Origin of the sequence: Anaerofustis sp. NSJ-163, from assembly GCF_024135845.1 — a bacterium.
GTDB classification, from domain to species: domain Bacteria; phylum Bacillota; class Clostridia; order Eubacteriales; family Anaerofustaceae; genus Anaerofustis; species Anaerofustis butyriciformans.
The window spans coordinates 1-57,671 of sequence record NZ_JAMYJV010000006.1; the positions used below are offsets into that span (position 1 = coordinate 1).

The 57,671-nt window shown below is 29.4% G+C and carries 55 protein-coding genes and 1 tRNA gene (1 of these 56 running past the window's edge); 18 read left to right on the plus strand and 38 right to left on the minus strand.

From position 1 onward, the window contains the following. A partial coding sequence (locus M6G78_RS08500; RefSeq protein WP_253230159.1) for an EF-Tu/IF-2/RF-3 family GTPase occupies positions 1-684 on the plus strand: 684 nt, incomplete at its 5' end. A 49-nt stretch (positions 685-733) separates the two neighbouring features. Here the strand turns inward: M6G78_RS08500 and larC are convergent. The 4 genes from larC to M6G78_RS08520 all read right to left on the minus strand — a co-directional run bounded on the left by larC (position 734) and on the right by M6G78_RS08520 (position 5,131). Next, the gene (gene larC, locus M6G78_RS08505) at positions 734-2,209 is read right to left on the minus strand and encodes a nickel insertion protein (RefSeq protein WP_253230160.1); all 1,476 of its coding nucleotides are present in this window, start codon (positions 2,207-2,209) and stop codon (positions 734-736) included. 210 nt (positions 2,210-2,419) lie between these two features. Then, positions 2,420-2,980 carry a phosphoadenosine phosphosulfate reductase family protein gene (locus M6G78_RS08510; protein WP_171020684.1) on the minus strand — a complete coding sequence of 187 codons (561 nt, stop codon included), beginning with the start codon at positions 2,978-2,980 and terminating at the stop codon, positions 2,420-2,422. 102 nt (positions 2,981-3,082) lie between these two features. Continuing rightward, positions 3,083-3,442: a hypothetical protein gene (locus tag M6G78_RS08515; RefSeq protein WP_138269715.1), complete on the minus strand. Its 360-nt coding sequence runs from the start codon at positions 3,440-3,442 to the stop codon at positions 3,083-3,085. A 15-nt stretch (positions 3,443-3,457) separates the two neighbouring features. Then, positions 3,458-5,131: a peptidoglycan DD-metalloendopeptidase family protein gene (locus M6G78_RS08520; protein WP_253230161.1), complete on the minus strand. Its 1,674-nt coding sequence runs from the start codon at positions 5,129-5,131 to the stop codon at positions 3,458-3,460. Positions 5,132-5,321: 190 nt separating this feature from the next. On the opposite strand from M6G78_RS08520, the gene M6G78_RS08525 reads away from it, so the two are divergent. Further along, positions 5,322-5,576, plus strand: coding sequence for a Veg family protein (locus M6G78_RS08525; RefSeq protein ID WP_138269713.1), 255 nt, complete (start codon positions 5,322-5,324; stop codon positions 5,574-5,576). 72 nt (positions 5,577-5,648) lie between these two features. Beyond that, entirely contained in the window at positions 5,649-6,281 is a 633-nt protein-coding gene (locus tag M6G78_RS08530; protein WP_138269712.1) for an HAD-IA family hydrolase, read from the plus strand. 12 nt (positions 6,282-6,293) lie between these two features. Here M6G78_RS08530 and M6G78_RS08535 read toward each other — a convergent pair whose 3' ends face one another. The 4 genes from M6G78_RS08535 to M6G78_RS08550 form a co-directional block, all read right to left on the minus strand. Then, on the minus strand, positions 6,294-7,196 hold the full coding sequence (locus M6G78_RS08535; protein ID WP_253230162.1) for a YafY family protein: 903 nt from the start codon (positions 7,194-7,196) through the stop codon (positions 6,294-6,296). A 98-nt stretch (positions 7,197-7,294) separates the two neighbouring features. Next, positions 7,295-8,623 carry a glutathionylspermidine synthase family protein gene (locus M6G78_RS08540; protein WP_138268149.1) on the minus strand — a complete coding sequence of 443 codons (1,329 nt, stop codon included), beginning with the start codon at positions 8,621-8,623 and terminating at the stop codon, positions 7,295-7,297. Position 8,624: 1 nt separating this feature from the next. Then, the gene (locus tag M6G78_RS08545; protein ID WP_253230163.1) at positions 8,625-9,869 is read right to left on the minus strand and encodes a glutamate-cysteine ligase family protein; all 1,245 of its coding nucleotides are present in this window, start codon (positions 9,867-9,869) and stop codon (positions 8,625-8,627) included. 12 nt (positions 9,870-9,881) lie between these two features. Next, positions 9,882-10,133 (minus strand): putative signal transducing protein, encoded by a 252-nt coding sequence (locus M6G78_RS08550; RefSeq protein WP_138268151.1) that lies wholly within the window; start codon positions 10,131-10,133, stop codon positions 9,882-9,884. A gap of 218 nt (positions 10,134-10,351) precedes the next feature. Here M6G78_RS08550 and M6G78_RS08555 point away from each other — a divergent pair, with 218 nt between their 5' ends. Further along, positions 10,352-11,317: an NAD(P)H-dependent glycerol-3-phosphate dehydrogenase gene (locus M6G78_RS08555; RefSeq protein WP_253230164.1), complete on the plus strand. Its 966-nt coding sequence runs from the start codon at positions 10,352-10,354 to the stop codon at positions 11,315-11,317. A 132-nt stretch (positions 11,318-11,449) separates the two neighbouring features. On the opposite strand, the gene M6G78_RS08560 is transcribed toward M6G78_RS08555, so the two are convergent. Further along, positions 11,450-12,079, minus strand: coding sequence for a hypothetical protein (locus M6G78_RS08560; RefSeq protein ID WP_253230165.1), 630 nt, complete (start codon positions 12,077-12,079; stop codon positions 11,450-11,452). Positions 12,080-12,158: 79 nt separating this feature from the next. Beyond that, positions 12,159-14,075, minus strand: coding sequence for an aconitate hydratase (locus M6G78_RS08565; protein ID WP_138268154.1), 1,917 nt, complete (start codon positions 14,073-14,075; stop codon positions 12,159-12,161). Positions 14,076-14,411: 336 nt separating this feature from the next. On the opposite strand from M6G78_RS08565, the gene M6G78_RS08570 reads away from it, so the two are divergent. From M6G78_RS08570 to M6G78_RS08590, 5 genes are all read left to right on the plus strand, one after another. Next, a complete protein-coding gene (locus M6G78_RS08570; protein ID WP_138268155.1) occupies positions 14,412-14,627 on the plus strand; it encodes a helix-turn-helix transcriptional regulator in 216 nt (71 codons plus the stop codon). Positions 14,628-14,732: 105 nt separating this feature from the next. Beyond that, positions 14,733-16,517 carry a TIGR03960 family B12-binding radical SAM protein gene (locus tag M6G78_RS08575; RefSeq protein ID WP_253230166.1) on the plus strand — a complete coding sequence of 595 codons (1,785 nt, stop codon included), beginning with the start codon at positions 14,733-14,735 and terminating at the stop codon, positions 16,515-16,517. Continuing rightward, positions 16,507-17,172: a TIGR03936 family radical SAM-associated protein gene (locus tag M6G78_RS08580; RefSeq protein ID WP_171020554.1), complete on the plus strand. Its 666-nt coding sequence runs from the start codon at positions 16,507-16,509 to the stop codon at positions 17,170-17,172. Before M6G78_RS08575 ends, M6G78_RS08580 begins: the two co-directional genes overlap by 11 nt. Positions 17,173-17,243: 71 nt before the next feature. After that, positions 17,244-17,804, plus strand: a complete 561-nt coding sequence (gene efp / locus M6G78_RS08585; RefSeq protein ID WP_138268158.1) for an elongation factor P — start codon at positions 17,244-17,246, stop codon at positions 17,802-17,804. 124 nt (positions 17,805-17,928) lie between these two features. Then, positions 17,929-18,021 (plus strand) — tRNA-Ser (locus M6G78_RS08590). Positions 18,022-18,087: 66 nt separating this feature from the next. On the opposite strand, the gene M6G78_RS08595 is transcribed toward M6G78_RS08590, so the two are convergent. The 5 genes from M6G78_RS08595 to M6G78_RS08615 form a co-directional block, all read right to left on the minus strand. Next, a complete protein-coding gene (locus M6G78_RS08595; protein ID WP_253230167.1) occupies positions 18,088-20,295 on the minus strand; it encodes a leucine-rich repeat protein in 2,208 nt (735 codons plus the stop codon). Positions 20,296-20,492: 197 nt separating this feature from the next. Continuing rightward, positions 20,493-20,711, minus strand: a complete 219-nt coding sequence (locus M6G78_RS08600) for a DUF896 domain-containing protein (RefSeq protein WP_253230168.1) — start codon at positions 20,709-20,711, stop codon at positions 20,493-20,495. Further along, positions 20,711-22,498 carry an aspartate--tRNA ligase gene (aspS, locus tag M6G78_RS08605; protein WP_253230169.1) on the minus strand — a complete coding sequence of 596 codons (1,788 nt, stop codon included), beginning with the start codon at positions 22,496-22,498 and terminating at the stop codon, positions 20,711-20,713. The genes M6G78_RS08600 and aspS overlap by 1 nt, the downstream gene beginning before the upstream one ends. A gap of 1 nt (position 22,499) precedes the next feature. Next, on the minus strand, positions 22,500-23,774 hold the full coding sequence (hisS, locus tag M6G78_RS08610; protein ID WP_253230170.1) for a histidine--tRNA ligase: 1,275 nt from the start codon (positions 23,772-23,774) through the stop codon (positions 22,500-22,502). A 391-nt stretch (positions 23,775-24,165) separates the two neighbouring features. Beyond that, positions 24,166-25,458, minus strand: a complete 1,293-nt coding sequence (locus M6G78_RS08615; protein ID WP_253230171.1) for a leucine-rich repeat protein — start codon at positions 25,456-25,458, stop codon at positions 24,166-24,168. Between the two features lie 675 nt (positions 25,459-26,133). On the opposite strand from M6G78_RS08615, the gene thiC reads away from it, so the two are divergent. After that, positions 26,134-27,441 carry a phosphomethylpyrimidine synthase ThiC gene (gene thiC, locus M6G78_RS08620; protein ID WP_253230172.1) on the plus strand — a complete coding sequence of 436 codons (1,308 nt, stop codon included), beginning with the start codon at positions 26,134-26,136 and terminating at the stop codon, positions 27,439-27,441. Positions 27,442-27,490: 49 nt separating this feature from the next. Here thiC and M6G78_RS08625 read toward each other — a convergent pair whose 3' ends face one another. The 13 genes from M6G78_RS08625 to M6G78_RS08685 all read right to left on the minus strand — a co-directional run bounded on the left by M6G78_RS08625 (position 27,491) and on the right by M6G78_RS08685 (position 41,346). Beyond that, complete coding sequence (locus tag M6G78_RS08625) at positions 27,491-29,077, minus strand: hypothetical protein (protein WP_253230173.1); 1,587 nt, start codon at positions 29,075-29,077, stop codon at positions 27,491-27,493. A gap of 403 nt (positions 29,078-29,480) precedes the next feature. Then, positions 29,481-31,862 (minus strand): homocysteine S-methyltransferase family protein, encoded by a 2,382-nt coding sequence (locus M6G78_RS08630; protein WP_253230174.1) that lies wholly within the window; start codon positions 31,860-31,862, stop codon positions 29,481-29,483. A 4-nt stretch (positions 31,863-31,866) separates the two neighbouring features. Then, complete coding sequence (locus M6G78_RS08635; RefSeq protein WP_253230175.1) at positions 31,867-32,514, minus strand: vitamin B12 dependent-methionine synthase activation domain-containing protein; 648 nt, start codon at positions 32,512-32,514, stop codon at positions 31,867-31,869. Between the two features lie 11 nt (positions 32,515-32,525). After that, the gene (gene metF, locus M6G78_RS08640) at positions 32,526-33,395 is read right to left on the minus strand and encodes a methylenetetrahydrofolate reductase [NAD(P)H] (protein ID WP_253230176.1); all 870 of its coding nucleotides are present in this window, start codon (positions 33,393-33,395) and stop codon (positions 32,526-32,528) included. A gap of 78 nt (positions 33,396-33,473) precedes the next feature. Then, complete coding sequence (locus M6G78_RS08645) at positions 33,474-34,292, minus strand: MetQ/NlpA family ABC transporter substrate-binding protein (protein ID WP_138268169.1); 819 nt, start codon at positions 34,290-34,292, stop codon at positions 33,474-33,476. 26 nt (positions 34,293-34,318) lie between these two features. Beyond that, positions 34,319-34,978 (minus strand): methionine ABC transporter permease, encoded by a 660-nt coding sequence (locus M6G78_RS08650; protein ID WP_253230177.1) that lies wholly within the window; start codon positions 34,976-34,978, stop codon positions 34,319-34,321. A gap of 1 nt (position 34,979) precedes the next feature. Continuing rightward, a complete protein-coding gene (locus M6G78_RS08655) occupies positions 34,980-35,999 on the minus strand; it encodes a methionine ABC transporter ATP-binding protein (RefSeq protein WP_138268171.1) in 1,020 nt (339 codons plus the stop codon). A 197-nt stretch (positions 36,000-36,196) separates the two neighbouring features. Beyond that, entirely contained in the window at positions 36,197-36,895 is a 699-nt protein-coding gene (gene sigK, locus M6G78_RS08660) for an RNA polymerase sporulation sigma factor SigK (protein ID WP_138268172.1), read from the minus strand. A gap of 54 nt (positions 36,896-36,949) precedes the next feature. Beyond that, complete coding sequence (locus M6G78_RS08665; protein WP_253230178.1) at positions 36,950-37,429, minus strand: DNA-deoxyinosine glycosylase; 480 nt, start codon at positions 37,427-37,429, stop codon at positions 36,950-36,952. 14 nt (positions 37,430-37,443) lie between these two features. Next, positions 37,444-38,289 carry an aldo/keto reductase gene (locus M6G78_RS08670; protein ID WP_253230179.1) on the minus strand — a complete coding sequence of 282 codons (846 nt, stop codon included), beginning with the start codon at positions 38,287-38,289 and terminating at the stop codon, positions 37,444-37,446. A gap of 12 nt (positions 38,290-38,301) precedes the next feature. After that, positions 38,302-38,991, minus strand: coding sequence for a hypothetical protein (locus M6G78_RS08675; protein WP_253230180.1), 690 nt, complete (start codon positions 38,989-38,991; stop codon positions 38,302-38,304). Positions 38,992-39,062: 71 nt separating this feature from the next. Further along, positions 39,063-40,898: an ATP-dependent zinc metalloprotease FtsH gene (ftsH, locus tag M6G78_RS08680; protein WP_253230181.1), complete on the minus strand. Its 1,836-nt coding sequence runs from the start codon at positions 40,896-40,898 to the stop codon at positions 39,063-39,065. Positions 40,899-40,914: 16 nt separating this feature from the next. Continuing rightward, on the minus strand, positions 40,915-41,346 hold the full coding sequence (locus M6G78_RS08685) for a MarR family winged helix-turn-helix transcriptional regulator (RefSeq protein WP_138268177.1): 432 nt from the start codon (positions 41,344-41,346) through the stop codon (positions 40,915-40,917). A 208-nt stretch (positions 41,347-41,554) separates the two neighbouring features. Here M6G78_RS08685 and thiS point away from each other — a divergent pair, with 208 nt between their 5' ends. From thiS to M6G78_RS08720, 7 genes are all read left to right on the plus strand, one after another. Next, positions 41,555-41,749 carry a sulfur carrier protein ThiS gene (gene thiS, locus M6G78_RS08690; RefSeq protein ID WP_138268178.1) on the plus strand — a complete coding sequence of 65 codons (195 nt, stop codon included), beginning with the start codon at positions 41,555-41,557 and terminating at the stop codon, positions 41,747-41,749. Next, positions 41,749-42,390 (plus strand): sulfur carrier protein ThiS adenylyltransferase ThiF, encoded by a 642-nt coding sequence (thiF, locus tag M6G78_RS08695; RefSeq protein ID WP_138268179.1) that lies wholly within the window; start codon positions 41,749-41,751, stop codon positions 42,388-42,390. The genes thiS and thiF overlap by 1 nt, the downstream gene beginning before the upstream one ends. A gap of 12 nt (positions 42,391-42,402) precedes the next feature. Beyond that, positions 42,403-43,179 (plus strand): thiazole synthase, encoded by a 777-nt coding sequence (locus M6G78_RS08700; RefSeq protein ID WP_138268180.1) that lies wholly within the window; start codon positions 42,403-42,405, stop codon positions 43,177-43,179. A 10-nt stretch (positions 43,180-43,189) separates the two neighbouring features. Beyond that, positions 43,190-44,365 carry a 2-iminoacetate synthase ThiH gene (gene thiH, locus M6G78_RS08705; protein WP_138268181.1) on the plus strand — a complete coding sequence of 392 codons (1,176 nt, stop codon included), beginning with the start codon at positions 43,190-43,192 and terminating at the stop codon, positions 44,363-44,365. Then, entirely contained in the window at positions 44,349-44,918 is a 570-nt protein-coding gene (locus M6G78_RS08710; protein WP_138268182.1) for a thiamine phosphate synthase, read from the plus strand. Before thiH ends, M6G78_RS08710 begins: the two co-directional genes overlap by 17 nt. A 127-nt stretch (positions 44,919-45,045) precedes the next feature. Then, positions 45,046-45,915, plus strand: a complete 870-nt coding sequence (locus M6G78_RS08715; RefSeq protein ID WP_138268183.1) for a LysR family transcriptional regulator — start codon at positions 45,046-45,048, stop codon at positions 45,913-45,915. 112 nt (positions 45,916-46,027) lie between these two features. After that, positions 46,028-46,849: an SDR family oxidoreductase gene (locus tag M6G78_RS08720; protein ID WP_138268184.1), complete on the plus strand. Its 822-nt coding sequence runs from the start codon at positions 46,028-46,030 to the stop codon at positions 46,847-46,849. 12 nt (positions 46,850-46,861) lie between these two features. Here the strand turns inward: M6G78_RS08720 and M6G78_RS08725 are convergent, their stop codons facing one another. The 4 genes from M6G78_RS08725 to nadA are packed head-to-tail and all read right to left on the minus strand — an operon-like array spanning position 46,862 to position 50,441. Further along, a complete protein-coding gene (locus M6G78_RS08725) occupies positions 46,862-47,380 on the minus strand; it encodes a transcription repressor NadR (RefSeq protein ID WP_253230182.1) in 519 nt (172 codons plus the stop codon). 11 nt (positions 47,381-47,391) lie between these two features. Beyond that, positions 47,392-48,246: a carboxylating nicotinate-nucleotide diphosphorylase gene (gene nadC / locus M6G78_RS08730; RefSeq protein WP_371922837.1), complete on the minus strand. Its 855-nt coding sequence runs from the start codon at positions 48,244-48,246 to the stop codon at positions 47,392-47,394. Then, positions 48,230-49,519, minus strand: a complete 1,290-nt coding sequence (locus M6G78_RS08735) for an L-aspartate oxidase (RefSeq protein ID WP_253230184.1) — start codon at positions 49,517-49,519, stop codon at positions 48,230-48,232. Before M6G78_RS08735 ends, nadC begins: the two co-directional genes overlap by 17 nt. A 10-nt stretch (positions 49,520-49,529) precedes the next feature. Then, positions 49,530-50,441 carry a quinolinate synthase NadA gene (nadA, locus tag M6G78_RS08740; RefSeq protein ID WP_253230185.1) on the minus strand — a complete coding sequence of 304 codons (912 nt, stop codon included), beginning with the start codon at positions 50,439-50,441 and terminating at the stop codon, positions 49,530-49,532. Between the two features lie 190 nt (positions 50,442-50,631). Here nadA and M6G78_RS08745 point away from each other — a divergent pair, with 190 nt between their 5' ends. Beyond that, positions 50,632-51,489 (plus strand): putative manganese transporter, encoded by an 858-nt coding sequence (locus M6G78_RS08745; RefSeq protein WP_253230186.1) that lies wholly within the window; start codon positions 50,632-50,634, stop codon positions 51,487-51,489. Between the two features lie 106 nt (positions 51,490-51,595). Here the strand turns inward: M6G78_RS08745 and M6G78_RS08750 are convergent, their stop codons facing one another. The 6 genes from M6G78_RS08750 to M6G78_RS08775 form a co-directional block, all read right to left on the minus strand. Further along, positions 51,596-52,300: a metallophosphoesterase gene (locus M6G78_RS08750; protein WP_253230187.1), complete on the minus strand. Its 705-nt coding sequence runs from the start codon at positions 52,298-52,300 to the stop codon at positions 51,596-51,598. A 131-nt stretch (positions 52,301-52,431) separates the two neighbouring features. Continuing rightward, positions 52,432-54,045 carry a chaperonin GroEL gene (groL, locus tag M6G78_RS08755; RefSeq protein WP_138268191.1) on the minus strand — a complete coding sequence of 538 codons (1,614 nt, stop codon included), beginning with the start codon at positions 54,043-54,045 and terminating at the stop codon, positions 52,432-52,434. A 36-nt stretch (positions 54,046-54,081) separates the two neighbouring features. After that, positions 54,082-54,366, minus strand: a complete 285-nt coding sequence (gene groES, locus M6G78_RS08760; RefSeq protein ID WP_138268192.1) for a co-chaperone GroES — start codon at positions 54,364-54,366, stop codon at positions 54,082-54,084. A 196-nt stretch (positions 54,367-54,562) separates the two neighbouring features. Next, positions 54,563-55,690: an alanine racemase gene (gene alr, locus M6G78_RS08765; protein WP_138268193.1), complete on the minus strand. Its 1,128-nt coding sequence runs from the start codon at positions 55,688-55,690 to the stop codon at positions 54,563-54,565. 274 nt (positions 55,691-55,964) lie between these two features. Then, positions 55,965-56,969, minus strand: a complete 1,005-nt coding sequence (tsaD, locus tag M6G78_RS08770; RefSeq protein WP_138268194.1) for a tRNA (adenosine(37)-N6)-threonylcarbamoyltransferase complex transferase subunit TsaD — start codon at positions 56,967-56,969, stop codon at positions 55,965-55,967. After that, positions 56,962-57,671, minus strand: the 3' portion of a protein-coding gene (locus M6G78_RS08775) for a hypothetical protein (protein WP_138268195.1). 691 nt of this gene lie beyond the right edge of the window; 710 of the gene's 1,401 nt are visible here — the last part of the coding sequence; its start codon lies beyond the right edge, outside the window; it ends in the stop codon at positions 56,962-56,964. Before M6G78_RS08775 ends, tsaD begins: the two co-directional genes overlap by 8 nt.

Consider the following 57,671-nt stretch of genomic DNA (forward strand, 5'->3'; position numbering starts at 1 on the left):
ATCGTAATCGGATCAGCATTAAAAGCATTAGAAGATCCATCAAGCGAATGGGGAGATAAAATCTTAGAACTAATGGAAGAAGTAGACAACTACATTCCAGAACCAGTAAGAGATACAGATAAACCATTCCTAATGCCAGTAGAAGACGTATTCTCAATCACAGGTAGAGGTACAGTAGCAACAGGTAGAGTAGAAAGAGGTATCGTAAAAGTTGGAGACGAAGTTGAAATCGTAGGTATCAAAAAAGAAATCAACAAGTCAGTAGTAACAGGTGTAGAAATGTTCAGAAAACAACTTGACGAAGGTGTTGCAGGAGATAACATCGGAGCATTACTAAGAGGTGTAGATAGAACAGAAATTGAAAGAGGACAAGTATTAGCAAAACCAGGTTCAATTCACCCACATACAAAATTCAAAGCAGAAGTATACGTATTAACAAAAGATGAAGGTGGTAGACATACACCATTCTTTAACGGATACAGACCACAATTCTACTTCAGAACAACAGACGTAACAGGAGTAGTAGAATTAGAAGGCGGAGCAGAAATGGTAATGCCTGGAGATAACATTACAACAACAATCGAACTAATCACACCAATCGCTATCGAAGAAGGATTAAGATTCGCTATCAGAGAAGGTGGTAGAACAGTAGGTTCAGGAGTTGTTGCTGAAATCGTTGAATAATTTTAGTAAATGATAAATAAAAAAGAACATCAATAAAGATGTTCTTTTTTTATTTAAAATCAATTTCATCCAAAGTAATATTTTCTCGCTTTGCTATTTCTTTTAAATCTTCAATCTCAGGTTCAACTTTATTTACACCAAATCCTTTTGCAATATTAAATCTTACCATACCATATTTCGTATATATATTTTCAACCTTTTTATCCAAAACATATCTATCATATTCTTTTCTTCTTATATCAAAGGCCTTAGTATACTTAAATATTTCTTTAACAATAGATTCTTCATCTTCAGGATTTAATATGACTTCCATTAAGCTTGAATAACCATTTTTCTTATGTATTGGTATAGTATAAACATCTAAAACTCCTGATTGTAATAATCTTTCAAATACAAAATCAATTTCATTTGTGTTCATATCAGATAAATCAACTAAAAGAGAAATAACCTTATCTTCCGGAATTAATTGATTATTATAATCCCCAATAAATACTTCTACAAGGATATCTTCACTTTCCCCTACTCCATATCCAATATTATTATAAACTATACTTAAATCCTTTATAAACTCATCAGAATAGTATTTTATAATAGCAGCAGCTAATGGAGTAAGATTTTTTGTATTTTCTTTTACATGTACAGGAATTCCTTTTAAAATTTCATTTGCGATATAATAACTGCTATCTGCATTGTTACTCATATTACTTACTGAAATAAAAGATGATATAACTTTTTTTACATTTAATTTATTTATTAAATATGCTACCCCACATACATAAGTAATATCATAAAAAATCTTATCTTTATGAAAATGAACTTCACTTACATCAATCCCCTGTACTTTTGCCATAGCTAAAGTAAGAATAGAAAATATATTTTTTATATCTTCTTTTATATTAAAATCTAAATTCGTCTTATCTATAATATTATTAATTTCATTTAGTAAAATACTATTATGCTCATGTTCTTTTTCATGATTCTTTATTATTTCCTTCAAATAATCATCATAGCCTATCTCAAAAGCACAAAGGCTGTCTACTGGGAAGTCATTATTTTGCTCATGCTTAACATCCTGTTCTTTTTTTTGATATTTATTTCTTTCTTTTAAATAATCATCATAACCTACTTCATATGCATAAAGTCCGTCTAAAGGAAAATCCATAATTTCAGAATCTGATTTTTCATTATTTTCATTAGTTACATTATTATTTATTGTGGCTCTTTCTTTTAAATAATCATCATAACCTACTTCATATGCATATAAACTGTCAAGAGAAAAATCTTCTTCGTTAGAGCTGTCATTACTTTTTTTTTCTTTATTAACATTATCTATTTTATCCTTGTTTATGCATTTAAAAACATTATTATTTATTTTCCTATCGTTAAAAGAAATTCTTATATCACCAATTTTAAAATTATTTATTTCATTTAAAAATTCTATTTTATTATCATATAAATCATATAATGCAGATAATATACTTTCGCAGTCTGCACCATTAGAACAATTAACATAAATTTGTTTCATATTTCCTCCCAATATAAAATCTATCTATTTTTTATTGTTTAAATTTAAGTAAACATTATCAAACATCGGAGACATTGCAATTATGATTTTATCTCTATATGCAAAAATATTATCCATATCATCTTTCTTTACCGTTATAACAGCAGTATTATTTGTAACAGATAAATCAAAATCTCTAAAACTTAAAGAAAAAAGATATGCTTCAGTTTTTCAATATTGGATAAAAGTTTTTTTTGTTATTTTTTCACCTTCACATACTCTGGTTGCAAGACAAGAATACGAATTTTTATTTTCAATATCAAGCCCTTCCTTAAGAGATAGTTGTATTACATCTTTTTGCGTAATACTGCACATTTTTAAAGGTGATAAAATATTCATCTCCCTTAAAGCTTTTGTACCGGGACTGTCATATTCATCATCGGAAAAGTTAGTACCGTCAATTAATATCTCATATCCGTCTTCTTTTGCCTTGGTTTTTATAAGATTCATAAAATACTTCTTGCAAAAATAACATCTATTACTACTATTATTTACAATATCAGAATTATCAATAATATTTTGTGCAATTATCTTTAAATCTGCATCAACCTTTTTTGCAAATCTTAGACAATCTTTCATTGCAAAATTAGGCTGGAATTCTGTTTTAACAAAATACGCCGTTACATCTACATTATATTTTTTTGCCATATATAAAAGATATGAAGAGTCTATTCCTCCACTATATGCAAGAGCAACTTTCTTATATTTCATAAAGAATTCTTCTAATGTCATAATCTTCATCTCCTAAGATATTTGTTTACATTATAATACAAACCAACATAATTTAAAATATATATTAAATATAAAAAACGGGAGGCTTATTGCCCCCCGATTTTATTCCTCTTTATCTATTATTTCAGCTTCTACTTCAATTACTTCATTTTCATTTATATCAACTAAATTATTATTTTGATTTTTTTTGTATTCCTCATGTTCTTGCTTTCTTAAGTCATATTTTTTCTTTTTTATATAAATATAGATAGCAAGTGCCACAATACCAGGAGAAACCCACTGCATAAAAGTATTGACTTTTAATAGAGTATCCCCACCGGCTAATAAACTCATAACAAGAGCGATAAGAATAAATATTCCTGGAATTATTAATCCCATATGAATATTATCTTTTTTGCATAGTATAACTTGAAGCAATACAGCAGCCACTAAACAAATAATTATTATTATTGTACTAATCAAAACATTTCTCCTGAATTATTCTTGTAAGGCATTTACATAAAGTCCGTTTCTTAAATAGTCAAAATAATTTAATATAACTTGTTGAACTCCATTATAGTGAATTTCAAAGTGACAATGTGGACCTGTTGAGTTTCCTGTACTTCCCATTAAAGCAATTTTTTCACCTTGTTGAACTTTTTGTCCGACAGTAACTAAAATTGAAGAGTTATGACCATATCTTGTTAAATATCCATTACCATGATCAATATCCACACAGTTACCATATCCTGCATACCATCCTGCTCTAACAACTATACCTGTATCAGATGCATAAATAGGAGTTCCGGTAGGATTTGCAATATCAACAGCTTTATATCCCGCATGAGACCCTGCTTTATTTAAAGCTGATATCGTACCGCTTGCAGGCATAATGAATGTTCCGCTGCTTGTTGTAGGAGGAAGAGGTTTTGAACCTCTTGCAACAATTTTTGGAGTATAATCTTCAATTATTTCCTCACTTTGAACATCACTTTCAACAACTTCTCCATTTTCATATGTATTTACTGCCGTTACTTTCTTTTCTCCGTCTTTTCCTTCTTGAGTAACTTTTGTAGTCCCTACATAAACGCTTGAATCATCCTTATATATTGTTTTATAATCTACATCTTCTTTATAAGTTACTTGTTTTACAGTTGTTATTGTTATAGAAGGTTTTGAATCTATTTCTTCTGTAGCAAAATCATCTGCCCTAAAATTAAGAGCACTTACTAAGTTTGTCCCTTCTTTTGCTTCATCTATAGCATTTAAAATATTGCTGTCATCATTATTTACAACTTTATTATCTGAAGTATCGTTTAAGTATTCTATCGCTTCATGAACTTCCATAGCAGAATCTATAGAAATAAGTTTTTCTTTATATTCCAAATCTTCTTTTACTTCACTGCTTTTGATTACTTTTTCATTTTCATTCTCTTCTTCATAAATGCTTCCTATATTTGAAATAACAGTTTTTGCATCTTGAGTTGACGCAACTCTAACTGCTTCTTCTCCATTTACCGTAATTACTGCACCTTTACAAAAAAGAGGTAAGTTCATATTATATATTGCATTTTCACACTCATCACTATCTAAAATATCATTTGGATTTTCAATAGGTACTTTTTGATAACTTATAGATTTTTCATAGAATACATTTGAACTTCCATACCATTTCGTAAGGTTTGCATCTACATTTGTTAGAGCCTGTTCAAAATCTTCAACATTTTTTACAACCCCTATTTTAGTACCATTAAATACAACTTCATAAGCAAACAAATTATTGTAAGTAAATACACCAACACCTATAATAATTAGTACAAAAAATCCAACAACAACATTAAAAAAGTGGCTTTTAGCATAAACTCTAAAATCTCTAAAACCAAATTTTAATTTTTTAATGTAATATTTAATACTTAAAATTAAATCCGACAAATCTTCTTTTATTTCATTAATTTGTCTATTTAGCCAACTATCTTGATACTTCTCTCTTATTTTTGAAGGCTTCTTTTCTACTTTTTTACCGCCTGCAATTTTTTTAAATATATTTTCTTTTTTATGTATATAAGTTGATTCTTCAGCTATATGATATTTATTTTCTCTTTTTACAATTTGTCTGTAGACTTTATTAAGTTCTTGTTCCTCATTTCGTCTACTAACCCATTTCAATTTCATGAATAAACATGACCTCCCTGTGTTTTAACTCTTTATAGTTAATATCTACACGTATTAAAAGTTTACCATATTAGTAAAAAAAAATAAAGAATATTACTTTAATTTTAATGATACTTTGTGGAAACAAAAGAAAAAAATGGTTAAAACAAAGTGAAAAAGTCAATAATAATTTATATAAAAGGAGGTTTAGATGAAGCTACCAAAATATTCTTATTCATATGCAAAAAATCTTATAAAAAATAATATAGGTGAAGATGTTTATTTTATAAGGAAAGAATCCAGAGGGAAAATAATAAAACAAAAAGGAACAATAGAAAATGCCTATCAAAATATTTTTACTATTTCTACAATCTCAAATAACAAACAAAACACGCTTACTTTTTCTTACTGTGATATAATAAACCATTCCATTATTTTAAACATAAATAAGAGAAAGTTAATATAAATGTAATTTAACTTTTATAATATTGTGATATAATAAACTAAAATACAATAAGATTTGGAAAAGGAAACACAAATGAGTTATAAATGTGTCATTTTTGACTTTGATGGAACATTAGCTAATACAGAGAATGTAATATTTGTTGTATACAATCAAATTGCAAGAAAATACGGTTATAAAGAAATTACACATGAGTATATTGACGAATTAAAAAGACAGCCAATTCACAATATTGCAAAAGACCTTGGAGTTCCATATTTAAAAATTTTTTCACTAATGAAAAAAGGTCAGAAACTTATGAAAGAACATCATAAATCTATGGACCCATATGAAGAAGATATAAAAGATATTTTAATAAATTTAAAAAGCAATTTAAAATATATGGGAATTATATCTTCAAACACGAAAAAAAATATAAATAATTTTCTTAAAAACGAGAATATAAATAATATGGATTTTATTATTTCTTCACCTTTATTCTCAAAGGAAATTAAAATAAATAAAATCAAGAAAAAACTAAAATTAGAAGATGATGAAATTTTATATGTAGGTGATGAAGTAAGGGATATTGTTTCTGCTCATAAAGCAAATATTAAAGTTGCAAGCGTAACATACGGATATAACACAAAAGAATACTTATCTACAGAAAACCCTAATTATTTTATTGACAGCCTTAAAGAACTTTTGGATATAGTAAAAAACAGCTAATAAAGCTGTTTTTTATGTTTCCATAGAATAATTATCTTTTATTTTATTTAACATACAAAGGAAATCTTCACGTAGTTTTGTTGGATAAATAAGTTTCGCTTTATCTGCAAAAGTAAGCAGCCATGAAAACAAATAATCTTTATCATGAAAAGTATATTCAAAAATCAATTTATCGTCTAAAAAGTGCATATAACTTCCTTGTCCAAATTCATTTAACAATCTGTATTCCACACTTTTATCAAATAATATTGCTACATTAATACCTTTTCTATTTTTAAATATTTTGTCTATTTCTTTCTTTTCGTCTATGTCTTCTTTCTTCTTAAAAAAACATTCAACTTGATTTAAATTTAATATTTTATCTATATTATATACATTAATTTTTTCTTCATTCTCACAATATCCATATAAATACCAAGAATAACATCTAAAAGAAAGACTATAAGGATGAACTTTAATATTTACCTTTCCTTTTTTTAAAAAATAATCAAAATTAATAACTTTATTTTTTGAAATTGAATCATTTATTTTATCTATTTTATCAGATAAAGAATTATTAAAATAATTTGATAAATTTATATTATTTTCACTATCTGGATGTTCTTTAAACTTATCAAGTAAAATTTTATATCTGACATTGTTTGTCATGTTATCAAGACTCCTAAGTCCTGAGTATATCGTATCGGCATTATCTGTATTTAAAATATTATTTTGAGTTTTATATTCTTTATCTATCATTACTCCACCGTTTTTTCCTTTAACGGTAGTAATAGGAATTCCTGCATTAGATAACTCCAGTATATCTCTATTTATTGTTCTGATTGAAACATTTAATTTTTTTGCTAAAGATGAAACCGTAACTTTATCTTCTTCAATTAATGTTATAACAATACTAACAAGTCTGTCTATTTTCATATATGTAATATTACCTCTTTTATGTTTACTTTATATTATGATACTACAAAAATATAAAAAAACAAAAGGAGGCAAGCCTCCTTTAAATTCATGTAAAACTAAATATCCACATTCATAGAACAAATTGCAACTCCGCCTGCATCTTCGCATATTATTCCTTGTCTTCCCGCTCTTGAATACACTCCTGCAAATTTTCCATTATAAAGGAAAAGTCCGGGCATATTGTTAAATTCATCAAACACAAATTCCCCACTTTTTTCTTTTAAGAAATTCTTTGTTTTATACATAGGTGCGTATTCTTGAAGGAGATATCCTTTATTTGTATTTTCATCAACAAGTTTTTCAAATTCTTCCTTTGAATAATCAACTCCGGCATATACTCCCCTTGCTCCATATAAATCATCAGGTTTTATTATCCATTTATCCTTATTGTTTACAACTTCATCTCTGTTAAATTCTCCGTCTTTCAACCAGCTTGTTGCAGGAATGTGTTCTTTAATAAATTGAATTTCTTCCTCTGTTAAAAATTCAAAAGTTTCTTTTTGATGCATAATTTTATATATTATCTTATTATGTATAACCTGTGTTCTTATTGAACCGATTATACAAGTCTTTTTGTCTTTTATAGCTTCAATAAAAGCAGGAGCTTTATCGATCTTTTCCATAAGTTCGCTTGTTACGGCTCTTCTGTATACAGCATCAATCTTTACTCCGTCTTTTGAATATAATCCGTTATCATATTTTAACGTTGTTATATCTTCTATTAAAGTCTTATAACCTTTTTTCTCAAATCTTTGTTTAAATATTTTAAACTCTTCATTCGTTGCACTTTCCATAAAATCAACAATAGCAACAGTTGGGTTATCTACCTTATATTCAAAATCTGAGTAAATATTCATAAATTCATCAACCCATGTATCGAAAAGTTCAAAATGTCTTACATTGTATCTTTCACAAAATTTTAAAAATAATTTGTCATCTTTATAAGCATTGTTAAGTTCTCTATCTTCATTCATGGCACTTGCACCGTCGGCATTAAACTCACAAAACTTAAAAGAAAAATCATCTTCATTAAAAAATAAATCTATTCTCGCTATTGGAAGAGGCTGAGAATATCCATTGTCACAAAGAATAAGTTCTTCAAGTTCTTTTGAAAAAGGGAATAGTTTTCTGTAATTCTCATCTTCCATGTATTTATTAATTATTTTGCAAAGAATAGTATGTGTAGTTTTTGCTACATATTCAAAATACTCTATTACTTCATTTGTATAAAGTTTTGGAACATATGGAAATCTTATTGGGCTTCCATGATAAATCGCAGTAGAAGAATTTATATAATCAAAAGCTTTGTTATAATTCTCCTTTGAATATTCCAAATCTTCATTTATTAAATCTAAATATTCCTCCGTAAGTTCTCTTACTTTCATCTTACTCTCCTCTTTCTTTTTTCATTTTCAAAGTGAGTTTGTTTTTTGCAAGCTGATAAAATAAATCAACACTTTCTTTTTCTTCTTCATGCAAGTTTTCTTTTGCAATTTCTATCATTTCCATTATTATGTCAGAAGCATAAAAACCATAAACTTTAGCTTCATATCCATTTTGTATAATTTCTTCTTTTGCTTTTATAACATCTTCGTTTCTTACAAAACTAAATTTATCTAAAAAATATTTTATTGTTTCTTCATTATAAAATATTCCCTTTATTATTGCCGCATAAGAAAGAGCATAATACATTGGCATACAATCTGCCATTCTTATTTCCACATAATTCTTAAGCCTTACATCAGGGAAAAACATCGATATTAAATGTTCTATATCCTTTTTTGTTATTTCCTTATTTTTATATATATCCTTTATTTTTTTATCTTTTGTATAAATACTGTTACCTTGTTCGTCTTCAATTAAAATTGCAGGAGCATCTAAAATATATTTTGCATAATCTTCAAATCCAAAATCCTTATTTAAAGCATCTTTTACAACCATGCTTCTATCTTTGTCTACATCATTCCATATTTCTACCCTAATACAATTTTTCTTATATTCTTCTCCCTCAAATATAAATGTATTATCTGTCATTAAAGAAATTAAAGGTGAAAAAATATTTGCAAGACGGAACTTATTTTTAAAATCCTCTTCACTAAAATAATCAACACTTACTTGAGTTGAAGCAGAACCTTTCATCATGTTCTTACCATGGTTACCTACCGATGAAAAATAATCAAGCATATATTCATAACGTTTTTTAGGTATTAAATTAAGATTATCAACTTTCGACTTAGGTTGATATCCTGAGTATACGATTTTATAATTTAGTTCTTTTAAAATCGGAGTTATGTTTAAAAGAAAATAACTGTATTCTTCCAATATATCGGCTACTTTTATAAAAGGGCCAATGCTTATTTCAAGCTGACTTGCAGGCTCTAAGGAAATATTTGATTTATTCTTCGAAAGTCCAATAAGATTACCGTCTTTATATACCTTCTCATCAAAAAATGGACTTAATTTTTCGAGAATATATCTTACACCATGTTCTTCATAATAATCTACACTTTCCATATTCTCTTTAACAATAAAATGCTCAAGTTCAACACCTAGAGTTTTATCTTCTTTTTGTTTTATTCCATTTTTAAAATAGTCCACAAACTTCTTTAAATTTATGTCATAATAATTCATAGTGTTACCTTCTTAATCTTCTTTACTCTCTTCAAATTCACTGTTTATTATTTCTTTTGCAAGCTCATAATCTTCTTTATTTACATATATATTAACAGGCATTGCACTTTTTCCAATTATAACCTTTGCTCCGCCAATATCTGTGTCATATTTTAACTTTACTTTTATATTGCAAGAATCAAGAAGCCCTTCTACAACACAGGCTTCAACATCGTTATTTACTTCCATTAAAAACTTCATATTATAATTTTCTTTTATTTTCATACTAAATACCTCGGTTTTATTATAACCTATTGTAAAATTTTTACAAATATATTTTATAATAACACAATTCAATAGTTTAAAAATATTTTTGACAATAAATAATAAATTTTTTATAAATACCCATATTTTGAATAAAATTTTAAATGTATTTTAATATTGAATAATAAATATTTAAAATGTAAAATAATTATATCAAAATAAATTTAAAGAGGTAAATTATGAAGGTATCTGTACTTGGATGTGGTAGATGGGGAACTTTTTTAGGTTGGTATAGTGACAAAATAGGTCATGATGTAACAATATGGGGAAGAGAAAATTCCAATAATTTAAAAGAATTAATAAATACAAGAAAAAACAAATATTTATATTTAAGTGAAAACACAAAGCTAACAACCAATTTAAAAGAAGCTGTTGAAAGTAATGAGATAATTATAATTTCAATTTCCTCACAACAACTAAGAAATCTATTAAAGAATATAAAAGAATTTGATTATAAAGATAAAATTTTTATTCTTTGTATGAAAGGCATCGAAATAGCTACAGGTGACAGACTTACACAAGTTGTCGAAGAAGTTCTTGGCGAAAATGCAAATGTTGCAGTATGGGTTGGACCTGGACATGTTCAAAGTTTTGTAAAAAGAATTCCTAATTGTATGGTTATAGACAGCAAAAGCGAAGAAATAACAAATAAAGTAGTTAAAGAATTTTCAAGTGATCTTATAAGACTTTATATAGGAGATGATTTGATCGGCGATGAAATAGGAGCTGCAGCAAAAAATGTAATTGGTATTGCAGCGGGAATGCTTGATGCTGTGGGATACGCTTCACTAAAAGGTGCATTAATGGCAAGAGGAGCAAGAGAAGTTTCAAGACTGATAAAGGCTATGGGAGGACGAGAAATCACTGCTTATGGACTTTGTCACCTGGGAGACTATGAAGCAACACTGTTCAGCGAATTCTCAAACAACAGAAAATACGGAGAAAACTTCGTAAAAGGCACAAATAGTGACAACTATCTTGCAGAAGGAGTGACAACAGCAGAGGCACTTGTTAAATTAAGCAAAAAATATAATATAGATATGCCAATAACCTCCGGAGTAAATGCCGTTCTCAAAGAAGAAGTAAATCCTCATAAAATGTTAAAAGATATGTTTCTCAGAAGCGTAAAAAAAGAATTTTATTAAAATATTTGTATAAAACAAATAATCAAATCTACAATAAAAACATATCGGTTTTAAATAAACAACAAACCGATATGTTTTATATTACCAACATTATTTCTATTTAATTAACATAGCATATAGAGCAATTCATTCTTAAAAATGAAAAGTTTCCAATGCTTTTTCCAACTCACTAAAATCGTTTTTGTCTGTAGTAAAAAGTATATAAACAACATTATCTCCGTTTTGTATCGCATAATATCTTGAATAAGTAGAATAACCTTCTCCCATATCATCTTCATACTCAATCATTATAGCTTCTCTATCATCAATATTTAAATCTATCTTATTTTTTATTTCAACACTTTCTTTTTGAAAAGATATCCAATTATCAATATTATTTTCTATATTATCTTTATATTCGTTTGTATCAAAATAAAAATAATAATTTTTGTTTATATCCTGACTGTTTGAAAAAGAAGTTCCGCCAGAATCATAATCCACCTCATAATCTTCCCATTCTTTAGGTATTTGCATATATGCACTGTCAGTTACTTTCAGCTCTTTACCTAATGTATTGTCGTTTTTAAAAAACATACCCCATAACATAACCATAGATATTAAAAGCGCAATAATAAAAGCACACACTGTTATAATAATCAAAGGTTTTTTGTTAAATGATTTTTTTGACTCAATACCGAATAATTCTTCCTCTCTTCTCTTTTCCTCTTCTTCTTGACGTCTTTGCTCTTTCAATATTTTTTTTTCTTTTCTTGAAATATCCATGTCATTTTCCCCTTTTATGTTATAAAATATAAAATTAAATTTTTAAAAACACTAACATCCCAGAAAATTTTTATGAAAACTATTTGGTTTTTAAATAATTTATAAGTCCGCCGTTTTTAAGTAACATTCTTTCTCTGTCTGATACAATAAGTCTTAATTTATATTCTTTATTTTTAGTTTCATTTTTAATTATGACTTCATCTGTATCAAGTTGCTTTAATACATCTTTTGCACTTAAAACGTCATCAATGTCTATAGTATCATAATCAGCCTCATCTATAAATGTTAAAGGAACGATACCGTTGTTGATTAAATTATTTTTATGAATTCTTGCAAATGATTTTGCTATAACAACTTTTACACCAAGATACAAAGGAGCTAGAGCAGCATGTTCCCTACTTGAACCTTGTCCGTAGTTATCTCCTGCAACGATAATTGAACCTTTTTCTTCTGCTTTTGCTTTTGTAGCAAAGTTTTCATCAACAGGTCTTAAGCAGAATTCACTTAAATATTCAATATTTGATCTAAATGGAAGAAGTTTAGCATTTGAAGGCATAATATCATCAGTTGTAATATTATCACCAAGTTTTGTTACTGCTTTTAATTCAAAATCATTATATATAACGCTTGCTTTAGGGAAAGGTTTAATATTTGGACCTTTTACACTGACTTTGTTTTTATCAGGTTTTGGCATAATAAACATATTATCGTTGATAATATATTCACTTGGTTCTTCAACAACAAAGTCAATTTTTCCGTAAGGATCGGCAATTTCACCTTTTATTGCAGAATAAGCAGCAACTTCTGGAGATACAAGATATACATTTGCATCTACAGTACCACTTCTACCTTTAAAGTTTCTGTTAAATGTTCTTAGAGATACCCCGCCAGAGTTAGGGCTTTGTCCCATACCAATACAAGGACCACAACCACATTCAAGTATTCTTGCACCTGCGTTTATTAAATCAGAAAGTCCGCCGTCTCTTGAAAGCATATCAAGAACTTGTCTTGAACCGGGAGCTATTGTAAGAGATACGTTATCTGCAATTGTTTTTCCTTTAAGTATTTTAGCTGCTGTCATTAAATCTTCATAAGAAGAGTTTGTACAACTTCCGATTGATACTTGAGTTATTTTTGTTCCTTCAAGTTCTTTTACGCTTTTTACATTATCAGGTGAATGAGGACAAGCAGCAAGAGGTTTTAGTTCGCTTAAATTAATTTCAAGATTTTCATCATATTCACAGCCTTCATCAGCACATAAAGGTTTATAATCTTCTTCTCTGTGTTGTGCTTTAAAGAATTTAAGAGTTACTTCGTCTGAAGGGAAAATTGATGTTGTAGCACCAAGTTCCGCACCCATGTTTGTAATAGAGCCTCTTTGTGATACTGTTAGAGATTTAACTCCTTCACCATAGTATTCTATAACTTTACCAACTCCGCCTTTTACAGAAAGTCTTCTTAAAACTTCAAGAATTACGTCTTTTGCGCTAACGCCTTTATCAAGTTTTCCTGTAAGTTTTACCCCTACAACTTTAGGCATTGTTAGATAATATTCACTTCCTGCCATAGCTGCTGCAATATCAAGACCACCGGCGCCAATAGCAATCATACCTACTCCACCGCAAGTAGGAGTATGAGAATCTGAACCAAGAAGTGTTTCACCTGGCATAGAAAATCTTTCAAGATTAAGTCTATGACATATTCCATTTCCGGGACGAGAATAAATAACCCCGATTTTATCTGTTACTGTTTGAATATATATATGGTCATCCATATTTTCAGGACCTGTTTGAAGCATATTATGGTCAATATAAGCAACAGAACGTTTTGTCTTTACTTTATCATCACTTATTGCTTCATATTGCAAATAAGCCATTGTTCCAGTTGAGTCTTGAGTAAGTGTATTATCTATTCTTATTGAAATACCTTCTCCGGCTACCATGTTCCCACTTACAAGATGACTTTCAAGTATTTTATATGTAAGAGTCTTTTTCATAAATTTATCTCCTTAAAATTTCATTTAATCTATATTATCAAAAAAATTTGGAATTTTCAATAAATAATAGAAATATATAAACATGAAAACGTATATTTATGCAAAAATAATAAAATAATAATTATATATAATAGGGATTTTTAAATGAGAATCTATTTTTATATAAGATACCATATGTATAAAAATTAATATATGTAATTATAAATTTATAAAATAAAACAAGTATATATATTATTTATAAATAAGTTTCTTAAAAATATCTTATTTTTAAACTACTTATATTTTAAATAAGATTTGTTTAAAATATAATGAATAATTAAAAAAAGGAAGTTTGTCATGATTAGGCTAAATTTAAAGTATTTACTACAAAAAGAAAACAAAACAAGATATTGGTTAATGAAGCAGTTAAACAGTAACTACACAACTGTAAACAAACTCGTTGAAAACGAGACTACAAAAATTACTTTCGATATGCTTGAAAGACTGTTAAAAGTATTTGACTGCAAAATTGAAGATTTGTTAATCGATGATGAAGAAAACAAAAACGAATAAAAAACTCCTTATGGAGTTTTTTTATTTACTGTAAGATATCAACATCTTTTAAAAATCGTTTAAACATGCTATAATAAACCATCAAAACATATATGAGGAAAGAATATGAAAGATTTAAAAAATTATTTATTTGAAAATATTTTACCTTACGTAGAAAAACCATCAAGATATATCGGAGATGAATTTAACAGCGAAAAGCCAAAGGAAAATCCTGCGGTTAGATTTGCTTTTTGTTTCCCTGATATATATGAAATAGGAATGTCACATCTTGGAATGAAAATACTTTATGAAGTATTAAATAATATGGATGATGTAATGTGTGAAAGAGTATTTGCTCCCAACATGGACATGGTTAACCTTATGAGAGAACACAACTTCCCATTATATACTTTGGAAAGTTTCTCAAAAGTATCAGACTGTGATTTTGTAGGTTTTACAATACAATTTGAAATGTGCCTTACAACAGTTCTTTTAATGCTTGATCTTGCAGGAATTCCATTCCTTGCAAAAGACAGAACCGAAGATGATCCTCTTGTTGTTTGCGGAGGTCCTTGCACATGTAATCCAGAACCATTTGCAGACTTTTTTGATTTGATGATGCTTGGAGAAGGAGAAGAAGTATTACCTCACTTAATGGAATTATATAAGAATTCTTCTTCAAAAAAAGATTTCCTTATAAAAGCCAGTGAAGTTACGGGAGTATATATTCCAAACCTTGAAGAAATCAAACAAGAAAAAGTAGAGAAATCTATTATTGAAAGTATGAACAACGTATACACAATAAAAAAACCGGTTGTTCCATACACTCCGGCAGTACATGACAGAATAACACTTGAAGTAATGCGTGGATGTTTCAGAGGATGTAGATTTTGCCAAGCAGGAATGATATACCGTCCCGTAAGACAAAAATCTCTAGAAAACTTACAAAAGGAAGCAAAAGCTTTAATAGAAAATACAGGGTATGAAGAAATGTCTCTTTCAAGCCTTAGCACAACAGACCATTTTCATTGTATGGATTTAATAAAACATCTTGTTTCAACTTATAAAGATAAGAAAGTAAATATTTCTCTTCCATCTCTTAGAATGGATCAATTCTCTCTTGAATTATCTGAAGAACTTGGAAATCAAAAGAAAGGTTCTCTTACTTTTGCCCCTGAAGCAGGCAGCCAAAGAATGAGAAACATAATAAATAAAAACTTAACCGAAGAAGAAATCTTATCAACAATAAAACAAGTATTTGAAACAGGATACTCAAAAATAAAACTTTATTTTATGATAGGTCTACCATACGAAACAGACGAAGATATAAAAGGTATTGCAGACCTTGCACAAAAAATAATTGATGTATATTACAGCATAGATAAGAAGAAAAGAGCAAAACCATTTAAACTTACTGTAAGCACATCGTGCTTTGTTCCAAAACCTTTTACGGCATTTCAGTGGTTCCCTCAAAACACAATGGAAGAATTTCACAGAAAACAACAATATCTAAAATCTGTAATGCCAAAGCAGGTAACATATAATTACCATGACAGCAAACTTTCAATGCTTGAAGCAGTGCTTGCAAAGGGAGACAGGAGCTTGTCACAGGCGATAATAAACGCATATAATAACGGATGTGTATTTGACTCATGGTTTGATCATTTCAACTATGAAGGCTGGATAAAAGCCTTAAAAGATATGGGAATAGATGCACAGGAATATGCATCAAGAAAGCTTACTTATGAAGATGAACTTCCTTGGGATAAATTCGATTATCATGTAGATAAAGAATTCTTAATAAGGGAAAATGAAAAAGCAAAAAAAGAAACCACAACCCCGCCTTGTCATAAACAATGCTCGGCTTGTGGGATAAGCAAAGCATATGGGAGGTGTAAATTTGAAGTATAGACTTAAATATATAAAAGTAGATAATCTCGTTTTTATATCTCATCTTGATATACTAAATGTAGTACAAAGATCATTTAGAAGAGCAGGAATGGATCTTGAACATTCAAAAGGTTTTAACCCTCATCCAAAAGTACACTTTGCCCCACCGCTGCCTTTATTTACGTCTTCTAAGGGAGAATATATGGATGTTGAAACTAAAGAAGATTATGAAACTAATGAACTAATGGAAAGATTAAACAATGCTCTTCCTGATAATCTTCAAATAATAAAGGCAGAAAAACTTGAAGAAGGTTCAAAAACACTCGGGAAAGTTCTTGACAGTGCCATATATCAAATAAAAATATATATAAGTGAAGAAAATAATAATCTTGATGATAAAATAAATGACTTTATAAAAAATTCCATTGAATTAAATATAACAAAAATAAATAAAAAAGGAAGAGAAGTAACAAGAGACATAAAACCAAATATATTTGATTTTACATGTGAACAAGAAAATAATGTATTAATCATAAACACTACTCTTTCTTTAAGAATAAATGAAATTTTATCACCAAATGATTTATTAAAACTTTTAAGAGAAAACTTTGAAGAAATTGAAAAAGCAAACAAAGTAAAGTTGGAAAAAAAAGATACAATACTATTTCCAAACTAAAATATGTATGCTATAATAAATTGAATATGTGAAAAATAATAGGTTACAAAATATATGGAGGTATATAATTTATGATTTCAGCAGGCGATTTTAGAAATGGTGTAACATTTGAAATGGACGGAGACGTATTTACAATTGTTCAATTTCAACATGTAAAACCAGGAAAAGGAAGCGCTTTCGTAAGAGCAAAAATAAAAAACATTAAAACAGGTTCAACTGTAGAAAAAACATTTTCACCAAACGAAAAATATCCAAAAGCAGAAATTACAACAAAAGAAATGCAATATTTATACAACGATGGTGAATTATACTATTTCATGGATGGTGAAACTTTTGACCAAATTCCACTTAACTACGACCAAGTAGCAGATGCTATTATCTACTTAAAAGAAAATGATAATGCTACAATCAGATTCCATGCGGGAGAAGCTTTCAGCGTGGCACCTCCATTATTTGTTGAATTAGAAATAACTCAAACAGAACCTGGTTTTAAAGGTGATACAGCTCAAGGTGCAACAAAACCTGCAACTGTAGAAACAGGCGCTCAAGTTAATGTTCCTTTATTCGTTGAAGAAGGAGATATCATCAGAATCGATACAAGAACTGGTGAATACATGGAAAGAGTTAAATAGTAAAAAATATAAGACCGCAATATGCGGTCTTTTTTAATTAAAGAAATTACCATTTAAAGATAATAAAAAACAATTTACTTGATTTTATAGACCTTTTTAGATATTATTAATAAGTAAATAATTAGGAGTGGTATCGAAGTGGTCATAACGGGATTGATTGGAAATCAATTGTACTCTTATCGGGGTACCGTGGGTTCGAATCCCACCCACTCCGCCATAATTTATAAGCCTTAGGGCTTTTTTTATTTATCATAAAAACATAAGAAAAGACTGTTAAGAATTCTTAACAGTCTTTTTTATTTTTATAAATATATAAACTTCCTATTGCCATTAAAGATATTATAAGCAAAGTAACATAAACTATAACATTATTCTCATCTGATGTATTAACTAAAGAAGCTGTTGTCTTATCGTTTCTATCACCGTTAGAGATAATATAATCAGAGTCTTCATATCCGCAAACACTACATTTTCCGTTTACATAATTATGAGCTTCAAAAATAGCAGTAATTATAACATCACTATTTGGCATTGTAAATATAGTTTCTACTGCATTTATATTAGAAAAAACAATATCCTTTCCGCTCGTTATGCTCCATGAAGTAAAATGTCCGTTCTTATTATTATCATTTGCTTTTATGCTTACTATTTCACCTTCTCCAAAATTACCGCTTCCACTTCCATTTTCAACGGTTAATTTATATATTCCTTTGATTATATCTTTATAATTGATCCAGTCATTTGAGCTTTTATATTCTTCAACCAAAGCAGAAGGAACATAAATAACAGAAAGACTATTACAATTATAAAAAATATCATCTCCAATAGATACAGGAGTTTCACTCAATAAATAAACCTTTTTAAGCAAAGTACAATTTTCAAATGCATATCTTTCTATTGATGTAACATTCTTTGGAATTGTTATTTCAGTTAAAGAACTACATCCATCAAAAGTATATTTACTAATTGATGTAACTCCATCCGGTATGTTTATCTTTGTTAATGAAGAGCAGTCTTCAAAAGCGTACTCTCCTATTGATGTTACATTATTTGGAATTGTTATTTCCTTTAAGGAACTGCATCCTTCAAAGGCAGAACTTCCTATTTTCGTTACTTTATCCGGAATGATTACTTCACTTAATGAACTGCATTCTCTAAATAGATAACTGCTAATTGATGTTACTCCACCTGGTATATTTACCTTTGTTAATAAAGTACAGCCTGAAAATACAGAACTTCCTAATGTTGTTACAGTATCTGGAATGGTTATTTCACTTAAAGATCTACATCCTTTAAAGGCAGACCCATTAATTGATGTAATTCCATCTGACATAGTTACCTTGCTTAATGAATAACAATCTTCAAAGGCAGAACTTCCTATTGTTGTCACACTGCTTGGAATTACTATTTCACTTAATGATTTACACCCATCAAATGTATAATTATTAATTGATGTCACTCCATCCGGTATGTTTATATTTGTTAATGAATAGCAATTTTTAAATGCAAATGTACCTATTGATGTTACACTATCTGGTATATTTATTTCTTCTAGTGCTTCGCATGATTGAAATGCATAATCGCCTATTTTCGTTACATTACCTAAAATGTTTACTTTACTTAAGGCTTTACACTCAAAAAATGCATAATTACTAATAGAGGTTACCCCCTTAGGTATTGTTATTTCATTTAATAAGATACACCCTTGAAATGCACTTTCCTCAATAGAGGTTACATTTTCAGGTATTGTTATTTCACTTAAAGCTCTACACCCGAAAAATGATAAAGTACCTATTGATGTCACGCTATCCGGTATGGTTATTTCACTTAATGAGTAGCATTTGTAAAATGTATTTTCGTTTATTCTACTTACTCCGTTAGGTATATTTATTTTAGTTAATGAAGAGCAGTTTGCAAATGCATTTGTCTCAATCGATGTTACACTATCTGGTATGGTTATTTCAGTTAATGCCTCACATAACTGAAAAGTACTGTCTTTGATTGATGTTAAATTATTAGATAATGTTACGTTTTCAAGTCCATAACAATATTTAAACACCCATCCTCCCATTGAAGTTACACTGTCTGGAATTACTATTTCCTTTAACGCTTCACAACTTTCAAAAGCAGAGTCTCCAATATGTGTAAGAGTGTTTGGAAGTTCTATATTTGTTAATGAGGAACAAGCATAAAAACCTTGACTATCGATTTCGGTAATCGCATACTCTGTTCCATTCCCGTCTCTTATTTCTCCCGTTAAATCAAGAGTTGTAAAACTTCCTTTTTGATTTGCTCCTATGGTTAAACTATTTCCGTCAGCCGTTACATTATTTATTACTAATTGAGTATTTTCACTGTTTGTTAATGTTTGGTTTTGTGCATTATACGTCCAGTCGTCTGATGCAGCAAAGCTTTCCTTTGGAATAAAAAGGAATATAAAGGCAAAACATATAGCAAGCATACATAAACATTTGAGTAATTTCTTCTTCATGGCTTTCTCCTTTAATTTTAACGTTATAATTATTTTATCATATTTACTAATCATTTGTATACTACCCATTTTTTATTAAAAATGGGCAAAAATATATACCATTTAAAATTTAATAATTATTTCTAATAAAATAATTTAATAAAAGGTTATAAATTAAAATGTATTTCTACAAAAAAAAAGAGCTTATAAAAGCTCTTTTATTGTTTTTTTCTTCTATTAAACTCTTTTAAAGAAACTCTGCTTCCGTCTTCTCTTTCAACAACAATATTATCAACGGTATTTTTGAAATTTCTTCTTATATTACCAAGATAAATTTTATATAGCTCCTGTTGTTCTTTTAATTCTTCTTCACTAAGACCAACAGTTTTCTTCTTTTTTGCAAGTTCGTTTATTCTATCAATTTGTTTTTTATCCATTATTCTTCCTCATCAACAACTTCAATACCAAGTTCTTCAAGTTGTTCTTCACTTACGATACTTGGAGCATCTGACATTAAGCAAGAGTGGTTTTGAGTTTTAGGGAATGCAATAACGTCTCTTATGTTTTCTGTTCCAACTAAAAGCATGATCATTCTATCTAAACCAAATGCTAAACCACCATGTGGAGGTGTTCCGTATTTTAAAGCTTTTAATAAGAAACCAAATTTATTTTCAGCTTCTTCATCAGAGAAACCAAGAACGTTAAATACTCTTTGTTGTACATCACCTGAATGGATTCTGATACTTCCTCCACCCATTTCAACTCCATTTACTACAAGGTCATAAGCTTTTGCTCTTACATTTGCTGGATCGCTTTCAAGTTTATCAAGATCTTCATCCATTGGAGCAGTGAAAGGATGATGCATTGCTTTAAATCTCTTTTCATTTTCATCATATTCAAACATTGGGAAGTTTGTAACCCATAAGAAATTAAAACCTTCATCCATTTTAATATCTGCTTTTTTAGCAATATGAAGTCTTAAATTTCCTAAAGAATCGTAAACAACCTTATTTTTATCTGCAACGATAAATACGATATCTCCGTTTTCTGCTTTAGCTCTTTCTAAAATACCATTTGTTTCTTCTTCACTTAAGAATTTTGTAATTTGAGATTTAATTGAACCGTCTTCATTTACAGCAATCCAAGCAAGACCTTTTGCACCATATGTTTTAACATAATCAACTAATGCGTCAATATCTCTTCTAGAGAAGAAACTTGCAAGACCTTTTGCGTTTATTGCTCTTACGCTTCCGCCATTTTTGATTGGACCTGCAAATACATTAAATTTACAATCTTTTAATAGGTCACTTAAATCAAAAAGTTCCATTCCAAATCTTGTATCAGGTTTATCAGAACCAAATCTATCCATTGCTTCTTGATATTCCATTCTCATAATAGGAGTTTCAATATCATAATCAATTATGTCTTTGAAAATCTTTTTAACAAGTCTTTCGTTTACGTCAATTACATCATCAACATCAACAAAACTCATTTCAAGGTCAATTTGAGTAAATTCCGGTTGTCTGTCTTGTCTTAAGTCTTCATCTCTAAAGCATTTAACTATTTGATAATATCTATCCATTCCTGCAACCATTAAAATTTGTTTAAATAATTGAGGTGATTGAGGAAGACCAAAGAATTTACCTTTTCTTACTCTACTTGGAACAAGGAAGTCCCTTGCACCTTCTGGTGTAGGTTTTCCAAGGAAAGGAGTTTCAATTTCCAAAAATCCTTCACTATCTAAGAAATTTCTTACAACAGAACATGTTTTTGCTCTTGTAATAAGATTATTTTTTATTTTATCTTTTCTAAGGTCTAAGAATCTATATTCAAGTCTTGTTGCTTCATTTGCATTATCTGTTTCATCAATGTAAATAGGTGGTGTATTTGCTGTATCAAGAACTTCCATTGTATCAAGTTTAAGCTCAAGTTCACCTGTTTCAATATTTGGATTGAAGTTTTCTTCATCTCTTAAAACAACTTCCCCTGTTACTTTAAGTACATATTCATTTCTAATGTGTTCTGCTTTTTCAAATACTTCTTTATTAAGTTCACTGTTTGCAACTAATTGCATAATACCGCTTCTGTCTCTTAAATGAATAAAAATAACCCCGCCAAGGTCTCTTCTTCTTTGTACCCATCCTGCAAGGGTAACTGTTTTACCTAAATCTTCTTTTGTTATTTCTGCACACATGCATGTTCTATAACTTGTTTTTCTCTTCATCTTACTCTCCTAATTTTTCTTTTATATATTCAAATAAATTTTCTATATTAACTTCTTCTTGTTCTTTAGAGCGCATATCTCTTAGAGTATAAACTCCTTTTTGAAGTTCATCTTCACCTAAAATTGCAGTATATTTTGTATTAACTTTATTTGCATATTTCATTTGAGCCTTTAAACTTCTATCCATAACATCGATACTTGCTTTAATACCGCTATCTGTAAGTTTCTTAAATGTCTTAAAAGCAACTTTTGAAGCTTCTTTTCCAACAGGAGCCAAATATACATCAATCTCACCATCTTCTAAGTCATTTAAAAGTCCTTGTTCTTCCATAATAAGCATTAATCTTTCAAGTCCAAGACCAAAACCAACTCCGGGAGTATCAGGACCGCCTATCATCTTAACAAGACCGTTATATCTTCCTCCGCCACATACTGTTCCTTGTGAGCCTAAATCGGTAGAAACAAACTCAAAAGCTGTTTGTGTATAATAATCAAGTCCTCTTACTATTTTAGGATCTACAACAAAGTCAATGTCAGCATTTGTAAGATAATCTTTTACACTTTCAAAATGTTCATTACATTCTTCACACAAATAATCAACCATTAAAGGTGCATCTTTTAGAAGTGTTTTGCAATGTTCGTTTTTACAATCTAAAATTCTCATTGGATTTTTATTAAGTCTATCTCTACAATCTTCGCAAAGTTCATTTTCAAATGGCTTTACATATTCTTTTAATTTTTCATAATATGCACTTCTGCATTTTGGACAGCCTACACTGTTTATTCTAAGTTCTAAACCTTTTATTCCAAGTTTATTAAATAAAGTACTTACAAGCATTATTACTTCAGCATCCATACTTGCAGAATATGAGCCTATTGCTTCAATACCAAATTGATGGAATTGTCTTTGTCTTCCTTTTTGTGGTCTTTCACTTCTAAAACACGATGTAATATAATATAGTTTAGTAGGTGTAATTCCACTTGACATACCATGTTCAATATAAGCTCTTATTACTGAACTTGTTCCTTCCGGCTTAAGAGCAAATACGTCTTTACCTCTATGATTTAGAGTGTACATCTCTTTACTTACAATATCTGTACTTTCTCCAACTCCTCTGTCAAAAAGTGCATAATGTTCAAAATCAGGCACTCTAATCTGCTTATAGTTAAATGTTTTGCATATTTCTTTTATTTTACCTTCAACCATTTCCCATGCTTTTACTTCATCAGGTAAAAGGTCTCTTGTTCCTTTAGGTGCAAATATTTTACTTCCCATTTTATTTCCCTTTCTATATAAAATAAGCCCCTGACATAAAAATTATGTCAGGGACGAGAATTCATTTCCCGCGGTGCCACCCCAATTGGTATAATACCCGCTTTTTATTAAATTGTTAAGCGTATGTGTAAGTTGTTTTTCAAAGTAACAGAGCATAAAAAATGCTTCCAGTCACGGCATTTTCTCCCTGATATGATGTTAAATCTACTCTTCTTACCGCTTATAATCAAGTATTTCTATTATAATTTTATTAAGCCCTATTGTCAACAAATAAGGGTAAAAATATATAGTTATTTTATATTTTTTATTTATATATGAAATTAAAAATTTTACTTATAAATTAATCCTTTTACTAAATTAAATTATTAATATAAAAAGCTGTTAATGTATATTAACAGCTTTTTCTCTTTTTATAAATAACTAAACTTCCTAAACCTATGATAGATACAATAAGTCCTAAAATATAATAAATAAAATTATTTTGATCTGATGTATTAACAGAAGAATTATTTTGTGTAATTTCATCTGTATCAGAACTTACAATATCATTATTCTTATCATCATCTTTTGTTGGAACATAATTAGGGTCGTCATATCCGCAAATGCTACATTTTCCATTAACATAATCATGTGCTTCAAAATTTGCCACTACAGTAGTGTCATAGTTAGGCATTGTAATAGTTGTTTCTCTTGCATTTTCATTTGCAATAATACTATTACTTTTAGGAGAAGCAAATACACTCCAATATGAAAAATGTTCTTTTTCATTATCTTCATTTGCTTTTATGGTTACAATTTCTCCATCTCCATAATTTCCGCTACCAGTTCCATTTTGAACTGTTAATTTTGTTTTTATGTAATCTACACTATCTATATATTTAGACCATATAGGATCATTTTTATATTTTTCTAAATTACTATATGAAATATAAATTTTTGCTCCATTATCAGAACCTAATATTTCACCTCCAATAGAAGGTGGATTTTCACTTAATAAATAAACGGCTTTAAGAGATTTACATGAAGAAAAGATATCTATACCCATGCTTGTTACACTTTCAGGAATAGTTATTTCTTCTAATGATTCACAATACCTAAATGCACACATTTCTATCGTAGTCAAATTATTCGGCAAAACAACTATAGATAATGATCTACATCCATCAAATGTCCTTTCTTTTATTGTTGTTATATTATTTGGTATTATTATTTTTTCTAATGATGCACAATATTGAAAAGCTCCATCCCCTATGTATGTTAAACTATTAGGCAAGTTTATTTTATTTAACTTTTCACAATTATAAAATGCTCTACTACCAATTGAAGTTATACTTTCAGGTAAAACCATCTCTTCTAATAAACGATAATTAAAAAAAGAATTTTCTCCTATTTCTAAAATTTCATATTCTTTTTCAGGATTAGAAGCATCTGTTATTTTTCCCGATAAATCAATGCTAGAAACAGTTTTTAAATTATCATTAAAACGGTTATCACCTATTGTAAGCATTCCATCATTTTCTGTTACATTTTGTATTACTACTGACGCATCTTCACTATTAATTAATGTTCCGTTTTCATATTTCCAATCATTAGTTGCCGCAAAACTTTCCTTAGGCATAAAAAGAAACATAAATGCAAAGCATATTATAAACATAAAGAAATATTTATATATTTTTCTTCCCATGACATTCTCCTCTACAAGCTATCATTTCATTTTATTATAACAAAAATTATACATTTTTTAAATATAAATATTAAATAGCATAAAAAATTACTCTGTCAGAAGTAAAAGAAATTTTAGTATAGATATTCTTAACAGCCCTCTATTCTTACAGATATAAAAAAGCACTTATAGAAGGAGAACAACCTGTAGCGGCATATAAAACAATAAGAGACAGTGAGACAGTGCTATTTTTACAACAAAAAGACTAATTGTAAGAAATGCTCAAGGACTTAAATAAAAAAGTAGAAATATATTTTTTCTCATATCTCCATTGAAATATAAAACACAGAAAATACAAGTGCATTTATATATAAATAATGAAATAAAATCATGGACAAAAGTTGGACATATAAAAGTAAACTTAAGAAAAGGTGTTGACATAAGAAAATTTAACAAATTAATATCAAATGCAGTTCTAAAATAAATTTTTTTTATGTTTATTGACAATATTTTATTATAATGATAATATTTAATAAAATAATAAATAGCAGGGGAGCTTACGCGTAGGCTGAGAAAAAATGCGAACGATTTTGACCCTTAACGTCGTATGGATAATGCCATGATATGTATGCTCATAACACTGTAAATTTTAAGCTTATCCATTTGGATAAGCTTTTTTTATAAAGGAGAAAACAAATGAATTACACAACACAAATGGATGCGGCAAAAAAAGGTATCATTACAAAAGAAATGGAAATCGTCGCAAAAAAAGAACATATGGATATTGACAAATTGGTTAAGCTTGTGGCTGAGGGAAAAGTTATAATCCCATGCAATAAAAACCACAAGTGCATTGACCCAAACGGTGTAGGCTCTATGCTTACAACAAAAATCAATGTAAATCTTGGAGTATCAAGAGACTTTAAAGATATGGACCTTGAAGTTGAAAAAGTAAACAATGCTGTAAAAATGGGTGCAGAATCAATCATGGACTTATCTTCTTATGGAGATACAAGAAAATTCAGAAGAAGACTTACAAGTGAATGCCCTGCAATGATAGGAACTGTGCCAATTTATGATGCGGTTGTATACTATCATAAACCTCTTATAAAAATTACTGCAAAAGAATGGCTTGATATTGTAAGAATGCATGCAGAAGACGGTGTTGACTTTATGACAATACACTGCGGAATTAATAAAGAAACAATAACTAAATTTAAAAGAAACAAAAGACTTACAAATATCGTATCAAGAGGTGGTTCAATCATCTTTGCATGGATGGAAATGACAGGAGAAGAAAACCCATTCTATGAATATTATGATGAAGTTTTAGATATTTGTAGAGAATATGATGTAACTATGAGTCTTGGTGATGCTTGCCGTCCAGGTTCAATAGCAGACGGAACAGACGCAGCTCAAATCGAAGAACTTATAACTCTTGGAGAACTTACAAAAAGAGCATGGGAAAAAGATGTTCAAGTAATGATTGAAGGCCCTGGACATATGCCTCTAAACCAAATAGCAGCAAATATGGAAATACAAAAAACACTTTGTCACGGTGCACCTTTCTATGTACTAGGACCTATAGTAACCGACGTAGCTCCTGGATATGACCATATAACATCTGCAATCGGTGGAGCAATCGCGGCTACATACGGAGCAAGTTTCCTTTGCTACGTAACCCCTGCAGAACATTTAAGACTTCCTAACTTAGATGATGTTAAAGAAGGAATCATCGCAACAAAAATCGCAGCTCACGCAGCTGATATTGCAAAGGGCGTTCCTCATGCAGCAGACTGGGATAACGAAATGAGTACAGCAAGAAAGAAACTTGACTGGGAAAAAATGTTTGAAATATGCATTGACCCTGAAAAAGCAAGAAGATACAGAGAAGAATCAAAACCGGAAAAAGAAGATACATGTTCAATGTGCGGTAACTTCTGTGCAGTTAAAAATACAAACAGAATTTTGGAAGGCGAAATCGTAAGTATCTTTGATGAATAAAATGAATAAAAAAAAGACAGTTTAAAAACTGTCTTTTTTATTGTCTTTTTTATTTAATTTTTCTTTTTACATATACTAATAAACCTAAAATACAAACACTTGCAGAACAAAGAATTGCACTCCATAAGAATAATTGATTGTTGTCACTTGTTTGAGGATTTAATGTTGTATTAGTTGTTTCATTTAAATTATCATCAACAGATCCAGTGTTTGATGAAACACTTTTATCATTATATCCTAAAGCGTATGTTGAGAATTTAGAAGTACTAAAAGTAATTACATCATCTTTTGTTACAGAATCCAATTTTTCAGCAACACCATCATGTATTCTAACAATGAAGAATTCTCTACCTTCTTTAAGTAAATCTTGAGGAATTACTATGTTAAAATCTGCAGATTTATTTAAATTATTTATCTTTCCAATTATTTCATTATCTGCTTTTATTACAATTGACAAATCAAAATATTGTCCAATTAAATCTTTTTCGTCTAATGTACTTTCAACTAATTCTTTTTCCTCAGCCGTAGCATTTATTTTATCATCAACAACTACCTCAACTGAAATATCTGCTCCATCAGATATTGCACTTTTTAATTTTTTAACAGTATCTTTATCTATAGAAGTAATCTTATCAGAATCGCCGTTTTCTATTTTATTTACAATATCTGAAATTGTATCTAATACGATATTCGTATCATTTTTATCTATTCCTATTTGCATATTTTGAGATGGTTTAGATGTATCTATAGAAGGAGATTCTATTTGTATTTTCTCATTACATATACTACAAACTCCATCTATATAATTATGACCTGTAGCTGGTATTGTAACATCGCTTTTTGTTGTTTCTTTTGTACAATTTTTATCTAAAAAATATTTATCTAAAGCTTCTATATACCAATATTCCTTATTTCCATCTTGTGTGCAATTAGCAACTTTTGCAGGGAAATGTTGTAACTTATATACATTATAAGTATTACCATCTTTAAAAGAAATTGCATCTTCAGCTAAAAAGTTTTTTGTCGGATTTTCCGTTAAACTATTTGAAGGATCAAAATTTTCAAATGTTCCACCTTTAACTGTGATTGATGCATTTGAATTATCAATAAGATTTAGATGCCAATATGTTCCACTATACATTACATCTGCTTTAAATGTCCCTCCATTTATTATAACAGAAGAATCACTCCCTGCTTGTACACATGTAAGACCTGCATGATATACATTATCTTCAAGAACAACTTTACTGTTTCCATCTACTCTTATAGCATAACCTAAAGAGTAATTACTATTCATATATCCACTATTTTCATCTGAATTATATGTTATTGTCCCATTACCTTTAATTGTAACATCTGCACTACCATATATATCAATAAGACCTGCATCTTCAGTATCTTTAATCGCATCATAAGTTAATGTATAACCATTTAAATCTAATGTAACATTATTATCTATTTTCAAAGATTTATATAATGTTATATTATTACTTAATACAACCTCTCCACCTTTTTCAACAGCATCTATCAATTCATCTTGTGTAGATACATTCGTTGCAGCAAAAACACTCGAAGGTAACATTGCCATTACCATTAGCATGGCAACAAGTACAGAAAAAATTTTTTTCTTTAACATTTAAATATCCTCCCTTTTTTTTATCGGGAAGATTTTCTGCACCCCTTCCCGTATTAATACCTTTCTTTTATATAAAAAGGTATATTTTTGTAACTATGAAAATAAATATATATTAGTATTTCTCTTATAATTTTATAAATTCATTACATAAAACCAAATCTTTATATTGTATTTTCTGTAGCTACAAAAGTCTTATTTCATTTATATCATATTTTTACGAAATATTCAAGATTATTATCCTTTTTTTTACATTAATTATATATAAAAATTAAAAAAAATTTACATAATTTTATTTAAATTATTTTTTTATAATATAAAAAAACAACAAAAATATATATTACAGAAAAAACTATCCTTATTTGTATACCTAAATATAATCGTATTATAATACAGTAATATTATTTTAATCAAATAATTCTTTTGCATAATATACAGATTGCATTGCATCTTTACCATAAAAATCAGCATTTATCATATCTGCGTATTCTTGATTTAAAACAGCGCCTCCAACCATTACTTTACAGTCCGGTTTCCTTTTATTTAAAAGTTTTATTGTTTCCTCCATGCTCACAACTGTTGTTGTCATTAAAGCAGAAAGCCCAACAAGTTTAACATCTTCTTTTATAGCCGTTTCTACAATTATTTCAGGATCTACATCTTTTCCTAAATCTATTACATCAAAATTATAATTTTCAAGAAGTACTTTTAATATATTTTTACCTATATCGTGTATATCTCCTTTTACTGTTGCAATAACTATTTTTTCTTTTTTCTCTTCTTCTTTGCCTTCTTTTAAAATCTCGTCTTTTATTATTTCAAATGCAGCTTTTGCCGCATCCGCACTCATTAATAGCTGAGGTAAAAACAAAGTTCCTTTTTCAAATCTCTTACCAACCTTATCAAGTGCAGGAACAAGCTCTTCATTTATTATTTCTAAAGGCTGTTTTTCACCTAAAAGTATTTTTGTACTTTTTTCTGCCTCTTCTTTAAGTCCTTTTTCAATTGCAACCTTAAGCGAAATATTATCATTTTTTATAATTTTATTTTCACCAACAACATTTGAATACTTATTAATATATTCTTCAAAATTATCATCATAATTCATAAGTGCACAATATGAATAATAAGACTTCATCATATCTTCAGAAAGTGGATTTATTATCCCTAGATCAAGCCCACTTTGCATAGCCATTGTATAAAAATTTGAGTTTATTATAGGTCTATTTGGAAGACCAAATGAAATATTTGAAACTCCAAGCACAGTCTTAACACCTAACTGTTCTTTTACACCTCTTAGTGCCTGCAAAGTTGTTATGGCTCCCATAGGATCGGAACTTACTGTCATTGCCAAAACGTCTATTACAATATCTTTTTTATCTATTCCATATTTTTTTGCTTCATTAATTATTTTTTTAGCAATATCTATTCTTCCTTTTGCTGTATTTGGTATACCTGATTCATCAAGAGTAAGCCCTACAACAACTCCTCCATATTTTTTTACTAAAGGAAAAACTTCATCCATTGACTCTTGTTTACCGTTTACTGAATTTATCATAGGTTTTCCATTATATATTCTCATAGCTTCCTCTAAAGCATCTATATTTACAGTATCAATTTGCAGTGGAAGGCTAGTAACGCTTTGTAACTTAAAAATAACTTCTTTCATCATTTTTATTTCATCAATATCAGGTAGACCTACATTTACATCCAGTATATCAGCACCGCTATCTTGTTGAGTAATAGCTTCTTTTAATATATAATCTAAATCGTTGGATTTTAGCGCTTCTTTTAGTCTCTTTTTCCCCGTTGGGTTTATTCTTTCTCCAATAATTATTGGTTTAGCGCCTATTTCTACTGCATGTCCATAAGAAGAAACAATAGTGCGTTCATTTTTCTTTCTTTTTACAAGATTTCTATCTTTATTATTCTCTACCATTTCTTTTATATGGCTAGGTGTAGTCCCACAACATCCACCAATCACACAAGCACCTAACTGAACAATTTCTTTCATTATCTCGCCAAATTCTTCTTTTGTTACATCATAATAAACATTACCGTCTTTTTGTTTTGGTAGTCCAGCATTAGGTTTTACGATAACAGGAATTGAAGCATACTCTAAAATTTCTTTAAGTAGTGGTATCATTTGTTTAGGACCAAGCCCACAGTTAATACCAAGTGCATCAACCCCTAAACCTTCAAGCATTGAAACAACACAAGGGATATCTCCACCTGTTAATAATTTACCTTTTTCATCAAAAATAACAGTTGCAAATACAGGAAGAGAAGTACATTCTTTTGCTGCAAGCACAGCTGCTTTTAATTCATAAGTATCTCCCATTGTTTCAATATGAATTAAATCCGCTCCACTATCTTGACCTATTTGAACAACTTGAGAATAAACTTTATAAGCATCTTCAAAGCTTAAATCTCCCATAGGTTTTAAAAGTTTACCGGTAGGCCCAATATCTAAACCTACATAAACTTCTCTATTATCTTTTACTCCTAGTTTTATTGCTTCTTTTACATTTGAAATCCCAAAACGTACTATTTTCTCCAAATCGTACTTATTATCTTTAAATTTAAGCGCATTTGCACCAAATGTATTACTTAAAACTATGTCACTTCCAGCCTCAAAATAACTTCTATGAATATCTATTATTTCTTCTCTATGCTCTATATTCCATATCTCAGGAAGTTCACCGGGTTTCAATCCTCTTTCTTGAAGCATTGTCCCCATTCCACCATCCAGAAACAATAACTCTTTCCCCAAGCGATCCAATAACATAAAATTACCCCTTTACTTTTCTAAATTCACAATCTTTTTTTCCACAAGTTTCACACCCTTGTTTTAAACAACTACCTTTTTCTTTGCTTATACCAATAAGTGCAGTAACGGATTTTGAAGGTGTTAGCATATATCCTTGTGTCATTGTAAGCCCTATAGTTTTTGCACTGTCTAACATTCTAAGGAGCATCTCTTGATGCTGTATATCAAAATCTCCATAACCAGGGCTAAACCTTGCTTTTAAATATCTATTTTTTATTTCATATTCTTTTTGTTTTTGATATTGCCAATTATCTAAATATTCTTCTAAAAGAGCAGCTGCACATGCCTGCAAAACAACAGCCTTTGCCATTTGAACATTAGAATAACGTCTTATTAAAAAATCCACTTGAATACCAAGAGTTGCACCAAGAACTATAACTTCATCACAACCATTTAAGTTTTTCATTAGATTTTTGCTTTTTATTTTCATCTGTCCAATTTTGATATATTCATCTGTTATATCTAATTTAAAAACTCTATATATTAATTTTTCAGAAACAATCTCTTTTAGTTCTTCAAAAGAATTATTTATTAAATTTAAAGTTCCATTATCAACTTGATTATTTTTATATCCCAAATACCTTATGGCTTCTTTGGTTATTTTATCCATTGTATATTTTCCTATTCTTTTATTATATAAGATAAATTCTCCATAATAGCTTTGGCAACTTCAGGCTTATTCATTGAATAAACGTGAATATGATTAATACCATTTGCAATTAAATCTATAATTTGGTCTGTTGCATAGGCTATACCGGCTTGTTGCATTGCTTTTGGATTATCGCCAAACTTATCAACGATTGCAAGAAAACGCTGAGGAAGTACTGTTCCGGAAAGTTCGCATATTCTCTTCATCTGTTTTCCGTTTGTTACAGGCATTATTCCGGGTAAAACAGGAATTGTTATTCCCTTTTCTCTTATTCTGTATAAAAAATTATATAGTATATTGTTATCAAAAAACATCTGAGTAGTAAGAAAATCCACTCCACAGTCTACTTTATGTTTAAGATTGTCTATATCATCTTTTTTATGCTCCATTTCCACATGTCCTTCAGGATAACAAGCCGCACCTATACAAAAATCTCCGCTTTTTCTTATATCTTCAATAAGTTCGCTTGCATAATGATAATGATTTGGAAGAGGAAAATTACTATCCTTTGGGATATCACCTCTAAGGGCAAGAATATTGTCTATACCTTCATGTTTTAATGTTTTAAGTATTCCCTTTATAGTTTCTTTGGTAGATGATACACACGTTAAATGAGCAAGACTTATCACATTCATTTCTCTTTGTATTTTTGAAGCAATATTTATAGTATTCTTGCTTGTTCCCCCACCTGCACCATATGTTACACTTATAAACGAAGGATGAAGTTTTGCAATTTCATCTACTGCATTCATAACATCTTCAATGCCTGCATCTGTTTTAGGAGGAAAAATTTCAAAAGAGATATGAGGTGTATTTTTAGAAAGAGTATCTTTTATTTTCATATTTTTCTCCTATATATTTTATAAAATTAATAAATAAAAAGCGATATGATAACATACCGCTTTATTCAACAAGTTATTTTATTCAAAAATAGATACTACACTACCATCATATTTTTCATCGATGAAGTTTTTAACTGTATCTGATTGAAGAGCTTTAAGTAAAGCTTTTGTTTTGTCAGTTTCTTCGTTTCCTGCTTTTACGCAAAGAATGTTAGCATATGTTTTAGCAGCTTCACTATCAGCTGTTTCAATTGCGATAGCATCTTTATTTACGCTTAAACCAGCTTCCATTGCATAGTTACCGTTAATTACAGCAAAGTCAACATCTTGTAAACTCTTTGGAATTTGAGCAGCTTCTAATTCTTGAATTTTTACATTGTGAGGATTGCTTTCAATATCTTTAGCTGTTGCATTTAATCCAGCATCTTTTTTAAGTGTGATTACACCATTTTTTTCAAGAAGAAGTAATGCTCTTGCTTCATTTGTTGTATCGTTTGGAACTGCTATTGTTGCACCATCAGGAATATTTTTTAAATCTTTAGATTTTCCAGGATAAATTCCAAGAGGTTCATAGTGAACTGTTCCTACTGATACAAGGTTTGTACCTTGTTCTTCATTGAAAGAATCCATGTATGGTTTATGTTGGAAGAAGTTTGCATCCAAAGAACCATCTTCAACGGCTTTGTTTGGTTGTACATAATCAGTAAATTCTGTAATTTCTAGTGTATAACCTTCTTTTGCTAAATCTTCTTTAACTGCATTTAAAATTTCTGCATGAGGAACTGCTGTTGCTCCTACTTTAATAACTTTGTCATCTGAACTTGAACTACTTCCGCATCCAGCAAATAAGCCGAATACTAAAGCCCCGGTTAATAATACCGCAAATAATTTTTTCATATCTTTTCTCCCTTTTCTTTTTAATTTTATATTCTTTTATCAATCTTCCTTGCAATAATTGTTCCCATTGCCTGAAGAATTTGAACTATTAAAACTAACAATACAACGGTAATAATCATTATTGTTGATTCATATCTGTAATATCCGTAACGTATTGCTATATCACCAAGTCCACCGCCTCCTACAAAACCAGCAAGAGCAGAGTAACTAAGTATAGTTGTTATAGAAATTGAAAATCCTACCATTAAAGAAGGCATTGCTTCTTTAATTAAAACCTTTGTTACTATTTGGTAAACTGATGCACCCATTGAAAGTGAGGCTTCTATAACCCCTCTATCAACCTCCTTAAGTGAAGATTCAACCATTCTTGCAATAAATGGTGCCGCCCCTATAACAAGAGGAACGATTGTTGCAGTTGAACCTATTGTTGTTCCAACGATTAATCTTGTAAAAGGAATTAAAACTACAAGTAAAATCAAAAACGGAACACTTCTTAAAATATTTGTAACAACATCAAGTATCTTAAATATAACCTTGTTTTCTTTTATTCCTCCTTTTGCGGAAGTTACAAGCAACACTCCCATTGGAAGACCTATAATATATCCTAAAAATGTGGAAACAATGGTCATATATAGTGTTTGAAGAATACCGACACCTATCATTTGCCATTCAGCACTGCCTAACATATTAATCTTCCATCCTTTCCACTACTAAATTTTTACCTTCAAGATATTCCATAACTTTTCTTTTCTCTTCTTCGTCTTTTGGAATTTCTATAACAATTTGTCCAAGAGCTTTTCCTTCTATATCTTTTACGTTTGCATAAAGAATTGAAACTTTAACTCCTGTATCTAAAATCATGTTTGATATAACCGGTTCATGTGTTGTGCTTCCGTCAAATACAATTCTAAGAGAATTATTCTTCAAATCTTGACTCATTTTTTTACTGTCAGGATTAATTGTATTTTTAGCCCAGTTACTTTTTGGATGTGTGAATATTTCTTCAACACTTCCTGTTTCTGTAATCATTGAATTTTCGATTACCGCAACATGAGTACAAATTTCTTCAACAACACTCATTTCATGAGTTATTATAACTATTGTTATACCAAGTTTTTTATTTATGTCCTTAAGCAAATCTAAAATTGACTTTGTTGTATTTGGGTCAAGAGCTGATGTTGCTTCGTCACAAAGTAACACTTCCGGATTTGATGCAAGAGCTCTTGCTATTGCAACTCTTTGTTTTTGACCACCACTTAATTTTGCAGGATAAGCATTTTCTTTTTCACTTAAACCTACCATTTCAAGAAGTTCTAAAGCTCTCTTTTTTGCATCCTCTTTTTTTACTCCTACAATTTCAAGAGGAAACATAACATTTTTTATTACTGTTTCTTGCATTAAAAGATTAAATTGTTGAAAAATCATTCCAACATGATGTCTTGTTTCTCTAAGTTCTTTATCACTTAACTTTGATAAATCTTTACCTGAAATATAAACTCTTCCTTTTGTAGGTTTTTCAAGATAGTTTATACATCTTACAAGGGTACTTTTTCCTGCACCACTCATACCAATTATTCCATATATATCACCTTTGTTTATTTCAAGGTTAATATCTTTTAAGGCATTTACTTCTCCGTCTTTGGAATAAAAAGTCTTATGTAAGTTTTCGATTTTTATAATCGGACTATTATTTTTTTCTAACTCCATATCTTCCAATTCCTCATTTTTTTATTAAATACGCGCTATATTATACCATAAAATTTTTCAATTTTATTTTAAAAATAAAAAAAACCTTATCGGTAATTTCTTATAGTATAACACAACTTTTTATTATATGATAATTCTTGTTTTTTATATCTTGTTATAGCTAAAAGTTATACAACAAAAAAACGCCTTAAGGCGTTTTAATATTCTATAAACTTATTTGCTATTTTCCCTATTGCCTTTTTTTCTATTCTCGAAACATACGACCTTGAAATATTATACTTCTTAGCTATTTCTCTTTGTGTATAATTTTTACTTCCTTTTAAGCCATATCTTAAATATATAATTTCCTTTTCTCTTTTAGTTAAAACTTCATCTATAATATTATATAACCTTTCACTTTCTACTTTTAAATTTACTTTAGAATTAACATCATCTTCATCGGTTGATAAAATATCTATAAGGGATATGTTATTTCCCTCTTCATCAAAACTTATATAATCTTCTAAAAAAACATTTGATGATATTTTACTTTCACTTCTAAGTGCCATTAATATTTCATTATCTATGCACCTTGATGCATATGTTGCAAACTTTGTTCCTTTGCCATAATCGAAAGAATTTATACCTTTAATGAGACCTATTATTCCAATAGAAATAAGGTCGTCTTTTGGAATATTTGATGAAGAATATTTTTTACTTACATGAGCAACTAACCTTAAATTATGATTAATAAGTTTTTCTTTTGCTTCTTTATTATTCTCTTCCTTAAACTGCTTGAAATACTTAAGCTCTTCATCTTTTTTTAGCGGTTTTGGAAAAGATTCGTTTGAAGATAAGTAACCAAGAAAAACAAGGACTTGTTGAAGTAAATCAAGAATACCTAAAAATCCTAACATAAAAAATCACCCCCATAAAATATATGAGGGTAAAAAATAAATTTGCTTGTACTTTTAAATATATTTTTTTATCTCCATCCATTCATCTAAAAGCATCTCAAGAGAATATCTTGCATTTGCAGGACTTGTGGAAGGTAATTTTTTATAGCTTATATCAATATCCTTATTATATTTTTTATAAAGATTAAAAGCTGTTCCTCCATTTAAAAATATATTTTTTATTTTTGAATTATCAATAATAACTTTTAAATCATTTGCCTTAACATTTTTTATTGAACTGTCAGAAGAACCTACAATATCACAAGACTCTATTACATCAAAAACAGCTATATGACTATTTAATAACATTTCTTTCTTTTCTTTTACAGTTTTAGGAAGTGGATAATTTGTAATAGTACTTATAACCTTCCAAAACCTGTTTTGAGGATGTGCATAAAAGAATTCCTCTTCCCTTGACTTTACAGAAGGGAAAGAACCTAAAATAAGTATTTTTGAATCTTTATTATATATAGGTTTTATATTATGAAATTCCATTTTAACTCCTTAAATCAATCAAAATAAACTCTTTGTCTGTCAGGATGTTCTCCTGACCATCCTATTTGCGGAAGACACATTAAATAATACATATCGTCTCTTTCAATACTAAAATCAAATATATCCAAATTTTCTTTCATTCTATATGTAGATGAAGATTTTATTATTGGCATTATTCCTAATTGATATAAAAATCTAATACAAAGCTGTGGTACTGTTTTACCATATTTCTCTGCCATTTTCGTTAATGATTCTTCACCTAAAACTCTTCCTCTGCCAAGAGGTGACCAAGCCTGAACTAAAATATCATTTTTCACACAAAAATCTAATGCTGTTTTTTGCAAATATCCTATATGTGACTCAATTTGATTTACCATAGGTTTTATTTCGCAATTCTCCATTAAATTTATAAGATGGTGTGGAAGAAAGTTACTTACTCCTATTACTTTAATACGACCGGCTTTATATAATTCTTCCATTGCTTTCCACGTTTTTATATCCTTTTGTTTCCAACTTACATCAAAGGGATTTTCTTTTGGCCAATGAATTAAATAAACATCTAAATAATCGGTATTTAATTCTTTTAAAGATTTCTCAAAGGCTTTCATTGTTTCATCATATCCAAGATCTTCTCTCCATACCTTTGAAGCGATTATTAAATCTTCTCTTTTTACGTTTGAGTTTTTTATTGCTTTTGCAATATCATTTTCATTTTTATAAAAAGCAGCAGTATCAAAGTAGGTATATCCCGAATTTATTGCATCAATAACCGCACTTTCACAGTTTCCATTTCCTGCTTTATAGGTTCCAAATCCGATTTTGGGAATTGTAGTTCCGTTTGTTAGTTTAAAGTTTTCCATTTTCCTCTCCCTTTAATAACACCTTTTACAAGGAGCAAGTCCTTTTTCCTTTGCTTCTTTTAAAGTAATTTTTTCTGCATTTTTCATATTTGAACAATCTGCTTTAGAATGATATTTACTTCCAGACTTTGAAATATAAACATATGTTTTTTCTTCGCTGGAATCATTGGCATTATTATAATTAACATCTTCTTTTACATCTTCACTTTTTTCTTTACTATTCTCATCAATGACTTTTATGTTTATTTCATTACTTTGTATTTTACTATTTTTAGAAATTATTTTTAAAATTGCATTTCCTTCTTCATAACTTTTTATATAAAATTTATCCGCCTGTTTATACACTATAGCAACATCTTCATTTGAAGAATAAAATTTTATATCATCTTTGAAAAAAGTATCAGGTGAAATATCCACATTTATTTGATAAGTAGAATTAATATTCATTTCTTTTACATTGGAAGACATTTTTATCGAGTTAATTTTTGGAGTAAAAATAACAAAAATATTAATTACAAAACATACCAAAATACATAAAATAATCAATATACTTCTCTTGTTTTTTAATTTATTATCATCATCGCTTTTCTTTAAATAAAAATATAGAAATACTACAAGAGGTATCCATGAAAATGGAAATATTAATATTAAAAATAAAATGCCAAGCATCATAAACAATTTAATTTTATTATTTATTTTCATTTCTTTATCCTTATGATTTTATATACATTATTTTACTACAAAAAATAAAAATACAATAAAAAAACTATGGATTATTCCATAGTTTTTTCATCATTTAAAATCTTCATAAATTCTTCACCTGTAATTGTTTCATGTTCGTATAAATATTTTGCGATTTCATGAAGTTTCATAATATTGTCGTTAAGGATTCCTTTTGCTTTTTCATATTGTTTATTAATTACTTCAACGACTTTTTTGTCAATTTCTCTTGCTGTTTCGTTTGAACAAGCAAGGGAAGTATCTCCACCAAGATACATATTGTTTTGTGTCTCTAATGCAACCATACCAAATTCTTCACTCATACCAAATCTTGTAATCATCGCTCTTGCAAGCTTTGTTGCTTGTTCGATATCATTTGAAGCACCGGTTGTTATTGAATTAAATATAATCTCTTCACTGGCTCTTCCACCTGTAAAAGTTGCAATTTTATTTTCAAGCTCTTCTTTGCTCATTAAGTTATGTTCGCCTTCATCAACTTGAAGTGTATAACCAAGAGCCCCTGAAGTTCTTGGTATTATAGTGATTTTTGTTACAGGAGCAGAATTTGTTTGTTTCGCAGCAACAAGTGCATGCCCTACTTCATGGTAAGCAACAATAAGTTTTTCTTTGTCAGAAAGTACTTTATTCTTCTTCTGATATCCTGCAATTACAGTTTCAATGCTTTCTTCCAAATCTTGTTGTGTAACTTCGCTTCTTCCGTTTCTAACCGCATGAAGTGCAGCTTCATTTATTATGTTTGCAAGTTCTGCCCCGCTTGCACCTGCAGCGGTTCTTGCAATAACTTCAAAATCAACATTTTTTGCTATCTTGATATTTTTAGCATGAACTTTAAGTATAGCTTCCCTACCTTTTAAATCAGGAAGTTCAACAGGAATTCTTCTATCAAATCTTCCGGGTCTTAATAGTGCAGGATCAAGAGAGTCAGGTCTGTTTGATGCTGCCAATATGATTACACCTTTTGAAGAATCAAAACCGTCCATTTCTGTAAGCAACTGATTAAGAGTCTGTTCTCTTTCATCATTGCCGCCTATATTTGCATTTCCTCTTTTCTTTCCTATAGTATCTATTTCATCAATAAACACTATGCAAGGAGCCTTTTCATTTGCCTGTTTAAACAAATCTCTTACTTTTGCAGCTCCCATACCTACAAACATTTCCACAAATTCTGAACCGGAAATTGAGAAAAATGGTACGTTTGCTTCACCTGCCACAGCTTTGGCAAGAAGTGTTTTACCTGTTCCAGGAGGCCCTACAAGTAATGCACCCTTTGGAATCTTCGCTCCGATTTGTTGATATCTGCCGGGATTATGTAGAAAATCTACTATCTCTGTTAAAGCTTCTTTCGCTTCATCTTCTCCCGCAACATCCTTAAATTTTACTCCGTCAGTTGATTTAACGTATACTTTTGCATTACTTTTTCCAAACTGCATTGGACCAAATCCACCGGAACCCATACGTTTTGCAATCTTTTTATTTAAGAAGTTAAAGAATATAGTAAATATTATTATAGGTAATATAAACCAAATAAAGAAGTTAGAAAAAGCAGAATTTTGTTCTACAATTTCACTGCCAAACTTCGCACCGCTTTCTTGTAATCTCTCAACAAGCTGTGTATCTGTACTTATAATACCTGTTTTATAAATATGCTTTGGTTCTGACTTATCTGTAAATAATATTTTATTTGATGTAATTTCTACTTCATCAATTTGTTTTTCTTCAGTCATAGTAATAAATGTACTGTAATCAACTTCTTTAATCTGTTTTGCACTTAAAGAAGGAATTACAAACATATTCATTAAAATAATGAAGATAAGTATTGCACCATAAATTTTTAAAGTACGTTTTGTTCCATTATCCATTTTTTTCATAATTTTCTCCTGTCATTTATAATTTATATATAATATTTTCACATAAAATTTTAAGAAGCCTTTCAAGTTCAGATATTTCTTCATCTGATAATAAACTTTTTATATGCTCTTCTATTTCATTTTTTTTCGCATACATTTTTTCTTCCGAATCTGTTACTTTTTTTGTAAGAATAATATTTCTTTTCCTTTTATCCTTTTCACTTCTTTTAATTATGATTAAATCTTTTGATTGTAGTCTTTTTAATATACCTATTACTGTTGGATGAGAAAGGTTAAAATGTTTTTCAATATCCTTTTGATATATTTCTTCATTTTTTCTTTCACATAAAAACTGTAAAACTTCCATTTGGGAGAAAGTCAAATCTAATTCTTTAAGTTCATTGTTTACATAAGATATTAGTGCGTCATTTATTCTTTTAAAATAAAATTCTAAGTTTTCTTCTTTCATAATCTTCCCTTTTTATGTAATATGCTACATATTTTAATCTAATGTATGAATAAAGTCAATAATTCTAAAGAATTCTAATGTAATTTTAATTGACAAACAAAATATAACTTAATATAATATATTTAGATTGTGATTACCACAAGAAGGGGTACACCACCGCGGGTGTAGATTCTTCTTGTGGTATTTTTTTTACGAAAAAGGAGGAAATATGATAAAGATAAACGGTCAAGACACAAAATTATCTGATATTTCTTTAAAAGAACTGCTGGAAAAATGCAATTTTGATAGTGAAAAAGTAGCAGTGGAACTTAATGAAGAAATAATAAGCAAAAAAGATTTTGATAAGATCAAAATAAAAGACAACGACAAAATAGAAGTAGTAAGTTTTGTAGGAGGAGGCTGATGAATAAAGTACCTAAAAAAGAAGAAATAAACCAAATAATAGATATAAGATTTTCAAATGAAATACATGAAAAGCTAAAAAACGCAAAAGTCGCAGTGGCAGGACTTGGAGGACTTGGTTCAAATATAGCCGTAATGCTTGCAAGAAGCGGAATAGAAAATATTCATATAGTCGATTTCGACAAAGTAGACTTAAGCAATTTAAACAGACAAAATTATTATATAAAACACCTTGGCATGAAAAAAACAAAAGCGACAATAGATATATTAAAAGAAGTAAATCCATATTTAAATATTAAAGCTGACGATATAAAGATAAACGAAACAAATGCAGCACAAATATTTAAAGATGACGATATAATATGTGAAGCTTTTGACGATGCAAAAAATAAAGCTATGCTAATAACTGCTATTCTAAGTGAATATAAAGACAAAAAAATTATTTCAGGAAACGGTATGGCTGGATTTGACAGTTCAAACTTAATAAAAACTACAAAAAAAATGAAAACCTTATATATTTGCGGTGATGAGAAAAGCGATATAAATAATGGTATCGGACTTATGGCGCCAAGAGTAAACATATGTGCAGCACATCAAGCAAACATGGCAATAAGACTTATTTTAGGAAAAGAAGAAGTGTAAAGGAGAAAAACAATGCAAAACAAAGAAGACAAACTTATAATCGGAGGAAAAGAATTTTCTTCAAGATTTATCCTAGGTTCAGGAAAATACGACTTAAACTTAATTGATGCGGCAATTAAATATGCCGACGCACAAATAATAACCCTTGCTTTAAGAAGAGCAAACACTGTAAAAGGAGAAAATATTCTTGATTTTATTCCAAAAGGAGTAACCCTTCTACCAAACACATCAGGAGCAAGAAACGCAAAAGAAGCCGTAAGAATAGCAAAGCTTGCAAGAGAACTTGGATGTGGAGACTTTATTAAAATAGAAGTTATACATGAATCAAAATATCTTTTACCTGATAATTACGAAACAATAAAAGCAACAGAAGAGTTAGCAAAAGAAGGATTTATTGTAATGCCTTATATGTATCCTGACTTAAACGCAGCAAGGGATATGGTAAATGCAGGAGCAGCATGTGTAATGCCATTAGCATCCCCTATTGGTTCAAACAAAGGACTTTCTACAAAAGAATTTATAAGAGTACTTATAAACGAAATAGATGTTCCGGTAATAGTTGATGCAGGTCTTGGAAGACCAAGTGAAGCTTGTGAAGTAATGGAAATGGGAGCAGATGCGGTAATGGTAAATACTGCAGTAGCAACAGCAAAAGATATTCCTCTAATGGCAAAAGCATTTAAAGATGCAATAAATGCCGGCAGAAATGCTTATCTTGCAGGTCTTGGAAGAGTTATAGAAGACGGAGCAGTTTCATCTTCTCCGCTAACAGGATTTTTAAGAGACTAAGGAGGCAGAAATGAAAAGCATCGAAGAAATGAGAAAAGTAAGTCATATGGAATATATGGAAGATATGGAACAAATACCTTCAGACATTATGGATAAAGTAATAAACGAAATAGAAAATACAAATTTTGATATATATACAAAAGAAGATGTAATAAGAGCTTTAAACAAAGACGAAAAATCAATAGAAGATTTTAAGGCTTTATTATCCCCTGAAGCTCTGCCTTTCCTTGAAGACATGGCAAAAGCTGCTACAAAAGAAACAAGAAAACATTTTGGGAACTCAATATATCTTTTTACTCCTCTTTATATATCAAACTACTGTGAAAACTATTGTATATACTGTGGATTTAACTGCTACAATAAAATTAAGAGAGCAAAACTTCCATATGAAGATATTGAAAAAGAAATGGAAGCAATAAGTAAAACAGGTATAGAAGAAATACTTATACTAACAGGCGAAAGCAGAAAAATGTCTGATGTTGAATACATAGGTAAAGCCTGCGAAATAGCAAAAAAATACTTTAAAAACGTAGGTATTGAAGTTTATCCTATGAATAGCGATGAATACAAATACTTACACGAACACGGTGCAGATTTTGTAACGGTATTCCAAGAAACATACAATTCAGATAAATATGAAACACTTCATTTAATGGGGCATAAAAGAATTTTCCCTTATAGATTTAATGCACAGGAAAGAGCCTTAATGGGTGGAATGAGAGGAGTTGCCTTTGCGGCATTGCTTGGTCTTGATGATTTTAGAAAAGACGCTCTTGCAACAGGACTTCATGCATATTATCTACAAAGAAAATATCCTCATGCAGAAATATCTTTCTCATGTCCTAGACTTAGACCTATAATAAACAACGACAAAATAAATCCAAAAGACGTACACGAACCACAACTTCTTCAAGTTATGTGTGCATATAGATTATTTATGCCTTTTGCAGGACTAACTATCTCAACAAGAGAAAGAGCAGGATTTAGGGATAATGTTCTTGGAATGTGTGCAACAAAAATATCGGCAGGAGTAAGTACGGGAATTGGAAGTCATACTGATGAAGTAGAAGAAGAAGGAGACGACCAATTTGAAATCAGCGATGCTAGAACTCTTGATGAAGTTTTAGACGCAATTAAAAATAGAGGTCTTCAACCCGTAATGAATGATTATGTATACTTATCATAATTTAATATGTATCACAAACAGACATTTATGCAATATAGATTTTTATAAGAGAATAGAACAAATATGTAAAAAAAATCCTAAAGCTATAGTTTTAAGGGAAAAAGACTTAAAAGAAGATGAATATAAAATACTTGCTATGGAAGTAATAAAAATATGTGATAAATACAGCACAGATATAATACTTCATAATTTCATTGATACAGCAATATCCTTAAATCAAAAGAAAATACATCTTCCTCTTTGGAAAGCAAAAGAGGAAAAAGAAAAGCTTAAATATTTTGATGTTATTGGAATTTCAACACACAGCACTAATGAAGCAATAGAAGCTAAAAATCTTGGCGCAACCTATATAACAGCAGGACATATTTTTGAAACGGACTGTAAAAAAGGTCTTAAAGGTAGAGGGCTAGACTTTTTAAAAGAAGTAACGGAATGTGTCGATATTCCAGTATATGCAATAGGTGGAATTAATAAAGAAAATATTGATAAAGTTATTGATATGGGGGCAAAAGGTGCTTGTATAATGTCTGGATTTATGGAAGGGAAAATATAAAACTGTCTTTTTAGACAGTTTTTTTATTATTTATAACACTTTAATTTATTATTTTAGTTATATCAATTATAATAAATAATAAAATTGATAAATTAATATTATAATGTAAAAAAATAAGGTGATTAAGATGTTACTTAAACAAATATATTATTTTACAAAAATTGTTCAAACTGGAAGCTTTACTTTAGCAGCAGAAGAATGCTATATATCTCAGTCTGCAATATCTCAACAAATTAAAGCTTTAGAATCAGAACTAGGAGTTGAACTTTTAAAAAGAAAAAACAGAGGTTTTTCTTTAACAAGTGCTGGAAAATACTTCTATAAAGAAGGACTTATCCTTCTAGAAAAAGCTGAAGAAATAAAACAAGAAACTATAGCTATTGCAAAAAATAAGAGAAACTATATAAATTTCGGGTATCTAAATAATTATGAAGGTGACAGATTAAAAAAAGCAATTATTAAATTTACATCAATTTATCCTAACACTGATTTAAATTTAATAAGCGGAAACCATGAAGATTTATATGAAAATTTAAGGGATGGTAAAGTTGATATAGTATTAAATGATCAAAGAAGAGCTTTTAGTGATAACTATGTAAATCAATATTTATTTTCAAACAAATATTTTATTGAAGTTTCTAAAACACATCCTTTATCAAATAATGAATTTGTAACAATGCAAGATTTAAAACCTTATACCTGTATTATAATTTCATCTCAAAAGCAGGAAAATAACGAGCAGCTTTTTTATAAAGATATTCTTAATTTTAAGGGAGAAACTATATTTGCAAAGAATAAAGATGAAAGCAAACTATTTATATCCGCCAATAGAGGTTTTAGGTTATGTGAAAAAGAAAATAAAGAAAATAATAATTTAAAAACAATTCCACTGTTTAAAGATAATAAACAAATGGAAATAAAATATTATGCTTTCTGGAAAAAAGACAATAAAAAGTATGATTTAATTGAAGATTTTGCAAAAATGCTACTTAACTAAATCGTAATACGAATCATATGTTCACATAAGTTTTACTTATGATGGTGATATAAAACTTGAATTGCTCCTTTAATAATAAAAATATAAAATATTATTAAAGGAGATGAAGAAAATGAAAAAAGATGTTGTTATTTTAACTGGTGCCGGTCAAATAGGTATGGCAATTGCAAGAAGAGTAGGCTTTGGAAAGAAAATAATTATTGCTGACAAAAATAAAAAAAATGCTGATAATATATCAAACATAATGAATAATGCAGGTTTTGATACTGTATCAAAACAAATGGATTTAGCTTTAAGAAGTTCTATTATTGATATTATTAATTATGCGAAATCATTTGGTGAAATAACTATGCTTATTAATGCCGCAGGAGTATCCCCTTCTCAAGCATCAATAGAAACAATTTTAAAAGTAGATTTATACGGAACCGCCGTGTTATTAGAAGAAGTTGGGAAAGAAATAAAACAAGGTGGATGTGGGGTAACAATATCCTCTCAATCTGGACACAGACTACCAGCATTAACAAAAGAAGAAGATGAGCTACTTGCAACAACACCTACTGAAGAATTATTAAATTTAGATATATTTAAAAATATAAAAGATACACTTCATGCATACCAAATGGCAAAACGATGTAATGTAAAAAGAGTTATGGCAGAAGCTGTAAAATGGGGAGAAAGAAATGCCAGAATAAATTCAATTTCACCAGGAATAATAGTCACTCCTTTAGCAATTGATGAATTCAATGGTGAAAGAGGAGAATTTTATAAAAACATGTTTAAAAACTGCCCTGCAAGACGTCCTGGAACAGCAGATGAAATTGCAAATATAGCTAAACTTCTTTTAAGCGATGAAGGTGCATTTATTACAGGAAGTGACTTTTTAGTTGATGGAGGAGCAACCGCATCATATTTTTATGGACCTTTAAAACAATAAAAAAACAGCTGATTATTCAGCTGTTTTTTCTATTAGATAGTTCTTTTCTTTTAATGCATTTTCAACAAGATCCAATACTTCTTCGCTGTCACTTTCCACTGTATGATAATGATAATTTGAAGTAGTATTTTTAAGGGGCGCAGATTTACCTTTGTTTATCCCATCAATAAAGTTCATTACATCTCTTCTGGAAGAAACATCAAGCTTTGCTGTTAACTTTCCGTAAACTTTATGATTTACAAACACATCTAAAACTCTTGCTCCAAGGTCTACAATAGTATTAAGTTCATCTATTATTTCATCATCGCTGTGATAGACCTTAAAAACTCTTTTAAAAGTGTTTCCTCCGTTTATGATATAACCTCTGTGTGTAGAAATAATATCGTTATTTTCGGCTCTAAGGAGCGCTATATCCTGAACTATAACCTGCCTGCTGACATTTAGCTTTTTTGCTAACGCACTGCCTGAAACCGGCTCCATATTATATTTAATTATATTTAAAATTTCTTTCCTTCTGGTTTTTGCATCCATTGTTTTATCCTTTATAAAGCTCTTAAATTTTTCATAGACAAATCAAGAATTTTTGCCGAATGAGTAAGAGCACCGCTTGAAATATAATCAACCCCAATATCAGTTAAATTTTTTATATTTTCTTTTGTTACATTTCCGGAACACTCTGTTTCGGCTTTCCCCTTACACATCTTTACAGCTTCTATCATATCATCTTTTTGCATATTATCAAGCATTATTATATCAGCTCCTGCATCTAAGGCTTCCTTTAACATATCCAAATTTTCAACTTCAACTTCAATTTTTCTTACAAAAGGAGCATATTCTTTTGCCATAATAACAGCTTCTTTAACTCCTCCAGCTGCTGCAATATGATTATCTTTTAAAAGTATACCATCTGAAAGATTGTATCTATGATTATACCCTCCTCCGACTTTAACGGAATATTTTTCAAATATTCTCATATTCGGAGTTGTTTTTCTCGTATCTAAAAGTTTTGTTTTTGTTCCTTTTAGCATTGATGCGACTTTATTTGTATAAGTTGCAATACCGCTCATTCTTTGAAGATAATTAAGTGCTGTCCTCTCCCCTGAAAGAAGAACTCTTATATCTCCCGTAATTTTACCTATAAGTTGTTTATTCTTTACTTCTTGTCCATCTTTTACATAAAATTCAACTTTTGTATCTTCATCTAAAAGTTCAAAAGTTCTTTTAAAAACATCAAGTCCGGCAATAATCCCATCTTCTTTACATATAAGCTCAACTTCACCTTTTTTATATTCTTTCATTACGGCATTTGTAGTTATATCTTCACTTGTTATATCTTCTCTTAAAGCCTGCATGATGAGACTATCCATATTTAATTTCATACTAATTTGCTCTTTCATGTTCTTTCTTGTTCCTTTCGACTTCTTTAAGCACCTTTTCTTTATATTGTTGTTTTAATGAAGTATAATCCTTGTAATTATCTAAATTGATATTTATATCAATTTTATTTAATTTTTCATCCTTTTCGGTTATTTCCTTTGCTGCTCTTTTGGCAAAAACTAAACTTTCAAGCAAGGAATTACTTGCAAGTCTGTTCTTTCCATGAACTCCGTTACAGCTTGTTTCTCCTACTGCATATAAATGTTCCATAGACGTTTTTGAATTATAATCCACCTTTATTCCTCCCATAAAATAATGCTGAGACGGAACAACGGGAATAGGCTCTTTTGTAACGTCATAACCTTCTTCAAGGCAATGTTTATAGATATTTGGAAAATGTTTTTTTATTACCTCTTTATCTATCGGTTTCATTGATAGCCATACATAAGGCATATTATCCTTTTTCATTTGTTTTAAAATTTCTTTTGAAAGAAGATCTCTTGGTAAAAGTTCATTTGCAAATCTTTCCATGTTTTTATTTAAAAGAATTGCTCCTTCCCCTCTTACTGATTCGGAAATCAAAAATCTTCTTCCTTTCTTCTTAGAATAAAGAGTGGTTGGATGAATTTGAATATAATCAATATTCTTAAGTTCTATTCCCCTGTTAATTGCAATGGCTATTGCATCAGCTGTAATGTGAGGAAAATTTGTGGAGTTATCATAAAGCCCTCCAATTCCTCCACAAGCAAATACAGTATAATCTGCATTTACAAGAAAAACTTCATTTTCTTCATTTCTTGCTACAATACCATAACATACATTATCTTTTGAAATAACATCAACCATTGTAACATGTTCCATTATTGTTATGTTTTCTCTTTTTTCTGCTTCTAAAAGCAGCTTAGATGTAATTTCTTTTCCCGTTGTGTCTTCATGAAATAATATTCTTTTGGAAGAATGAGCACCTTCTCTTGTATATATATAATGATTACCTTCTTTTGCAAAATCTACATTATATTTTTCCAAATCTTTTAATATATCAACAGAAGATCTTATCATTATATCAACGGACCTTTTATCATTTTCATAGTGCCCGGCTTTCATTGTATCTTCAAAATAATTGTCATAATCATCTTCACTTTTTAAAACACACATTCCGCCTTGAGCTAAAAATGAGTCACTGTTTTTCGCTTCATCTTTAGTTATTATAATTATATTTTTATCTTTAGGTAAATTAAGTGCAGCAAAAAGTCCTGCCGCACCTGTACCCACAATTACTATATCAGTTTTCATTATCTCTTCCTTATTTCCCAAGTTCAAGCATTTTTTCCAAAGGTAAATATGCTTCCTTCATTAAATTTTCATCTAATACTACTTCACCACTGCCATTTTCAAGACAGTTAAGTATTTTATCAAGAGTAATTTTTTTCATATCAGGACAAATTTGTTCACATGAAATAGTATAGAATTTTTTATCTTTATTCTTTTCTTTTAACTCATATAAAACACCGGTTTCTGTTACTACAATAAATTCATTACATGAAGAATTTGTGGCATAATCAATAATACCGGCTGTACTGCCTATGTAATCAGCAAGTTTTAATACATCTTCCGTGCATTCAGGATGAACCAAAACTTCAGCATTTTCATGAAGCTCTTTTGCTTTTAATAAACTTTCTTTATCCATTTTTTTATGTATAGGACAATATCCGTCATTTAAAATAATGTTTTTATCTTTTACTTTTTCTGATACATATCTTCCTAAATTTTCATCAGGTATAAAGAAAATATTTTTATTTGGCAAACTTTCAACAATTTTCAATGCATTTGAAGATGTTACACATACATCAGAGTGTGATTTTAATTTTGCACTTGAGTTTACATAACATACAACTGCCAAATCATCGTATTCCTTTTTCATTTGTTCTATTTTTTCTACACTTGCCATATGTGCCATAGGGCAATCTGCACTTTCATCAGGCATTAAAACCTTTTTATTTGGATTAAGTATCTTTGCACTCTCTCCCATAAAAGATACTCCGCAGAATACTATTACGTCTTCTTTTATTTTTGTTGCCACTTTTGCAAGATAAAATGAATCTCCAACATAATCTGCAATTCTTTGTATTTCATCATCCACATAATAATGTGCCAATATAACTGCATTTTTTTCTTTTTTTAATTTCTCGATTTTACTAATAACTGTATCTCCCATTTTATACTCCTTAATTGACTTGTCACATATTATAGCACTAAACTTTACATATGACAAGACAGTTGTAAATAATATTAAAAATACTTTATTACTATTAGAAAAAAACAAATTTTATTATATAATTATGGTAGACTTTTTATATTAAAATATGTTACCATAGGCTAACATAATACAATTTAAGGAGAGTTATATGCTATTACATTCTTTAGAACATGCTTTTACCGACAGCATTAAAATATTTCCGTTCTTACTTATTACATATATAATACTTGAATTTATTGAACATAAAACAGAAGATAAATTTAATAAGATAATTGAAAAAGCAGGTATATTCGGCCCAATTTTAGGAGCTTTGCTTGGAGCAATACCACAATGTGGATTTTCAACTGCCGCATCAAATTTTTACGCAGGAAGAATAATTTCCCTTGGTACCTTAATTGCAATCTTTTTATCAACATCAGATGAAATGCTTCCTATAATGATTGCAAGTGCTGCTCCTATTTCTTTAATACTTAAGATAATTTTTTCAAAAGTAGTAATCGGAATATTTTTTGGGTTAATAATAGATATATTACTTAGAAAATCAGACATAGATCATAAAGTTAATATGGGACACAGTAATAACCATATGCATGATGATTGCAAAGAAGAAGAAAGTTTTTTGTTTTCTGCAATTAAACACACTATAAATATTTTTATTTTCATATTTATATTTACATTTGTACTAAATATTTTTATTGAATTTATTGGAGAAGAAAATCTTTCAAACATTATTTTAAATAAACCTGTAATAGGTTCATTAATAGCAGGAATTGTAGGACTTATACCTAACTGTGCAGGTTCAGTAATAATAACAAATTTATATTTAAGTGGAGGACTCGGCTTTGGAGCCATGATGTCAGGATTACTGGTAAGTGCAGGAGTTGGTCTTTTGGTTTTATTTAAGGTTAACAAGGACAGAAAAGAAAACATTAAAATTCTTATTCTTCTCTATCTAATAGGTTCACTTTGTGGAATAATAATTGATTTATTTTCAAACTTTATATAAAAAAGGTATATCAAATTGATATATCTTTTTATTTATAGTGTAAATATAAATTTCTGTGTTATTACAACTTCAGTAAAAACAAGAGAAAGAGCTAAAAGAATATATATTAATCGCTGTAGAATTCTTCTTGTGTTTCTATGCAATATGCCGCCAACTTTCCTCCATATACACAACCGCAATCTATGGCAATATGTCCATTTTGTTTGTATATATGAGGTTTTCTGTCATCATTAATTAACATAGTGGGAGTATGTCCGCTTATAAAAAAAGTATTTTCATCTTCAAGATATCTTTTTGAATAGTCACTTCTTCCTTCTATATAATCGAATATTTCATATTCACCGATTTCTTTATCTTTATCAAAATTTTCAAGTCCGGCATGAGTAAGAATATAATGTTTATTGTCATGATATATTTCTTCATATAAACTTGCATTTTCTATATAATCAGCCAATTGTATCTTTTCTTCTTTACTCATCTTTTTAAATTCATTCATTGTTATTTTCCCGCCACTTTCGCTCCATGCAAAATATAAATCAATATCTCCAGAAGATAAATTTTTCTTATCTTTATCTTTTAAATCCTTATCAAATTTTTTTATCATTTCATAAAAAAGAAAATCATGATTTCCTAAAAGATAGATAACATTTTTCCTATTCATTATATCTTTAAATACATCCATTGGTTTTGGTCCTCTGTCCACTACATCACCTAAAATATATAATGTATCTTTCTCTTTCAAGTTTATTTTATTAATTAAATTCATATATTCATCATAACAACCATGTATATCACTTATTATATATCTCATAAAAACCCTCTGATTTTATTTTATATAGTAATTTTATCATAAAATATAAATTTATAATGTTTTATAATATTAATTTTTTTTAATAAAAAAACACCCTTAATAAAGGGTGTTTTAATTTCGCTTCACTTAAATTACATCATTGGAGGTGTCATTTGAGGAGCGTTGTCTTCTGATTTAATATCAGCAACACTAGCTTCTGTTGTAAGGAACATAGCACTTACACTTGCAGCATTTTGCATAGCTGATCTTGTTACTTTAGTTGGGTCTACGATACCTGCTTCAACCATGTCTTTATATTCAAAGTTAAATGCATCGAAACCTTTACCTTTTTCTTCATTTAATAATTTATCAACTACTACACTACCTTCAACACCTGCGTTAAATGCGATTTGTCTAAGTGGAGCTTCAACAGCTTTTCTGATAATTGCAGCACCTGTTTTTTCATCTCCTTCTAGAGAGTTTACAAGTTCGTCTAATGCTGGAATTGTAGAAATCATTGCGCTACCACCACCAGGAACGATACCTTCTTCTACAGCTGCTCTTGTAGCATTAAGAGCATCTTCGATTCTGTATTTCTTTTCTTTCATTTCTGTTTCTGTTGCAGCACCTACTTGAATTACTGCTACACCGCCAGAAAGTTTAGCAAGTCTTTCTTGTAATTTTTCTTTGTCATATTCTGAAGTTGTTTCAGGAATTTGAGCTTTAATTTGATTTCTTCTGTCTTCGATTTTTTCTGGGTCCCCATGACCTTCAACGATGATTGTGTTTTCTTTATCAACTCTGATTTGTGTTGCTCTACCAAGCATATCAAGAGTTGTAGATTTAAGATCCATACCTAAATCATCACTTATTACTGTACCACCTGTTAAAATTGCTAAATCATCAAGCATAGCTTTTCTTCTATCACCAAATCCAGGAGCTTTTACTGCTACACAGTTAATTACGCCTCTAAGTTTATTTACAATTAATGTAGAAAGAGCTTCGCCTTCGATATCATCAGCAATGATAAGTAAGTTACCTGCAGCTTGTTGTAATTCTGTTAATAAAGGTAAGATTTCTTGCATATTGCTGATTTTTTTATCTGTTAATAAGATGTATGGTTTGTCATATACACATTCCATTTTTTCTACATCTGTTGCCATGTATGCTGATAAATAACCTCTGTCAAATTGCATACCTTCTGTGAATTCAAGTTCAACTTTCATTGACTTTCCTTCTTCGATTGTAATAACACCGTCATTACCAACTTTTTCCATAGCTTCTGAAATAAGTTCACCTACTGTTTCATCAGCTGAAGAAATAGCTGCTACTTGAGCAATAGCTTTTTTACCTTCAACAGGTTTAGAAATTTTCTTAAGTTCTTCAACGAATTTATCTACTGCTTTTTCGATACCTTTTTTAAGTACCATTGGGTTTGCTCCTGCTGCAACGTTTTTAAGACCTTCTCCGATAATTGCTTGAGCAAGTACAGTTGCTGTTGTTGTTCCGTCCCCTGCTGCATCGTTTGTGTTTGTTGCAACTTCTTTTACAAGTTGTGCACCCATATTTTCAAAGTTATCTTCAAGTTCGATTTCTCTTGCAATTGTTACACCATCATTTGTAATGATTGGAGAACCAAAGCTTTTACCAAGAACAACATTTCTTCCTCTTGGTCCTAATGTTACTTTAACTGTATCAGCTAATTTATCAACTCCGGCTTTTAAACCTTCTCTTGCTTCAATTCCGTATTTAATTTCTTTTGCCATTTTATATCACCTTTCCTTATCTACTAATTATTAAAATTATTTAACAATAGCTAAAATATCGTTTTGTCTTAAAATAAGATATTCTTCGCCTTCTAATTTTACTTCTGAGCCTGCATATTTTGAATAAATAACAGTATCTCCTTCTTTTACGTCTAAAGCAACTTTTTTACCATCTACGATTTCACCTGTACCAACAGCGATTACTTCACCCATAACAGGTTTTTCTTTTGCTGTATCAGGTAAAATGATACCTGTTGCTGTTTTATTTTCTTCTTCTTTTACTTTTATTACGACTTTGTCGCCAAGTGGTTGTAATTTCATGATTAACTCACGCCTCCTAAAATATATTTTATATTAGTTATAATCAATCTCGTTAGCACTCCTCTTCTCTGAGTGCTAATAGTATTTTAGCACACTTATATATATTGTCAATAGTATTTATAAAAAAAATTAATTATCTTTTAAAATTTTTCTCTAATTTAATGTTAAAGATAATTATAAAAAAAGAACCGAGAAATTAAAATTCTCTCGGCTCTGAATTTAAAATATATTCTCTTTTTACTCTTTTGTTTATACAACATAAAAGCTCATAAGGAATTGTTTCACATAATATAGCTAAATCTGAAACACTTATATTTTCTCCAAATATTTCAACGCTATCTCCTATGTTTATGTCTGCATCCATAGGAATTTCAAGCATTGTCATATCCATACATACGTTTCCTATTACACTACATTCATATTTACCATTAACAAGAACCTTTCCTTTGTTTGAAAGCTTTCTGTTATATCCGTCTGCATACCCTACACACATTACGGCAACTCTTGTTTTTTTATCAGCTGTAAAAGTTCTTCCATAACCTATGGTTTCTCCTTTTTCCACTGTAAAAATATTGCTTATGCTTGTGTGAAAAGACATAACAGGTTTATAAGGATTAATCTCGGGTTTAATCTCTGAAGGATAAATTCCATAAAGAACAATACCAGCTCTTACACCATCAAGATAATATTCATCTAAATCAGTTATCGCGGCAGAATTTGCTATGTGTTTTATTTTTATGTCAAAGCCATATTCTTTAGCTTTATTTATTGCATATTCAAATATTTCATATTGCATTTTGCTATAAGTTTTATCAACTTCGTCACTTGTTGCAAAATGAGAAAAAATTCCTTCAAATTCAAGATTTGTAAGCTCCTTTAAAGCGGCAAAAGCACTGTCAATTTCATGCTTTTTAAATCCAAGTCTGTTCATGCCTGTATTAATTTTAATATGTACCCTTGCTTTTGTATTGTTTTTTAAAGCTTCTTCATTTAATTTCTTTGCAAAATCAAGATTGTATATTGCAGGAATAATATTATTTTCTAAAATTTTATTAATCTTTCTATCCGGAACATAACCAAGTATTAATATATCACTGTCAATACCATACTCTCTTAGACACATAGCTTCATACACACTGGAAACAGCAAATAAATCAGCTCCTTCTTCCATTAGAACTTTTGCACATATTTCTGCACCGTGTCCGTATGCATCAGCTTTAATTACAGGTATTACTTTTTTATCTCCAACTTTATTTTTTATTACTCTGTAATTATTAATTAAATTATCTAAATTTATCTTTACACCCGTTTGAAATCTTTCCATTTTCAAATTACTCCATAATATTCATTTTTTGATAAAATTTTACAAAATATAATGAATTTGTTATCTTTTCTACAAATTTATACACATATCAACAGACTTATCCACAGTTTTCCACAATTATTCACATTTAAAAGTACTTATTTTAAGGGATTTTGTCTATTTTATACACATGAATTATCAACAATTTTATTATATTTTACATTGATGATGTTTAAAAATCCACAAAAAATGTTGATAATTTTTATTACATTTTTATTAACTTTTTAACTATATATTACAATTTTAAGTCAGGATTTGCATTTAAAATCAGACTGTCTTTTTTGTTATTTATATAATTAAAATATCCACTACATCCAATCATTGCAGCATTGTCCGTACAATAAACTTTATCAGGAATAAATAATTCTATGCCTTCTTCTTCGCATCGTTTTTTTAGTTCATTTCTCAGCATATCGTTACAAAGAACTCCACCACCGACACAAAGTGTCTTCATATTTTCTTTTTTCAGTGCTAACATTGTTTTATTTACTATTGTATCTACAACACATCTGTTAAAGCTTGCACAAACATTGTCTATGTTAATCTCTTCATTTTTCATTTTCTTACTATTTAAATAGTTAAGTACCGCACTTTTTAGTCCACTAAAACTAAAATCAAGATTATCCTTACCCATCATAACAATAGGAAAATCAATGCTGTGTTCATCTCCTTGTTTTGCATGCTTATCTATTTGAACTCCTCCCGGATAAGAAAGTCCAAGGCTTCTTGCAACCTTATCAAAAGCTTCCCCCGCAGCATCATCTTTAGTAGAACCAAGAAGTTCGAAATCAGTATAGCTATTAACCTTTGTTATATTTGTGTGTCCTCCGCTTGCCGTTAAACATACAAAAGGAGGTTTTGCACCCATAAGAAAACTTGCGCTTATATGCCCTGCCATATGGTTTACACCAACTAAGTCTTTATTTAAACTAAAAGCAAGAGCTTTTGCATAAGATAAACCTATAAGTAAAGCTCCAACAAGCCCTGGTCCTGTGGTAACGCTTATAAAATCAATATCATCAAAAGTTACACCTGCATCTGATAGTGCTTTATCTACAACACTTGAAATCTTCATTAAATGATTTCTAGATGCAATTTCCGGAACAACCCCTCCGTAAACTTTATGAATATCAATTTGTGTATGAATTACGTTTGACCTAACTTTTATACCGTCTTCAACAACTGCAACACTTGTTTCGTCACAGGAAGTTTCAATCGCTAAAGTTAAAATACTACTCATCTTCTTTATCCTCTTTTTTATTTATATCTTCAGTTTCTTCTTGTTTTTCATTATCATCATTTTCTTTTAGAGTTTCTTCTCTTTTTCTCATTGCTTCTTCAAATTTTCTGCTTTTCATTTGTTCAAATTTTTGTTTAGTTCTGATTATATCTTCTCTGCTGTCATTAATACTCATTAGTGTTATATATTCTGTCTTTTCCCTTTTCATTTGGAAACGCAAATATAGTGAAACAAGCATTACAATGCTTCCTATTCCTATTAAATTAAATACAAATATAATAAGTGAACTTAATATACCTATAGACAAAAATTCCAATGCAAGCAGAATAAACACACCAGTAAGCATTTTACTAGATAATTTTTGACCTTTTACAAAAAGTCCGCCAATAACAAGAGCCGTTGGAATAGTTGCAATATAAGTTAAGTTAAAATATAAACTTAACAAATGAAGCGCAACCGGAATGCCGACAACTGTCATTATTAATATAAACATAAGAGGAGTTATTACAAGCATTGTAAGAGCCCCCATGCTTAAACATTTTAAAATATTTCTTCTTGCAAATATCTCTACTTTTAAAGCACTTATAGGGAATAATTTTATAAGAATTAAGCCTATGATTAAAATTGTTATCTTGCTTAAATTATTATAATATCCAAGAAAATCTGCAAACACACTGCTATCAGAAGTCGTAATGCTTTGAG

Excerpts from the sequence above, each read along its gene's own strand:
- larC (WP_253230160.1), bottom strand. The coding sequence starts at position 2,209 with ATGAAACAAATTTATGTTAATTGTTCTAATGGTGCAGACTGCGAAAGT.
- M6G78_RS08510 (WP_171020684.1), bottom strand. The coding sequence starts at position 2,980 with ATGACATTAGAAGAATTCTTTATGAAATATAAGAAAGTTGCTCTTGCA.
- M6G78_RS08520 (WP_253230161.1), bottom strand. The coding sequence starts at position 5,131 with ATGAAATTGAAATGGGTTAGTAGACGAAATGAGGAACAAGAACTTAAT.
- M6G78_RS08525 (WP_138269713.1), top strand. The coding sequence starts at position 5,322 with ATGAAGCTACCAAAATATTCTTATTCATATGCAAAAAATCTTATAAAA.
- M6G78_RS08530 (WP_138269712.1), top strand. The coding sequence starts at position 5,649 with ATGAGTTATAAATGTGTCATTTTTGACTTTGATGGAACATTAGCTAAT.
- M6G78_RS08535 (WP_253230162.1), bottom strand. The coding sequence starts at position 7,196 with ATGAAAATAGACAGACTTGTTAGTATTGTTATAACATTAATTGAAGAA.
- M6G78_RS08540 (WP_138268149.1), bottom strand. The coding sequence starts at position 8,623 with ATGAAAGTAAGAGAACTTACGGAGGAATATTTAGATTTAATAAATGAA.
- M6G78_RS08545 (WP_253230163.1), bottom strand. The coding sequence starts at position 9,869 with ATGAATTATTATGACATAAATTTAAAGAAGTTTGTGGACTATTTTAAA.
- M6G78_RS08550 (WP_138268151.1), bottom strand. The coding sequence starts at position 10,133 with ATGAAAATAAAAGAAAATTATAATATGAAGTTTTTAATGGAAGTAAAT.
- M6G78_RS08555 (WP_253230164.1), top strand. The coding sequence starts at position 10,352 with ATGAAGGTATCTGTACTTGGATGTGGTAGATGGGGAACTTTTTTAGGT.
- M6G78_RS08560 (WP_253230165.1), bottom strand. The coding sequence starts at position 12,079 with ATGGATATTTCAAGAAAAGAAAAAAAAATATTGAAAGAGCAAAGACGT.
- M6G78_RS08565 (WP_138268154.1), bottom strand. The coding sequence starts at position 14,075 with ATGAAAAAGACTCTTACATATAAAATACTTGAAAGTCATCTTGTAAGT.
- M6G78_RS08570 (WP_138268155.1), top strand. The coding sequence starts at position 14,412 with ATGATTAGGCTAAATTTAAAGTATTTACTACAAAAAGAAAACAAAACA.
- M6G78_RS08575 (WP_253230166.1), top strand. The coding sequence starts at position 14,733 with ATGAAAGATTTAAAAAATTATTTATTTGAAAATATTTTACCTTACGTA.
- efp (WP_138268158.1), top strand. The coding sequence starts at position 17,244 with ATGATTTCAGCAGGCGATTTTAGAAATGGTGTAACATTTGAAATGGAC.
- M6G78_RS08595 (WP_253230167.1), bottom strand. The coding sequence starts at position 20,295 with ATGAAGAAGAAATTACTCAAATGTTTATGTATGCTTGCTATATGTTTT.
- M6G78_RS08600 (WP_253230168.1), bottom strand. The coding sequence starts at position 20,711 with ATGGATAAAAAACAAATTGATAGAATAAACGAACTTGCAAAAAAGAAG.
- aspS (WP_253230169.1), bottom strand. The coding sequence starts at position 22,498 with ATGAAGAGAAAAACAAGTTATAGAACATGCATGTGTGCAGAAATAACA.
- hisS (WP_253230170.1), bottom strand. The coding sequence starts at position 23,774 with ATGGGAAGTAAAATATTTGCACCTAAAGGAACAAGAGACCTTTTACCT.
- M6G78_RS08615 (WP_253230171.1), bottom strand. The coding sequence starts at position 25,458 with ATGGGAAGAAAAATATATAAATATTTCTTTATGTTTATAATATGCTTT.
- thiC (WP_253230172.1), top strand. The coding sequence starts at position 26,134 with ATGAATTACACAACACAAATGGATGCGGCAAAAAAAGGTATCATTACA.
- M6G78_RS08625 (WP_253230173.1), bottom strand. The coding sequence starts at position 29,077 with ATGTTAAAGAAAAAAATTTTTTCTGTACTTGTTGCCATGCTAATGGTA.
- M6G78_RS08630 (WP_253230174.1), bottom strand. The coding sequence starts at position 31,862 with ATGTTATTGGATCGCTTGGGGAAAGAGTTATTGTTTCTGGATGGTGGA.
- M6G78_RS08635 (WP_253230175.1), bottom strand. The coding sequence starts at position 32,514 with ATGGATAAAATAACCAAAGAAGCCATAAGGTATTTGGGATATAAAAAT.
- metF (WP_253230176.1), bottom strand. The coding sequence starts at position 33,395 with ATGAAAATAAAAGATACTCTTTCTAAAAATACACCTCATATCTCTTTT.
- M6G78_RS08645 (WP_138268169.1), bottom strand. The coding sequence starts at position 34,292 with ATGAAAAAATTATTTGCGGTATTATTAACCGGGGCTTTAGTATTCGGC.
- M6G78_RS08650 (WP_253230177.1), bottom strand. The coding sequence starts at position 34,978 with ATGTTAGGCAGTGCTGAATGGCAAATGATAGGTGTCGGTATTCTTCAA.
- M6G78_RS08655 (WP_138268171.1), bottom strand. The coding sequence starts at position 35,999 with ATGGAGTTAGAAAAAAATAATAGTCCGATTATAAAAATCGAAAACTTA.
- sigK (WP_138268172.1), bottom strand. The coding sequence starts at position 36,895 with ATGTTAGGATTTTTAGGTATTCTTGATTTACTTCAACAAGTCCTTGTT.
- M6G78_RS08665 (WP_253230178.1), bottom strand. The coding sequence starts at position 37,429 with ATGGAATTTCATAATATAAAACCTATATATAATAAAGATTCAAAAATA.
- M6G78_RS08670 (WP_253230179.1), bottom strand. The coding sequence starts at position 38,289 with ATGGAAAACTTTAAACTAACAAACGGAACTACAATTCCCAAAATCGGA.
- M6G78_RS08675 (WP_253230180.1), bottom strand. The coding sequence starts at position 38,991 with ATGAAAATAAATAATAAAATTAAATTGTTTATGATGCTTGGCATTTTA.
- ftsH (WP_253230181.1), bottom strand. The coding sequence starts at position 40,898 with ATGAAAAAAATGGATAATGGAACAAAACGTACTTTAAAAATTTATGGT.
- M6G78_RS08685 (WP_138268177.1), bottom strand. The coding sequence starts at position 41,346 with ATGAAAGAAGAAAACTTAGAATTTTATTTTAAAAGAATAAATGACGCA.
- thiS (WP_138268178.1), top strand. The coding sequence starts at position 41,555 with ATGATAAAGATAAACGGTCAAGACACAAAATTATCTGATATTTCTTTA.
- thiF (WP_138268179.1), top strand. The coding sequence starts at position 41,749 with ATGAATAAAGTACCTAAAAAAGAAGAAATAAACCAAATAATAGATATA.
- M6G78_RS08700 (WP_138268180.1), top strand. The coding sequence starts at position 42,403 with ATGCAAAACAAAGAAGACAAACTTATAATCGGAGGAAAAGAATTTTCT.
- thiH (WP_138268181.1), top strand. The coding sequence starts at position 43,190 with ATGAAAAGCATCGAAGAAATGAGAAAAGTAAGTCATATGGAATATATG.
- M6G78_RS08710 (WP_138268182.1), top strand. The coding sequence starts at position 44,349 with ATGTATACTTATCATAATTTAATATGTATCACAAACAGACATTTATGC.
- M6G78_RS08715 (WP_138268183.1), top strand. The coding sequence starts at position 45,046 with ATGTTACTTAAACAAATATATTATTTTACAAAAATTGTTCAAACTGGA.
- M6G78_RS08720 (WP_138268184.1), top strand. The coding sequence starts at position 46,028 with ATGAAAAAAGATGTTGTTATTTTAACTGGTGCCGGTCAAATAGGTATG.
- M6G78_RS08725 (WP_253230182.1), bottom strand. The coding sequence starts at position 47,380 with ATGGATGCAAAAACCAGAAGGAAAGAAATTTTAAATATAATTAAATAT.
- nadC (WP_371922837.1), bottom strand. The coding sequence starts at position 48,246 with ATGAAAGAGCAAATTAGTATGAAATTAAATATGGATAGTCTCATCATG.
- M6G78_RS08735 (WP_253230184.1), bottom strand. The coding sequence starts at position 49,519 with ATGAAAACTGATATAGTAATTGTGGGTACAGGTGCGGCAGGACTTTTT.
- nadA (WP_253230185.1), bottom strand. The coding sequence starts at position 50,441 with ATGGGAGATACAGTTATTAGTAAAATCGAGAAATTAAAAAAAGAAAAA.
- M6G78_RS08745 (WP_253230186.1), top strand. The coding sequence starts at position 50,632 with ATGCTATTACATTCTTTAGAACATGCTTTTACCGACAGCATTAAAATA.
- M6G78_RS08750 (WP_253230187.1), bottom strand. The coding sequence starts at position 52,300 with ATGAGATATATAATAAGTGATATACATGGTTGTTATGATGAATATATG.
- groL (WP_138268191.1), bottom strand. The coding sequence starts at position 54,045 with ATGGCAAAAGAAATTAAATACGGAATTGAAGCAAGAGAAGGTTTAAAA.
- groES (WP_138268192.1), bottom strand. The coding sequence starts at position 54,366 with ATGAAATTACAACCACTTGGCGACAAAGTCGTAATAAAAGTAAAAGAA.
- alr (WP_138268193.1), bottom strand. The coding sequence starts at position 55,690 with ATGGAAAGATTTCAAACGGGTGTAAAGATAAATTTAGATAATTTAATT.
- tsaD (WP_138268194.1), bottom strand. The coding sequence starts at position 56,969 with ATGAGTAGTATTTTAACTTTAGCGATTGAAACTTCCTGTGACGAAACA.